At 65.0% G+C, this 57,671-nt stretch carries 56 protein-coding genes and 3 pseudogenes (1 of these 59 running past the window's edge); 16 read left to right on the forward strand and 43 right to left on the reverse strand.

Annotated elements, in window-relative coordinates; genetic code table 11:
- From B4383_RS06580 to B4383_RS06605, 6 genes are all read left to right on the forward strand, one after another.
- Positions 1-1,005 (forward strand): MCE family protein (locus B4383_RS06580; RefSeq protein WP_286154524.1); only part of this gene is annotated, 1,005 nt, incomplete at its 5' end.
- A gap of 8 nt (positions 1,006-1,013) precedes the next feature.
- A complete protein-coding gene (locus tag B4383_RS06585; protein ID WP_078290377.1) occupies positions 1,014-2,261 on the forward strand; it encodes an MlaD family protein in 1,248 nt (415 codons plus the stop codon).
- Positions 2,258-3,292, forward strand: a complete 1,035-nt coding sequence (locus tag B4383_RS06590) for an MlaD family protein (protein WP_078290376.1) — start codon at positions 2,258-2,260, stop codon at positions 3,290-3,292. Before B4383_RS06585 ends, B4383_RS06590 begins: the two co-directional genes overlap by 4 nt.
- Positions 3,289-4,362: an MlaD family protein gene (locus B4383_RS06595; RefSeq protein WP_078290375.1), complete on the forward strand. Its 1,074-nt coding sequence runs from the start codon at positions 3,289-3,291 to the stop codon at positions 4,360-4,362. Before B4383_RS06590 ends, B4383_RS06595 begins: the two co-directional genes overlap by 4 nt.
- The gene (locus B4383_RS06600; RefSeq protein ID WP_078290374.1) at positions 4,359-5,147 is read left to right on the forward strand and encodes a hypothetical protein; all 789 of its coding nucleotides are present in this window, start codon (positions 4,359-4,361) and stop codon (positions 5,145-5,147) included. Before B4383_RS06595 ends, B4383_RS06600 begins: the two co-directional genes overlap by 4 nt.
- A gap of 3 nt (positions 5,148-5,150) precedes the next feature.
- Positions 5,151-5,960, forward strand: a complete 810-nt coding sequence (locus B4383_RS06605; protein ID WP_078290373.1) for a hypothetical protein — start codon at positions 5,151-5,153, stop codon at positions 5,958-5,960.
- A 15-nt stretch (positions 5,961-5,975) separates the two neighbouring features.
- Here the strand turns inward: B4383_RS06605 and B4383_RS06610 are convergent.
- The 23 genes and pseudogenes from B4383_RS06610 to B4383_RS06720 all read right to left on the reverse strand — a co-directional run bounded on the left by B4383_RS06610 (position 5,976) and on the right by B4383_RS06720 (position 31,844).
- Positions 5,976-6,499: pseudogene (locus B4383_RS06610) on the reverse strand (SRPBCC family protein).
- A 14-nt stretch (positions 6,500-6,513) separates the two neighbouring features.
- A complete protein-coding gene (locus B4383_RS06615) occupies positions 6,514-8,085 on the reverse strand; it encodes an NAD(P)/FAD-dependent oxidoreductase (RefSeq protein ID WP_078290372.1) in 1,572 nt (523 codons plus the stop codon).
- A complete protein-coding gene (locus B4383_RS06620; RefSeq protein ID WP_078290371.1) occupies positions 8,082-8,825 on the reverse strand; it encodes a hypothetical protein in 744 nt (247 codons plus the stop codon). Before B4383_RS06620 ends, B4383_RS06615 begins: the two co-directional genes overlap by 4 nt.
- Positions 8,826-8,902: 77 nt before the next feature.
- The gene (locus tag B4383_RS06625) at positions 8,903-10,453 is read right to left on the reverse strand and encodes an NAD(P)/FAD-dependent oxidoreductase (protein WP_078290370.1); all 1,551 of its coding nucleotides are present in this window, start codon (positions 10,451-10,453) and stop codon (positions 8,903-8,905) included.
- Positions 10,450-11,307, reverse strand: coding sequence for an SDR family NAD(P)-dependent oxidoreductase (locus B4383_RS06630; protein ID WP_078290369.1), 858 nt, complete (start codon positions 11,305-11,307; stop codon positions 10,450-10,452). Before B4383_RS06630 ends, B4383_RS06625 begins: the two co-directional genes overlap by 4 nt.
- A complete protein-coding gene (locus B4383_RS06635) occupies positions 11,304-12,305 on the reverse strand; it encodes an alpha/beta hydrolase (protein WP_078290392.1) in 1,002 nt (333 codons plus the stop codon). The genes B4383_RS06630 and B4383_RS06635 overlap by 4 nt, the downstream gene beginning before the upstream one ends.
- 102 nt (positions 12,306-12,407) lie before the next feature.
- Positions 12,408-13,757, reverse strand: coding sequence for an AarF/ABC1/UbiB kinase family protein (locus B4383_RS06640; protein WP_078290368.1), 1,350 nt, complete (start codon positions 13,755-13,757; stop codon positions 12,408-12,410).
- Between the two features lie 74 nt (positions 13,758-13,831).
- A complete protein-coding gene (locus tag B4383_RS06645; protein ID WP_078290367.1) occupies positions 13,832-15,112 on the reverse strand; it encodes a TetR/AcrR family transcriptional regulator in 1,281 nt (426 codons plus the stop codon).
- A 144-nt stretch (positions 15,113-15,256) separates the two neighbouring features.
- Positions 15,257-15,943, reverse strand: a complete 687-nt coding sequence (locus B4383_RS06650) for a response regulator transcription factor (protein WP_078290366.1) — start codon at positions 15,941-15,943, stop codon at positions 15,257-15,259.
- Positions 15,940-17,253, reverse strand: a complete 1,314-nt coding sequence (locus B4383_RS06655; RefSeq protein ID WP_078290365.1) for an ATP-binding protein — start codon at positions 17,251-17,253, stop codon at positions 15,940-15,942. The genes B4383_RS06650 and B4383_RS06655 overlap by 4 nt, the downstream gene beginning before the upstream one ends.
- A gap of 150 nt (positions 17,254-17,403) precedes the next feature.
- Positions 17,404-18,174, reverse strand: coding sequence for a phosphoglyceromutase (locus B4383_RS06660; RefSeq protein WP_078290364.1), 771 nt, complete (start codon positions 18,172-18,174; stop codon positions 17,404-17,406).
- 43 nt (positions 18,175-18,217) lie between these two features.
- Positions 18,218-18,757 (reverse strand): hypothetical protein, encoded by a 540-nt coding sequence (locus B4383_RS06665; RefSeq protein WP_078290363.1) that lies wholly within the window; start codon positions 18,755-18,757, stop codon positions 18,218-18,220.
- A gap of 19 nt (positions 18,758-18,776) precedes the next feature.
- Entirely contained in the window at positions 18,777-20,108 is a 1,332-nt protein-coding gene (locus B4383_RS06670) for a hypothetical protein (protein WP_078290362.1), read from the reverse strand.
- Between the two features lie 168 nt (positions 20,109-20,276).
- Positions 20,277-21,818 carry an NAD(P)/FAD-dependent oxidoreductase gene (locus B4383_RS06675; RefSeq protein WP_078290361.1) on the reverse strand — a complete coding sequence of 514 codons (1,542 nt, stop codon included), beginning with the start codon at positions 21,816-21,818 and terminating at the stop codon, positions 20,277-20,279.
- Entirely contained in the window at positions 21,815-22,756 is a 942-nt protein-coding gene (locus tag B4383_RS06680) for a reductase (protein ID WP_078290360.1), read from the reverse strand. The genes B4383_RS06675 and B4383_RS06680 overlap by 4 nt, the downstream gene beginning before the upstream one ends.
- A 13-nt stretch (positions 22,757-22,769) precedes the next feature.
- Positions 22,770-24,809 (reverse strand): alpha/beta hydrolase fold domain-containing protein, encoded by a 2,040-nt coding sequence (locus tag B4383_RS06685; RefSeq protein WP_078290359.1) that lies wholly within the window; start codon positions 24,807-24,809, stop codon positions 22,770-22,772.
- Positions 24,806-25,729, reverse strand: coding sequence for an SDR family NAD(P)-dependent oxidoreductase (locus B4383_RS06690; protein WP_078290358.1), 924 nt, complete (start codon positions 25,727-25,729; stop codon positions 24,806-24,808). Before B4383_RS06690 ends, B4383_RS06685 begins: the two co-directional genes overlap by 4 nt.
- A 123-nt stretch (positions 25,730-25,852) precedes the next feature.
- Positions 25,853-26,407, reverse strand: a complete 555-nt coding sequence (locus tag B4383_RS06695) for a pyridoxamine 5'-phosphate oxidase family protein (RefSeq protein WP_078290357.1) — start codon at positions 26,405-26,407, stop codon at positions 25,853-25,855.
- Positions 26,408-26,458: 51 nt separating this feature from the next.
- Positions 26,459-28,033 carry an AMP-binding protein gene (locus tag B4383_RS06700; RefSeq protein WP_078290356.1) on the reverse strand — a complete coding sequence of 525 codons (1,575 nt, stop codon included), beginning with the start codon at positions 28,031-28,033 and terminating at the stop codon, positions 26,459-26,461.
- A gap of 78 nt (positions 28,034-28,111) precedes the next feature.
- Positions 28,112-28,615: a YbjN domain-containing protein gene (locus B4383_RS06705; RefSeq protein ID WP_078290355.1), complete on the reverse strand. Its 504-nt coding sequence runs from the start codon at positions 28,613-28,615 to the stop codon at positions 28,112-28,114.
- The gene (gene mshA / locus B4383_RS06710; RefSeq protein ID WP_078290354.1) at positions 28,612-29,943 is read right to left on the reverse strand and encodes a D-inositol-3-phosphate glycosyltransferase; all 1,332 of its coding nucleotides are present in this window, start codon (positions 29,941-29,943) and stop codon (positions 28,612-28,614) included. The genes B4383_RS06705 and mshA overlap by 4 nt, the downstream gene beginning before the upstream one ends.
- Positions 29,944-30,007: 64 nt before the next feature.
- A complete protein-coding gene (locus B4383_RS06715) occupies positions 30,008-30,469 on the reverse strand; it encodes an SRPBCC family protein (RefSeq protein ID WP_078290353.1) in 462 nt (153 codons plus the stop codon).
- Between the two features lie 136 nt (positions 30,470-30,605).
- Positions 30,606-31,844: an ROK family protein gene (locus tag B4383_RS06720; protein WP_078290352.1), complete on the reverse strand. Its 1,239-nt coding sequence runs from the start codon at positions 31,842-31,844 to the stop codon at positions 30,606-30,608.
- Between the two features lie 299 nt (positions 31,845-32,143).
- Here B4383_RS06720 and B4383_RS06725 point away from each other — a divergent pair, with 299 nt between their 5' ends.
- Entirely contained in the window at positions 32,144-32,893 is a 750-nt protein-coding gene (locus B4383_RS06725; RefSeq protein ID WP_078290351.1) for an SDR family oxidoreductase, read from the forward strand.
- 50 nt (positions 32,894-32,943) lie between these two features.
- On the opposite strand, the pseudogene B4383_RS06730 reads toward B4383_RS06725, so the two are convergent.
- From B4383_RS06730 to B4383_RS06740, 3 genes and pseudogenes are all read right to left on the reverse strand, one after another.
- Positions 32,944-34,161 (reverse strand): annotated as a pseudogene (locus tag B4383_RS06730) (Ig-like domain-containing protein); the annotation flags it as partial.
- 246 nt (positions 34,162-34,407) lie between these two features.
- Positions 34,408-34,851 carry a hypothetical protein gene (locus B4383_RS06735; protein ID WP_078290349.1) on the reverse strand — a complete coding sequence of 148 codons (444 nt, stop codon included), beginning with the start codon at positions 34,849-34,851 and terminating at the stop codon, positions 34,408-34,410.
- Between the two features lie 86 nt (positions 34,852-34,937).
- On the reverse strand, positions 34,938-35,372 hold the full coding sequence (locus B4383_RS06740) for a helix-turn-helix domain-containing protein (RefSeq protein WP_078290348.1): 435 nt from the start codon (positions 35,370-35,372) through the stop codon (positions 34,938-34,940).
- Positions 35,373-35,459: 87 nt separating this feature from the next.
- Between B4383_RS06740 and B4383_RS06745 the strand changes: the two genes are divergently transcribed.
- Positions 35,460-36,698: an MFS transporter gene (locus tag B4383_RS06745; RefSeq protein WP_078290347.1), complete on the forward strand. Its 1,239-nt coding sequence runs from the start codon at positions 35,460-35,462 to the stop codon at positions 36,696-36,698.
- Here B4383_RS06745 and B4383_RS06750 read toward each other — a convergent pair.
- The 5 genes from B4383_RS06750 to B4383_RS06770 are packed head-to-tail and all read right to left on the reverse strand — an operon-like array spanning position 36,587 to position 40,833.
- The gene (locus B4383_RS06750) at positions 36,587-38,140 is read right to left on the reverse strand and encodes a radical SAM protein (protein ID WP_078290391.1); all 1,554 of its coding nucleotides are present in this window, start codon (positions 38,138-38,140) and stop codon (positions 36,587-36,589) included. The genes B4383_RS06745 and B4383_RS06750 overlap by 112 nt on opposite strands.
- Positions 38,141-38,151: 11 nt before the next feature.
- Positions 38,152-38,607 (reverse strand): hypothetical protein, encoded by a 456-nt coding sequence (locus B4383_RS06755; protein WP_078290346.1) that lies wholly within the window; start codon positions 38,605-38,607, stop codon positions 38,152-38,154.
- Positions 38,604-38,939, reverse strand: a complete 336-nt coding sequence (locus B4383_RS06760) for a hypothetical protein (protein WP_078290345.1) — start codon at positions 38,937-38,939, stop codon at positions 38,604-38,606. The genes B4383_RS06755 and B4383_RS06760 overlap by 4 nt, the downstream gene beginning before the upstream one ends.
- Positions 38,936-39,712: a prolipoprotein diacylglyceryl transferase family protein gene (locus tag B4383_RS06765; protein WP_078290344.1), complete on the reverse strand. Its 777-nt coding sequence runs from the start codon at positions 39,710-39,712 to the stop codon at positions 38,936-38,938. Before B4383_RS06765 ends, B4383_RS06760 begins: the two co-directional genes overlap by 4 nt.
- 59 nt (positions 39,713-39,771) lie before the next feature.
- A complete protein-coding gene (locus B4383_RS06770) occupies positions 39,772-40,833 on the reverse strand; it encodes a UDP-N-acetylmuramate dehydrogenase (RefSeq protein ID WP_286143800.1) in 1,062 nt (353 codons plus the stop codon).
- An 89-nt stretch (positions 40,834-40,922) separates the two neighbouring features.
- Here B4383_RS06770 and B4383_RS06775 point away from each other — a divergent pair, with 89 nt between their 5' ends.
- Both B4383_RS06775 and B4383_RS06780 read left to right on the forward strand, forming a co-directional pair.
- A complete protein-coding gene (locus B4383_RS06775; protein ID WP_078290342.1) occupies positions 40,923-41,426 on the forward strand; it encodes a DUF2505 domain-containing protein in 504 nt (167 codons plus the stop codon).
- A 10-nt stretch (positions 41,427-41,436) separates the two neighbouring features.
- A complete protein-coding gene (locus B4383_RS06780; protein ID WP_078290341.1) occupies positions 41,437-41,952 on the forward strand; it encodes a DUF2505 domain-containing protein in 516 nt (171 codons plus the stop codon).
- Between the two features lie 9 nt (positions 41,953-41,961).
- Here B4383_RS06780 and B4383_RS27050 read toward each other — a convergent pair whose 3' ends face one another.
- From B4383_RS27050 to B4383_RS06795, 4 genes are all read right to left on the reverse strand, one after another.
- Complete coding sequence (locus tag B4383_RS27050; RefSeq protein WP_286143791.1) at positions 41,962-42,618, reverse strand: amidase family protein; 657 nt, start codon at positions 42,616-42,618, stop codon at positions 41,962-41,964.
- Positions 42,560-43,417, reverse strand: a complete 858-nt coding sequence (locus B4383_RS27055) for an amidase family protein (RefSeq protein ID WP_286143790.1) — start codon at positions 43,415-43,417, stop codon at positions 42,560-42,562. The genes B4383_RS27050 and B4383_RS27055 overlap by 59 nt, the downstream gene beginning before the upstream one ends.
- A 97-nt stretch (positions 43,418-43,514) precedes the next feature.
- Positions 43,515-44,594, reverse strand: coding sequence for a hypothetical protein (locus B4383_RS06790; protein ID WP_078290340.1), 1,080 nt, complete (start codon positions 44,592-44,594; stop codon positions 43,515-43,517).
- The gene (locus B4383_RS06795) at positions 44,591-45,919 is read right to left on the reverse strand and encodes a hypothetical protein (protein WP_078290389.1); all 1,329 of its coding nucleotides are present in this window, start codon (positions 45,917-45,919) and stop codon (positions 44,591-44,593) included. Before B4383_RS06795 ends, B4383_RS06790 begins: the two co-directional genes overlap by 4 nt.
- A 68-nt stretch (positions 45,920-45,987) precedes the next feature.
- Between B4383_RS06795 and B4383_RS06800 the strand changes: the two genes are divergently transcribed.
- On the forward strand, positions 45,988-46,425 hold the full coding sequence (locus tag B4383_RS06800; RefSeq protein ID WP_078290390.1) for a hypothetical protein: 438 nt from the start codon (positions 45,988-45,990) through the stop codon (positions 46,423-46,425).
- A gap of 1 nt (position 46,426) precedes the next feature.
- Here B4383_RS06800 and B4383_RS06805 read toward each other — a convergent pair whose 3' ends face one another.
- The 3 genes from B4383_RS06805 to B4383_RS06815 are packed head-to-tail and all read right to left on the reverse strand — an operon-like array spanning position 46,427 to position 49,817.
- Positions 46,427-47,620 (reverse strand): CHAT domain-containing protein, encoded by a 1,194-nt coding sequence (locus B4383_RS06805; protein ID WP_139360589.1) that lies wholly within the window; start codon positions 47,618-47,620, stop codon positions 46,427-46,429.
- Positions 47,617-49,302, reverse strand: coding sequence for a hypothetical protein (locus B4383_RS06810; protein ID WP_078290388.1), 1,686 nt, complete (start codon positions 49,300-49,302; stop codon positions 47,617-47,619). The genes B4383_RS06805 and B4383_RS06810 overlap by 4 nt, the downstream gene beginning before the upstream one ends.
- A gap of 56 nt (positions 49,303-49,358) precedes the next feature.
- The gene (locus tag B4383_RS06815; protein WP_078290387.1) at positions 49,359-49,817 is read right to left on the reverse strand and encodes a lipoprotein LpqH; all 459 of its coding nucleotides are present in this window, start codon (positions 49,815-49,817) and stop codon (positions 49,359-49,361) included.
- Between the two features lie 128 nt (positions 49,818-49,945).
- Here B4383_RS06815 and B4383_RS06820 point away from each other — a divergent pair, with 128 nt between their 5' ends.
- Genes B4383_RS06820 through B4383_RS06830 form a run of 3 tightly spaced genes read left to right on the forward strand, consistent with a single transcriptional unit; the run spans position 49,946 to position 52,502 of the window.
- Positions 49,946-50,758 (forward strand): SAM-dependent methyltransferase, encoded by an 813-nt coding sequence (locus B4383_RS06820; RefSeq protein WP_078290338.1) that lies wholly within the window; start codon positions 49,946-49,948, stop codon positions 50,756-50,758.
- A gap of 10 nt (positions 50,759-50,768) precedes the next feature.
- The gene (locus B4383_RS06825; RefSeq protein ID WP_078290337.1) at positions 50,769-51,557 is read left to right on the forward strand and encodes a carbon-nitrogen hydrolase family protein; all 789 of its coding nucleotides are present in this window, start codon (positions 50,769-50,771) and stop codon (positions 51,555-51,557) included.
- Between the two features lie 15 nt (positions 51,558-51,572).
- Positions 51,573-52,502, forward strand: a complete 930-nt coding sequence (locus B4383_RS06830; RefSeq protein WP_078290336.1) for a DUF2993 domain-containing protein — start codon at positions 51,573-51,575, stop codon at positions 52,500-52,502.
- On the opposite strand, the gene deoC is transcribed toward B4383_RS06830, so the two are convergent.
- Positions 52,499-53,191 carry a deoxyribose-phosphate aldolase gene (deoC, locus tag B4383_RS06835; protein WP_078290386.1) on the reverse strand — a complete coding sequence of 231 codons (693 nt, stop codon included), beginning with the start codon at positions 53,189-53,191 and terminating at the stop codon, positions 52,499-52,501. The two genes, B4383_RS06830 and deoC, sit on opposite strands and share 4 nt — an antisense overlap.
- A gap of 18 nt (positions 53,192-53,209) precedes the next feature.
- On the opposite strand from deoC, the pseudogene B4383_RS06840 reads away from it, so the two are divergent.
- Positions 53,210-53,512, forward strand: a pseudogene (locus B4383_RS06840) (isocitrate lyase/phosphoenolpyruvate mutase family protein); the annotation flags it as partial.
- Between the two features lie 104 nt (positions 53,513-53,616).
- Positions 53,617-54,231 carry a GNAT family N-acetyltransferase gene (locus B4383_RS06845; RefSeq protein ID WP_078290335.1) on the forward strand — a complete coding sequence of 205 codons (615 nt, stop codon included), beginning with the start codon at positions 53,617-53,619 and terminating at the stop codon, positions 54,229-54,231.
- Here the strand turns inward: B4383_RS06845 and B4383_RS06850 are convergent.
- From B4383_RS06850 to B4383_RS06865, 4 genes are all read right to left on the reverse strand, one after another.
- Entirely contained in the window at positions 54,228-55,403 is a 1,176-nt protein-coding gene (locus B4383_RS06850) for an acyl-CoA dehydrogenase family protein (RefSeq protein WP_078290334.1), read from the reverse strand. The two genes, B4383_RS06845 and B4383_RS06850, sit on opposite strands and share 4 nt — an antisense overlap.
- Positions 55,400-57,046 (reverse strand): long-chain-fatty acid--ACP ligase MbtM, encoded by a 1,647-nt coding sequence (gene mbtM / locus B4383_RS06855; protein WP_078290333.1) that lies wholly within the window; start codon positions 57,044-57,046, stop codon positions 55,400-55,402. Before mbtM ends, B4383_RS06850 begins: the two co-directional genes overlap by 4 nt.
- Positions 57,047-57,077: 31 nt before the next feature.
- The gene (locus B4383_RS06860; RefSeq protein ID WP_078290332.1) at positions 57,078-57,353 is read right to left on the reverse strand and encodes an acyl carrier protein; all 276 of its coding nucleotides are present in this window, start codon (positions 57,351-57,353) and stop codon (positions 57,078-57,080) included.
- Between the two features lie 228 nt (positions 57,354-57,581).
- A protein-coding gene (locus B4383_RS06865) for a transglycosylase family protein (RefSeq protein ID WP_078290331.1) crosses the window boundary here: on the reverse strand, positions 57,582-57,671 show its final stretch. 372 nt of this gene lie beyond the right edge of the window; the window shows 90 of its 462 coding nt (coding positions 373-462); the start codon falls outside the window, past its right edge; it ends in the stop codon at positions 57,582-57,584.

The raw sequence follows: 57,671 nt of genomic DNA on the forward strand, positions 1-57,671 counted from the left end.
ATTTTCGCGAGAAACCGTCCGATTCTCGATGAACAGGCGGAGGCTAAACGCAATCGGCGAAACGGACTTATTGGAGTCATTGTCATCGTCGCGATACTGGCCGCCATCGGAGTGGCATTCGTCAATACGAGTGGCATGAAGACCTACGTGCTGCACCTTCGGGCCTCGGGTGGGCTGCGCGCCGGCGACGACGTCCGAATCGCCGGCATCTCGGTGGGCAAGGTGTCGAGCGTACGCATCGATAAATCGCTGGTGGAGGCCACCTTTACGGTGGATCACTCGGTGCCGGTCGGATCCGATTCGCGGGTAGATATCCGGATGCTCACCCCGCTCGGTGGGCACTATGTGGCCCTCTACCCCGAGGGCTCGACCCCGCTGGGGAAAACCCCGATTCCACCCGAGCGCACCAGCATCCCTTTCGAGATCAATGAGCTGTTCCAGAAGTTCACGCCCGTGGTCAAGAAGGTGGACGCCAAGGTTATCCACGACAGCCTGATGGAAGTCGCGAATGCAGTGGACAAGTATCCCAACGGTTTACGTGACTTCTTCGACTCGTCTCAATCACTCATCAGCGCACTTGAGCCGACCACCGAGGACTTCCACGCCACCCTGAACTACGCGAACGAGTACCTCCGTGCCTTCAAGACGGGCAAGGAACAACTCGCCAAGATCGTCACCACGCTCTCCAAAATCGGCGCCAAATACGGCAACAGCACGACCGATCTGATCGAGGTGTTCGCCCTGTTGCGGGAGCTCCTCCGACTTTTCAACCGATTCACCACCGCATACGCGCGCGATTACGAACCCATGCTCAATGGACTGGACGACATCGTCGACACCCTCACCAAATATCCCGAAAAGCTCGGTAAGGCCGCCGAACAGTGGGGCCAACTCGTCGGGGTCGTGCTGCCCATGCTCAGCGGCAACGGCATCACTATCAACGAGAACGACCGGGTGATCCCCGGGCAAGACGTCTGCCTACCCCACTTCTTCAGGTTCTGTTGAGGCCCTTGATGACACAGCCAGTATTTGTCCAGAACATCCTGACTCGCCTCGCTGGCATGCGCCGCGGTGCGCGGGCGGCCCTGGTGACCGCCATCGGCGTAGCGCTTGTTGCGGTGGTGGCAGTTGCCGGAATCTTCGGCGCTCGCACCGTCCTGCCCGCCGTCAAGAACATGGTGATGCCGTACCTGGGAAATGCCCATATCCCGTTGTTGGACAACACCAGATCGCTCTGCGCAGACTTCCGCGACGGGTCCGGGCTGTACAAGGGCAACAAGGTCCTGCTCCTCGGTGTCGAGATCGGGACGGTGACGGCGGTCACCAACACGCCCGACCATGTCGAGGTCGACTTCGAGATCCCCGACGACATGGACCTGCCTGCCGATGTGGGTGCGGCAAGCTATTCACAATCGGTGATCACCAATCGCAGCATTGAACTGACCCGGTCGTGGAGCGAGGGCCCCAAATTTGCTGGAAACCAATGCATCTCGCTGGAAAACACCAGAACACCGGTGAGCGTCACCGAATCGTTCTCCGCCATCGGCGAGCTTGCCGACACCCTGATGCAGGCAGCGCCCGGCCAAGATCCGGCGAATTCGCCGGGCGTGCAGGCGCTCAACAAGACTCTCAAGGGAGCGGCCCGATCGCTCGACGGCGTGGGCCCCGGATTCAAAGAAATGCTCAACAACCTCACCACCATGGTCGGAGATCCGTACAAGGCCGATGCCGATTACCGTCAGCTGTTCGAGAACAGCGCCATCGTCACCTCGAACTGGCTGCAGTACTGGAACGAGTTCGCGGGCGTGGTCAAGGCGCTCCCTGATGTCGCCCGGTTGATTGCGGGCATATCGGACAACTTTGCTGTCGGCCTCGACTACCTCACCACCTTTCTTCCCACGGTGAACGGCATGGTGCAGCGCGCCGCCGGCCGGATATACAAGAACCTCTTCGACAAGATCGTGCCCTGGGTGCGCGACATCCTCAACGCCTACACCCCGCATATCCTCACATTCTTCAGCACCTTGCCACCGGTGATCAATTGGCTGGCCGACGACATCTACCTACCCAACACGAAGACCCACAACGTCACCTATGTTCCTCCGCGCGTTGCCATCTCGCCGGAGCAGGCCAGCGCCATCTGCCAAAATCTGCGGAACCGGAACACCCCCGGATCCCAGGCGGCGTGTGCACCCGGGACCGCGTCGGACCCGGTGACCCTCGGTTTGACCAACCTGATCATGGGAGCGGCACTGTCATGATTCGACGCCTGTTGATCATCCTTCTCGCCACGGCATTCGCCGTGGTCCCGGCGTGTTCCACCGAGGCCCTGGACCCCACCAAGATGCCCATGCCCGGCGCCTACATCCCGAAGGACACCTACCGCCTCAAGATCGAGTTCTCCAGCGTGCTGAACTTGCCCGGAAGGGCAAAGGTCGACTCGGGCGGCGTACAGGTGGGCCTGCTGGACCGGGTCGAGCTCAGGGGCACCACTCCCGTCGCGTACGTCGATATCGAAGGCGGCGCCACATTCCCGCGGAACGTCAAGGCCGAGCTCCGACAGGCCACCGTGCTCGGCGATGTCTACATCGCCATGATCTCGCCCACCGATCCTGCGCCTACCCACCTGCAGGACGGCGACACCGTGGCGCTGGCCAACACCGTCCCGGCCGCGAATGTGGAGGACCTCATGCGGTCCATGTCGAACCTGATCGGCGGAGGCAGCCTCAACACCATGCAGACCACGGTGGCCAATATGAACAGCTCCTTTCCTCCGCCGGAGGAGCTCGACCGCATCCATCGTTCGCTGGCCGGAATGGTCAATGATTTGTCCAATAACCAGGACACCCTCAACCGGATCCTGACCAACATGCAAACCATCAGCGAGTCGTTCCGGGCCAACAAGGGAACGTTTCGGCGGCTACTTGCCGAGGGCCCGACCAAGCTGCCCTCACTGGCCAAAGTGGTGCTGAGCCTGAGCGATCTGATCATCAACGGCGCACAACTCGGGCGGGAGGTCGGAGAGATCCTGGACTACCCCAACCTCATGCAGATCCTCTCGTACCTAACCCCGTTCATCCACACCACCTCGACCACCGACACCACCGTCCCGGTGCTCGGCGACAAGATGGTCCGCACCATCCGCGACAGGATCATCCCGTTCTTCAAGGACGGCGGCCCGAAATACACCGTCACCGATATTGAAGCTCCGGACAGCACACTGGGGGTCAGCCCCGGGGAACGTGCCGATTCGGTCATTCGGAACATGCAGACGATGGGGCTGGTGCGATGAGGCTCAAGGTGCTGCTCACCCTCGCGGTGCTGTCGATCATCTCGCTTGTCGGCGCCGTCTATATGGCCTTTGGTGTCCTCGACATCGCCTCTACCAACAAGACCCATCGCATGACGCTCATGCTGGACAGTTCGGGTGGATTGATGTCCACCTCTCAGGTCACCCTGCGGGGAATCAAGGTGGGACGAGTCACCGACGTTCAAGCCACCCCCACAGGTTTGGCAGTCTCGATGGCCCTCGACAGCGGCTATCCCATCCCCGTTGACAGCCAAGTGAGCGTGCAAAACCTCTCGGCCGCTGGCGAACAGTATGTGGAGTTCAAGCCGGTTCGTATCGAACCCCCGTACTACAGCGACGGCGCCGTGATCCCGGCCTCGAAGGCAGCGCCCGTGTACACGGTGAGCGATCTGCTGCAAAAGGGCAATGCACTCATGCAGGCCATGAACGCCGACGACCTGGAGATCACCCTCAACAACGTGGCGGCGGGAATCATGGACAACACCAAGACCATCGACCAGTTGGCCACCACCGCAGGTCTATTCGCGCAGATGGTGAGGGATGACAAACAGTATCTGGCACAGCTGATCGGCAATACGTCGACCCTGACCAACGGTCTCGGCGAAATCAGGGCTGGTGAGATCCTGAAGCAATCCGCCAAAACAGTCCCGGCCAGCATTGACGGCCTGGTCGCCCTGGTGAAGGTGATCGAGAAGCTCGAACCGCTTGTCGAAGCCGGCATGGGCGACGGGAAGCCGCTAACCGACCTCGTGGACAAGCTCTTCGACTATGTCAGTGCCCTGTCCGAACCGCTCTCGGAATTCGTGACGGTCCTCGAACCGATCGTCGCTCCGCTACGCGATATCAAGTTGGACGCCGGGCACTGGCTGGACTTTTGGGATTCGACATTCAACAACCGGGGCGGAGTGCGCGTCCACCTCGGCGTACCCGAGTGGCCACAGCCCGAATCGCCACCGGCAGCAGCCAAACCCGCCCCACCAGGATCACAACCAGCCGCACCCAAAACAACCGCGGCACCACAAACAGCGACAGCAGGAAGGCCCGGATCATGACCGACATCGACGAGCGCACGCTCCCCCTGGATGACGCAGATCCCGAGGAAATCTCGGAGACCACCGACGAGGCAACCGAGGGCCCTGCGAAGGCCAAAGAGAAACCCGCAAAGCGTTCGAAAGTCGTTGAAAACGAATCCGATACAGACGCGCCGGACAGCGGCGCCAATATCTGGAAGTGGTTTGCCATCGGCCTGCTCGCCGTGGGAATCCTCGGAGCTGTTCTCGGGGTCTGGCAATACCAGAAGTTGTCCGACACCCTCGCCGCTACCCGTGCGGGCGAAACCGAACGCACCGCGGCCACCGATGCGGCATCCGCATACGCGATGAAGTCACTCACCTACAGCTACGAAGATCCCGAGAAGTTCTTCAAGAACGTCAAAGAAGGTGCCGCCGAGCCACTTCAGAGCAAGTACAGCGATGCTGAGAAGCTCCTCAAGGCCATCATGCTGCAGGCGCAGGTGACGTCCAAGGGCGAGATCATCGCCTCGGATGCGGTGGCACAGCAGAACGGCATCTACCAGGTTGTGGTCACCACCCGGCAGACCACCCGAAACGTACAGAACCCGGAGCCCCGGGCCACCACGCTGGTCCTGCAGATCACCGTCAAGAAAGACGGCGACGGATGGCAGGTGACCGATATCGGCCCCAAAAATGCCAGCTCCACCGGCACCATCATGCATCCCGGCGACCAGAAGCTGCTTCCCGAGGAGCTGGCCCCGGCGCCCGGTAAGGCGCCCGCCCCTAGCCTTCCGCCGCTGCCTGCGCTTCCCGGTCAGAAGTAGGCAATGCCCCGGCGTATGCATGGTCTGGGCGCTGGTATCGCCGCGGCCGCCCTGCTCGCTTCGGCGCAGGCGATTTACCCGGTTGCCGTGGCACGGGCGGCATTGCCGCCCTGCCCCAGCCGAACCACGATGATCGTCCCGGAACGCCCTATGGCACACACGGATTGTCGCCTGTCGGCCGCTGACGGCACGGGAATCACCTTTGATGTCGAGTATTGGCGGCCACACCCCGACAACGACGACGCCCCCGACTATCCGCCGCTGTCGGTCAGGGTCACCATCAAGGACGCCTCCGGCAAAAAGTTGCAAGAGGTCAACGAACTGCTGGAGCCGTCCAGCCCCGCGCCGGTTGGCTTACAGGACATCGACGGGGACGGGCGCGACGAGATGATCATTCCGATCGCCACCCGTGTCATGAACGGCGCTGTGAACAGCCGGTTTTCGGTGTGGCGCGCCGAGAAGCAGACGACCCACTTCGAGCGGGTTCAGATGTTCGGACAGGCCATTTACCCCAGCGGCGACGGCTACGTCGTGGTCAACAGCGGCGCGTTCTCCAGCCGCGACCTCGACTTCTACCTACCGACCGCGGCCGGGTACACCCACATCATCACCCTGACGATGACCACCGAGGAAGTTGACCCAGACAGCAGCAAGGTGCTCACCGCAAGCTGCATGGTGCACAAGCAGGCCGGGCTGGGGGCCATTGACATGGACTGGCAGGATTCCGCTGTCTTCTGTGATTCGCCTGCGGCCAAGTCGATTTGGCCGGACGCCGCGCGGGTGGAGACCAACCGGCGCGTGCAAGGCCGCTAGGTCAGATACCGCACTCTAGGACGAGTCCGGACTGTCCAGATGTGCGATGAGCGACCGCATCCCGGGCCGAAAACCCCACGCGAACACCACCCGCAGGAGCGACTGGAGCCAGCGTAGGGGCAACCCGGACACGAATCGCGGGGTTATCGCGGCAGTCCAGCGGACGGTGCAGCCACCGGGAGCGGAAGCGAGCACGTAGTCCTCGGCCCACAGCTTCAACAGTGGCCACGTGTGCCCGCCGCCGCGGAGTAGGTGATGCGATGCGGTGGCTCATACCGCCAGAATCTCTCACGCTGAATCCACAAGAACCGCCAGGGCACCGACACCGTGCCCATCTCTCACTCCATGCCGACTGCGCGGCGCAGTTCGTCATACCGCACGCCACACCCAAACGGCAGCCACGACCACGTCTGGTCGCTGTCCAGCGCCGTCCACACCTGGCCCAGGGGCAGGTTGAAGGTGTGGGCGGTGCGCAGCACGATGGCCGCCGACTCGAACGCGGAATCATCCGACATCGGGATCCGGCACGGGGCGAGCATCGGCCATCCCATCGTCAGACCACTACCTGCGAATCATTCAGGACCGCAGTCGAATCGATGGACCGAGCCTGTTGTGCATATTGATAATCGCCGGCCGGGAAGTTCTTCGCCGCGCGACGCGCCTGCAGAGTCGTGGTAGGCCGCAGCAACGGCACATCATCGTCGGCGTTCTTCCAGTACGACCGCACTCCCCGATTGAGTTCGGTGAAGTAGTACTTCAGATTACGCCCGTTGCGCAGCATGCTCTGGTGAAACCTGTCCAGTGCTTCCTGCCGTACTTCCATGCGCGTGGCACCGCGTTCACTCGCCAGCTCGATGGCCCGGACAATGTGGGTGACCGCGGTATCGGCCAACCCGTGCCATCCGCCGTTTCCGGTCCAGGAGTACGGTCCGACGATGATCCATCGGTTCGGGAAGCCGGTGATCGAGACGCTCTCGTACGCCTGCATCCCGCGGGTATTGAAGAAGTCGCCGAGGTCACGCCCACCGGCTCCGGTCACGCGCCCCTGCTTGTAGGAAGCAGGTTCCGAAAACAGGTCGAATCCTGTTGCCGTGATGAGGAAATCGGCCTCGTGAACGGTCCCGTCCGTCGTCCTCACACCCTCGGGAACCACCTCGGCGATCGGCGTGGTGACCAGCGAGCAGTGCGACTTGTTGAAGACCCGCGGGAAGTCGGAGTTCAGCGTCGGCCGGTTGCCGAAGGGTCCGAAGGACGGCAGGAGGTCGCGAGCCACCTTCGGATCGCGGACCACCGCACGCAAGTACGCGCCGTACAGGGCCCGGCCCGCACGGTCGAAGGCCCGCATCAGCGGCCGCATGACGGCACCCGGGGTGTGAATCATGAACCACAGCCCCAGGCTTCCCCCGAGTAGAGCTCCCCATTCGATCACCGAGAACAACCCCGGGATACGAAGTGCCCATTGAGCAATCACGGGGATCCGGAAGTCCGGTTTGGGGATGCAGTACACGGGCGTCCGCTGAAACACCACAAGCGATTCGGTCTCATCGGCTATAGCGCCACACAGCTGGACGCCGGTTGCCCCGGTGCCGATGACCGCCACGCGCTTGCCCCGCACATCATGTTCCGGCAGCCACTGCACAGGGGTCACGCGGGTGCCGGCGAAGCTCTCAAGCCCCTTGATGCCGGGCTGCTTCGCGTCGAAGAAGGGTCCTATCGCCGAGATCACGAACCGCGCGGTGATCACCGTGCCGTCGGCGAGATTCAGACGCCAGCAGTGATTCTCCTCGTCCCATTCTTCGTTGCGTACCTCGACTCCGAAACGGAAGTGCGGCCGCAGGTTGAATCGTTCGGCGACCTGCAGGTGATAGGCCTGCACCTCGGCTCCAGGTGCGAATACGCGAGACCACTGTGGATTGCGGAAGAACGGGAACTGGTAGATCACCGACGGGATATCGACCGCGATCCCCGGGTACACGTTGTCGCGCCACGTCCCACCCAGGTCCGCGGCCCGGTCGAGGATCACGAAATCCTCCACACCCGCTTGCTGTAAACGCACGCCGGCACACAGGCCCCCGATACCCGCACCGATGACGACGACGTGATGATCGGGAATTGATGTGGTCATTGGGACTCCTCACTCGGTGTCCGGGACGGACAGTTCATTGATAACTCCGATGTTGACAGCGACGGGCCTCCGGTCACCCATCTGTGCATGTAGAAAGTTGTGGTCCGCCACCGGCGCCCGAAGGGAATCCGCACCGGTATCCGGGCCAGGATGATGTCCCCGCCAGCCAGCGCAACCAACTCGCTCCGGGTCAGATCCCACACGAACCATCGCGCGACGGGCCGTACGGCCGCGGTGACGACACGGTTCATCTTTCCCGGCGGAAGATGCCAGTCCAGCAGGGTAACCCGGTGCCCCGGCGTCTTCGAGTCCTCGATAGTCACGGTGCGGAAATCGAATACCTCTTCCCCGCGGCACCCCCCGGGGCGCGGATAGCCGGGGAACATCAGGCGCCACGCCCAGCGGAACTCGCGGTGCGTGTTCGAGATCCCGCACCGTCCACCGTCTGAGAACCGATGTCCTTGCCACCAGCGTCCGAGACCCCACCGCAACAGCGAATCGACCAGGCGGCCATACGGGCTGGCCAAATACCTGGCCTGTGTCAGGCCGTCTGCGCCAACCAGCGGGGTTCCCATGAGGAAGATCGCTTCGAGCGCCGCGAGGTTCCCCGCCTTGCCCAGTTCATCGAGCCATTGCCACGTCAACTCTTCGGCATGGCCCGGGTCGGACTGGGCCAATCGCGCCAGTCCGGCCCGGACCCCCTCCGAAGCCGCCGTGGCACGACGCTGGTGTCCCCTCAACGGATCGCCATACTGAGCACTGCGGCAACCCCGATCAAGAGCGGCATAGACAACGAGTCTCCTTCTCGAGTGCTTGGCTAGTTCGCCGGTATGGCGGCGGCTTTCGCCCTGGCGGTGCGCTCGCCCGGGACCGGCAGCTTCTCGAACCGGAAGTCGTCGATCGGGAAGTGTTTACTGGCCCGCGTCGACTGGTACGCCGTGGTGGGGCGCAAGAACGAGAAGTCGCCGTGGCGGTCGATGTAATAGGAGTTGGCGTTGACACACGCACGCCCATGCATAAGCGTCGACTCCGCTTTGGGCGCGATGAAATCGAAGAACCGATCGTTGGCCTCTTCGGTCACCGCGAAGGCCGTCGCGCCGCGCTTACGGGCCTCGGTGATCACCCGCACGGCGATGCGCGTGGCGTTCTCCACCATCACATGCCACGAGCTGCCACTCCACGCGAACGGCCCGAAAACCATGAAGGTGTTGGGCAGCTGGGGCATCGTCACCCCTTCGTAGGCCCGGGCGCGGTTGTTCTCGTAGTAGTCGGCCAGATCAAAGCCGTTGCGCCCCTTCACAGGGCGCGCGCGGTAAACCTCGGGACTTTGGGACATCTCGAACCCGGTGGCGAGCACCAAGACGTCGATATCGCGACGTACACCGTCCTTGGTGACAATCCCGGTCGGGGTGATCTTGGCGATCGGATCGGTCACTAGCTCCACATGGGGCTGGGTGAAGGTGCGGTAGTAAATGTTTGAGACGCTCGGGCGTTTGCACCCGAATCCATACTCAGGCGTGAGCTTCTTGCGCAGCTCTTGGTCGCGAACCTGGCTGAACAGGAATGCGCGACAGGCCCATTTCGGGATCAACGTGATAGGCGCGATCTGCTTGCCGTACACCGTGATAGCCACCAGACCAACCTCTACGGCGGCAGCGGCGATCCCCCGGATCAGCGACTGCAGGCCGGGCACGTACTTCAGGGCCAACCGGGCGACGCGCGGTATCGGAAAGTCCGGTTTCGCAAACACCCAGATGGCCCGGCGCTGGTACACATCCACATGCGAGGCCACCCGGGCCATCTGCGGAATCAGCTGAACGGAGGTGGCCCCGGTGCCGATCACCGCCACCCGCTTGCCCTTGAGGTCGAAACTATGGTCCCAGTTCTGGGTCTGGATCACCTTGCCACCGAATGAGTCCAGGCCCGGGATGTCCGGCACCTTTGGCTCGACGAAGGCACCGACCGCGGTGATGACGTATCTGGACGTCATCACCCGGCCATCGGCGAGAGTAAGGCGCCACAGGTGGTTGTCCTCGTCCCACTCCCGCCTCATGACCTCGTGCCCCAACCGGAGGTGGTCGTTCAGGCGGTACTGGTCGACCAGGCCCGCGATGTACTGCTGCACCTCTCGCCCCTTGGGAAAGGTGCGGGACCAGTCGGGGTTTTTCGCGAAGGAAAATTGGTACACGATCCCCGGGACATCCACCGCCACATCGGGATAGTGGTTGTTGTACCAGGTGCCACCTATCCCCGCCGACCTCTCCAGGATCACGAAATCGGTCAGTCCTGCGCGCTTCAACCCGATGGCGGCACCGAGCCCACCTATCCCGGCGCCGATGACGACAGTCTCATGCTCAGGGGTACTCATAGAGTCGCCTCGACCTGTTGTTCGATACGGCCGTCGTATTCACTGCGTGCTCGCCGGTCCACCGGACCCACAGTCCTGTCGGCATTGACGACTCGCCTACCCAGCAGCCACAACCATTCGGGAACGAGGTGCTGTAAACGCAGCGCGAGCACCGTGCCCCTTGGGGAACCGACCACCGCGGGGCGGTTGCGGACGGTCCTCACCGCATCGCGTGCCACCCACTCGGGAGGAATAATGCCCAGTTTTTCCCACCATTTGAACGGAATTCCGTCCACAAGCTGGGTACGGACGGCCGCCGGCATGACCGTCGAGATCGTCACGCCGGTACCGGCCAACTCCTCGCGGGCACTGCGCGCGAACCCGGTCGCAGCATGCTTCGATGCGACATAGCTGGCCAGGCCCGGCGAGTGTATGGCACCGGCAGCCGAGGTCACATTGATGAAATGCCCTCTCCCCCGGGCGATCATCCGCGGAGCGAGCACCTGGTAGGAGATGTAGTGGCTCCAGAAGTTGACGCGCATCGTCGCCTCGGCTACCCCACGCAGCTCTCCCAGGAGCGGGCCCACGGGCATGATCCCCGCGTTGTTCACCACGATGTCAATGGGTCCGAGGGTCTCTTCGACCTCGGTCACCACGCGCAGGTACTCGTCAAACTCGGTCACGTCCAGCGCAAATCCTTGCGCACCCGCACCGATTTCACGTGCGGCCCGGACAGCGGCCTCGCCGTCGAGATCGGCGATGACCACTCGTGCACCCTCGCGTGCCAGCCGTTGTGCGATGGACAGCCCGATACCGCGAGCTCCGCCCGTCACCAACGCGACGGCGCCTTCCAGCTGAATCTCTGTGAACTTCATGCGGCCGGCCGACCCACGTGAGCCCTGACGAACGCCGAGATCTCGCCCACCGCGGCCCGCGCATCGACAAGCACGTCCGCGGCGATCTGGAAGTCGTGCACCTGATTTCTCCATATCTGCAGTTCGACGGGTACTCCCGCCTCGGCCAGCCGAGCAGCCGCGAATTCGGCATCGGGGCGCAAGATTTCGTCACTACCCACCTGAATGAGCGTCGCGGGCAGGCACGCCAGCACGGCAAGGTCGCCCTCGACGAAACTGTCCAGAGCCGCAAGTCCCACCGTGGACCTTTCCGCGGAGAGCATCAGGCGCTCCATGGCGATCAGCGCCGCCCGCGGGAACAACGAGTCGTTGGATTGGCTGGCCAGCACCAGCTTGCCCGCGGGGTCGCGCTGCACCAGGGGTGACATGCACACCAGAGCACCCGGTGAGCCGAGCCCTCGGCGCTGTGCGATCAGGCTCGTGACCAAAGTGAGGAAACCGCCTGCGGAATCCCCGGCGACGACGATCTCCTCGGACTGATAGCCGAGGTCCATGAGATACCGGTATCCGTCGAGCGCATCCTCGACCGCCGCCGACACCGGGTGCCCCGGCAGCTTCCGGTAATTGACGGCAAGGGACGTGACGCCCGCACCCACGACGATGCGCGAGACCAGCCGGCGATGCGTGTTGAGCCCACCGACGACGAACGCCCCACCGTGCAGATAAAGCACAGCGCCAGTGGGCAACTGGCCCGTGGGCGCCATCAGCTCGGCCTCGCAATGCGCGAGCCGCACACGTGAACGACGCACACCCCGGACCGGCCGCAGCACGACGGCCGCAAGGTCGACAATTCGGTAAGGCCACGGCAAATCCGGGAATCGCGCCCACAGCGCAATCACCGGATACGCGAACAGCCGGATGCCCAGCCGCCCCAATCGCAGCAGAACCGTCAGCGAGCCTCGCTCAACGCGCGTGAGCTGCACACGCTCCGCATGCAGCGGCACCACATCGGCCGTCATCGGCACTCCCTCGGTATCTCGTACACAGGCAACTGTTTAACAGACTGACATGCCATTCACAAAAATACAAGAGGGAGGTGCCCGCACACACCAGATTGATTGTCAGTGCTGGTGAGACCAGCTTTCTATGGCTTCGCCCAGCGGCGTGGCGATACCGGCAAGGCCGAGATACTCGCGGGCGATCGCCGACCAGGGCGCCGCCGCGCCGAGCTTGCCGAGTAATGCCGCCACACACAGCTCGGTACGCCGCGCCATCGTGTGCGTCTCCACTAGACGCTGGTTGCGAATGCCGTCGTAAAACTTGGAGGAGGGCAGCACGGCATCGGCGACCGACCGCCGAGCGATATCCGGCGTCATCCGCACGCTCCCGTCCTCGAGATGCCAGCTACTGACCGCACGGATGTACTCGGTAGCAGCACTTCGCTCCATGGTCTGCGGGTCTGCCAGGAACCCCGCCGCCACGGCGAGCTCGAATGCCTCGTCGTCATTCCCAGAGAGCAGTGCCCGGAACACGTTGCGCTGCACCTCAGCATCCTCGGGGTCCATGTCCATACACAGCCCGAAGTCCAGAAAACCGACCCGCCCGTCGGGAAGCAACATGATGTTGCCGGGGTGCGGATCGGCGCAGAAGAATCCGGTGCGGTACATCTCGCCGCAGTAGAAGCGATAGATCGCCTCCCCCACGCGGTCCCGGATCGGCTGATCCTCACCGAGCAGCCCGTCGAAGGGCACGCCGTCGAGGTACTCGGTCACCAGGACGTGTTCGGTGCACAGTTCCGTAATCGGCTCGGGGATACGCCACCCGGGGTGTTCGCGGAAGGTATCGAAGATCCGCCGGTGATGAGCCAGCTCGGTGCGGTAGTCGACTTCCTTGATCATCTGCCGCTGCACCTCCGCGACGATGGCCTGGCTATTGCTCGCCGGCATCTTCTTGGACGCCAGCTTGGCAACCAGCTGCAGGTTCTTCAGGTCCGCTCGGACCTTGGACGCGATATCCGGGTACTGGATCTTGACCGCGACCGCCCGCCCGTCGTCCAGGCGGGCGCGATACACCTGCCCGATGGAGGCCGAAGCGATGGCCCCAGCCTCGATGCTCACGATCCGGGCACGCAGCCCGCCCAGCTCGCGGTCCAGCGCTTGGTGCATCGTCTCGTCGGGAACCCTTGGCGCATTATCGAACAGGGGCGCAAGCCGTGCGGTGAACTCGTCTCTGACCGAGCTAGAGGTGATACCCACATCCACGACGGACAGCAGCTGACCAAGCTTCTGCGCGGCGCCCTTCATCGAGCCCGCGACGGCCACGAGATCGTCGGCGAACCGCAGAATATCGGCGTCCCGACGGGCGGCCACGTCCGCGGCGACCGGCTTTATCGCCGTCGTGATCGCCGACCGCACGGCGTGACCGGCGACAACCTTTCCCAGCGCCGCGGCCCTCTTCGCACGCAGCGGCACGCCGGCCCGAGTTGCGTTGACCTCGTTGTCAACTGGTTCGCCGATGGGAGTGCTCCTTCGTTTCCCACGCCGGTCTACGGCGCTGAGTTCAGACCATAGAGCAAAAACTGCGTGATGGCTCGCGCGTACTCGTCAATATGGCCCGTCCGCCCATCATCGTCAACGATCAGGGTGACGGCACCAATCAGCAACGACACAAACGCCTGGCCGAGGAACTCGGTGTCGATCGACGGGTTGATCCGGTCGGCGCCGAGCATCGAGTACACGGACTGCTCGCTACGCACCGACGCAAAGCGGAAAAACTGAATAATGGACTGAAGCGCCTCCGGATCCACTCCGGCGGCCTCCGTGCACACGAAGATCAGCGCAGGCAACCGACCAGCCACCGTCTCAAGCGCCTTGCTAAACCCTTGTGCCAGAGCGTGTTCAATGTCCTGACGCGCATCGAGACGGCCAACCGGTCGAGACAGGACGGGTTCCATCGCCGAAAACTCGCGGACCATCAGCGCATCGAGCAAGTCGCGTTTGTTCTGGTAGTAGTTGTAGAACGTGCCGTGGCTGACCCCGAGCCGCTCAACGATCTCGTTCACTCCGATGCCGTGGTAACCGTCGGACAGGAAACAACCAAGCGCGGAATCGAGGAGTTCATTCCGGCGATCGGAGGCAATAGGCACTGGAATATGTACGGAACCAACGGCTTCCGCAGCCGTATGCCCCGCGCCGAGCTCCAGAACCACACCGTCACGCAGAATGCCCGTCTCCGCGATCTGCGAAGCGGTGGTCACAAATCGCTCTCGGGTACTGGGGTTATCGTGCCGGCTTTGGGCGAGCAGAAAACCGGGGAGAACCAGTGCCGGCAACAGGCGCGCGAGCACGGCGTGGTTTTGGCCGTCCTCCGGAACCCACCCGGCGCGGCGGCCGCTATCCAAACCCCGCTGGACGTACGAATCGAGCATCCCCTGAATACCCAGCACACGCTGTTTGAGTTCCTTATCGGCGGCGGCCGACTGGACGGTCAGGAGTTTGAGCAGCGCCGGCTCCTGGTCCACCAGTGCATAGAGGCGGCGGCCGCCTTCCATGATGATGTCGTTTCGTTCTTCGATACCGGCCGTTCCGCCGACCACGTCAAGAAAGTCATCGAGCGACAGGGTGTCGATAAGGCGCTCCACGCCATAGTCGAAGACCAGGTCCAGAACCTCGCGCTTGCTATCGACATACCGGTAGACGGTGCCCTGCCCCATGCCGGCACGGGTGGCGATATCGGACATGCTGGTCTGCTCGTAGCCGTTTTCGGTGAATGCCGCGAAGGCCGCGTCGACGATCTGTTGACGGCGCCTATCGGCGAGTCCGGACACCGGGGGGCGTCCTCGGCGAGGCGGATCCTGCGCCACTAGCTGCTCCATCGACGTGTCTGACCGATCCGGGGCGCGCGCGGATACGCACGCTTCATTGCCGTCAGAGTCTAAACAGGTACGCGCCGGACCTTGCGCGGTGAGAGGTCAGCCCTCCAGCTTGTAGCCCAGACCACGCACCGTGACCAGGTGCACCGGATTGGCGGGATCCGACTCGATCTTGGAGCGCAACCGCTTGACGTGCACGTCCAGGGTCTTGGTGTCACCCACGTAGTCGGCGCCCCACACCCGGTCGATCAGCTGCCCGCGGGTGAGCACCCGGCCACTGTTGCGAATCAGGTACTCGAGGAGATCGAACTCCTTGAGCGGCAAGGTGATCGCTTCCCCGTTCACCGACACCGTATGCCGGTCGACGTCCATGCGAACCGGGCCGGCCTCCAACACGCCGTCACCCGCGGCGGTCTCTTCGGAATCCGCCCCGCGGCGCAGCACCGCCCGGATGCGGGCGATGAGTTCGCGCGCCGAGTACGGCTTGGTCACGTAATCGTCGGCACCCAGCTCCAGTCCGACAACCTTGTCGATCTCGCTGTCGCGTGCGGTCACCATGATGACCGGCACGCTGGACTTGGCGCGCAGCTGCTTGCACACATCGGTGCCGCTCATTCCGGGCAGCATGAGGTCCAGCAGCACGATATCGGCACCGGCGCGCTCGAATTCGGCGAGCGCGGAGGGACCGTCGTTGACGATGGTCGCCTCGAAGCCCTCCTTGCGCAGCAGGAAGGCCAGTGGATCGGCCAGCGAGTCTTCGTCCTCAACAATCAAGACACTGGTCATCGACGTACATGTTCCTCTCGTGTAGTCGCTTGGCGATCCTCGCGTAAGCGGCTGGTTGGTGCGTGCGGCGGGGCGTGGTCGATCGCGTCTTTGCGAGGCATGGATTGGTCTGAGTGCGGGTGATCTGCGGTTTCCTCGACCGCGTCATCCTCGTCCTCGTAGACCGGGAGGGACAGGGTGAAGGTTGACCCGGTGCCCGGCTGACTCCACAGCTTGATGGCGCCATTGTGGTTGGCGGCCACGTGCTTGACGATCGCCAGCCCCAGACCGGTGCCCCCGGTATCGCGGGAGCGCGCCTTGTCCACCCGGAAGAAGCGTTCGAAGACGCGCTCCTGGTGTTCCTTGGCGATCCCGATGCCCCGGTCCGTGACGGCGATCTCGATCTTGTCGCCGCGGCGCCGTCGGCTGATCGAGACCGGCGATCCGTGCGACGAGTAGGCAATGGCGTTCGCCACCAGATTGCTGATGGCGGTGATGAGCAGCGTGGGGTCACCCCGCACTTCGAAACCGCTGGGCGCATCCGTGGTGACCGCGATGTCGGCATTCTCGGCGGCCACCTTGGAGCGGCTCAGCGCCTCGGACACCACGAAGTCGACGTCGACGACCTCCAGGTCGGGTAGTTTTTCGGCCCCCTGGAGCCGGGAGAGCGCAATGAGTTCGGTGACCATATTGCCCAGGCGGCGGGACTCCGCGAGCACCTGCTCGCCGAAATGCTGCACGGTCTCGGGCTCGTCGGAGGATTCCAGCAGCGCCTCGGCGAGCACGCCCATGGCACCGACAGGGGTCTTGAGCTCGTGGCTGACGTTGGCCACGAAATCGCGGCGCGTGGCCTCCATGCGGACATGCTCGGAGTCGTCGTCGACGTAGATGACCGCCCAGCGCGGATCGGCATCGGAGAGCCTGCGCACATGTCCACGCAGGCTGAAACCCGCGCGACCGGGCGCCTTCGGTTTGGTGGTCAGGTCCACTTCGACGGCCTCACCGGTGACCAGCGTCCGCTGGGCGGCGTTCCACGCCTGCTCGTCGAGCTGACGGTCGCGTACCAGGCCCAGCTCCCGGGCGCGAGCATTGGCCAGGACGACGTCCTGATGCTTGTCGACGACGACAATTCCGGTCGGCGAGATGGCGACAATGCGCTCGAGCATCTGGGAAACGGTCAGACCGGTCTGGGCTATCTGCGACCCCGTCCGGGCCGTGCGGTGCGTCGAAGAGCGACGCGAGTACCACGCGCCCAGCACCACGCCCGCAGCAAGCGCCGCGAGGGCTGCGATCGTCACGATCACAACCAGAGAGCCCGATGCGGCGGTCACGCGAAAAGCGTACGCATTCGGTGAACGTCACCCCAGCAGCGTGCGGCTAAATGCCGAGCAAGTCACACATTCCCGCACAGGTGTTAGGCGTGAGTTCACCGAATATTCGCCGATTGGCGAACTTCTGGTGGGTCCAGACCCGCGGTGACGTTATTTCGCGCCCTGGTTGGCTACCGCCGCGGCACCCGCGGCCGCAGCCTCCGGGTCCAGGTACATCCCACCTGCGGTGACCGGTTTGAGGTTCTCGTCGAGGTCGTACCGCAATGGAATACCGGTGGGGATGTTGAGACCGACGATCTCCTCGTCCGAGATCCCGTCGAGGTACTTCACCAAGGCCCGCAGCGAATTGCCGTGGGCGGCAACCAGAACTGTCTTGCCCGCACGAAGCTCCGGCACGATGGCCTCTTCGTAATACGGCACGAACCGCGCCACCACGTCGGCCAGGCATTCGGTGAGCGGTCCACCGCCGATGTCGGCGTAGCGAGGATCCTGGTCCTGGCTGTAGTGGCTCCCCCGCTCGATGGGCGGCGGCGGGGTGTCGTAGCTGCGCCGCCAGGCCATGAACTGGTCCTCGCCGTACTTGGCCTTCGTTTCGGCCTTGTCGAGGCCCTGCAGGGCGCCGTAGTGGCGCTCATTGAGGCGCCAGTCCCGTACCACCGGGATCCACAGCCGGTCGGCCGTATCCAGGGCCAGGTGCGCGGTGTTGATCGCGCGGCGCAGCAGCGAGGTGAACAAAATATCGGGCAGCAGCCCCTGCTGAGCGAGCAGCTCACCACCGCGCTGAGCCTCTGACCGGCCCTTTTCAGTCAGGTCGACGTCGACCCAGCCGGTGAACAGGTTCTTCGCGTTCCACTGGCTCTCGCCGTGGCGCAGCAGGATCAGGGTGGCTCCGTTTGCCTGGCTGGAGGTCTCGCCGCTCATGGGCGCCAGTCTCTCATGTGGCTGCACGGCTGCTCCAGACGTATCAACGCAGTTCCCTGTTCAGCTCGGTGCAGCGCATATCCCGAACGACGACGGACGCATTCGTCACGAGTTCGTCGACGGGGTATCGGCATGCGACCGGGTCGCGCACCACACCCACGCTGATCCGGAGCACGTTGAGCGCATTCGCGATATGCAGCGCGACCACTGCGCCGGACCATCGGGTCGTCGGCGGCGCCGGAACCTTCATCACCACGGACAACATGTTCACGTTCCGCGCGGCGGGGTCGTCGACAAGTCTGGGCTGCGCCGCACCAGGGGCGGACAGCTCCTGCACAACCATGTCCAGGAGGACCCCTTCGGCGATCGCTGCTTCAAAGAACTGGACATGCTGGATGTAGATGGGGTCGCCCCCTGCCGCTGTGGCACCGTGTCCGAAGAAGACGGCGGTGACCGCCCGGGGCGACAGACCTGTGGACGCTGCGATGCCCAGCGCCGCCGCGGCAACATCGAACACCCCGGCGTCGTCGGTGAATCCTATCTGTTCCCGGCCCCAGCCAGACGAGTCGAAAAGCGACTTCACGTCGGCACCTCCTGCGAATTCATTCGAAAACCTTTGCAGGAAGCAATTTCTCGATCTCATCGTGCAATATCTGCTCGACTCGCCGCGCACTGCTCGTGGCGGTCACGAGATCGGTGAAGTCAATACTCAGGCGTCCGTTGTAGCTGGTGACGAAGTAGATCCGACCCTCTACCATCGCGATGCCCCTGGTCGCGATGAATGCGCTCATGGGATGAAGCTCGACGCCACAACGGAAATCATGGATATCCACGCCTTCTGGCGTTGCAAACTCCGATACCCGCCCCCAGTTGGTGACCTGGATGGCGGTGAAGGTGGGCACCAAACCTGCCGTCGGTACGAGAAGGAAATACCGCCTCACCAAAGACAGCACCCGCCGGATGTCGCCGCGGACAAACGCGGTGTCGTGAATGCGGGTGGTCCGTAGCCCATCGTGAATGTCCGCCACAACGCGGCGGGCGAGGTCGAGCGCATCACTGCCTCGACTCACGTCAAGGATCATCTCGGCAATGCCCAGCACGTTGGTGCCCGCGGTCGCAGCGACCGGCGGATCGATCCGGGAGCGCAAGTTCACAAATGAGGAAATAGCCACGGACAGTTCACTTCTCCCGGAGAGCTCGCGCTCGGCAAGCGCCAGCGCCGCACTGACGAGCCCATTGAGCGTGACCCCCTGTGCGCGCCCCACGTCAAGGAGCCGATCGGTCTGCTCCACCGACAGGTGAAGGCGTGCCCGCCGCGCGCGACGTGGCCGCAGGGCGGTCCAGATCGATTCGGGGCCGCGGTATGCGGGACGGAGGTCCATGATCGGCCGGGACACCGGTTCGGCATAGCCACGCGCCCGCAGCAGCGTCTCGGCACTGGCCGGAACGGGACGCGGCGGTGGCGCACTGACCAACCTCACCACGCCGTTCACCCGTCGCACGCGCTCCGCGTAGAGCTTCCACATATCGTGCAGATATGCCATGGCGGCGTCGGCGTCGGCGATGGCGTGGTGCAAAAGAAACGTCACCCTAAACTTCGCGCCGGACCGATACACCCGCAGCGCACACACCTGCCCCAGGGGCAAGGCCGACTTCCCGGCCACCACATAGTCCCCGACATCGACATCACCAACATCCTGGACTATGACCGCCGGGCGCGCTCTAGGGTCGAATCGCAGCTCAAATCCATTCCGCGACATACGAATCCGGCCACCCAACAGCGGATACAGGTCCACCAATCCGGCGAGCGCATCCGCCAGCGCAGCATCGTCCAGCGTTCCCGTGCCATAGCAATGTTGCGCCACGGTGGCACCCGAGACGACGAACACAGACTCCGAGGGCGACAGGACGCGCGGCGGCAGCAGCTCGGGCATGAAGCTCCTTAGGCAAGCCAGGTATTCGATACACCCAGTTATCGATACTGAAAGTACCCGATACTTGCCATATTGCCACGCACTACGGGATCGGTGCAGGCAGCGGGCTTAGCCGACGCGGGGCGCCGGACCTGATCACCCCGTCGAGCTGCGGATAGGGCGTGATGCCTATTCGGCCATCGCCGCCGCCGCGACCGGCCGGACCGACTCTTCGCGACCTTCGAAAATGTAGTCATGGAGAGGGAAGGTGCGCGACGAGCGGCGCGCTGCCTGCGTCGACAGCGGCCGGATGTACGCGGATTCGCCGTTGTGGTCGAAGTAGTAGCTGTTGGCGGTGACGCAGTTGCCGGTCTGAAACAGCGAGTAGGTGTACCGCGACCGCGCATCCTCGGTCCAGGCATCGGCGGCGTCCACCCGCACCTCGACATCGGTGGCCCCGAGTCGTCGCGCCTCGCCGATGACCCGCCCAATGTGGATGGCCGCGGTGTCAACCACGCTGTGGTAGGTGCCACCGGTCCACCCATATTGGCCAAAGACGTTGAAGGTGTTGGGCAGTCCCGGTATCGAGAAGCCGTGATAGCTCTGCGGTACGTGGCTCTGGTAGAAGTCGGCCAGATCGAAGCCGTCCCGGCCGATCACCGGCCGGTCCCGGTACACCTGTGGATCGAAGAACAACCGGAAACCGGTGGCGAGGACCAAGACATCGATCTCTCGTTCCGCACCTGCGGCGGTTCGGACGCCCTTCTCGGTGATGGTCTCGATCGGGTCGGTCACGAGCTCCACGTTGACCCGGTTGAAGGTCGGCAGGTACGTGTTGGACGTGGCAGGGCGTTTGCACCCGAAGTCGTAGTCGGGCGTGAGCCTGGCCCGCAGCTCCTTATCGGGCACCTGCAACCGATAGGAGACATTGCCCAGTAGCCAACGCAGCGCCCCCGGGGTGTTGCCGAGACGACCGGCATACAGCACCCCGTAGACGAGCGCACCGCCGACGATGAACTCCAGACTTTCCTGAAGTAACCGTTGCGTGGTGGGCACCCGGCGGAACAACGCGCGCAAGGGTGCCGGCATGCTCGGGTCGACCTTGGGGAAGACCCAGATCGGGGTGCGCTGGTAGACGTCGAGATGGTCTACTTCGCCCGCGATCTCCGGAATGATCTGCACGGCGCTGGCCCCGGTGCCGATGACGGCGACGCGCTTACCCTTCAGCTCGATGCTGTGGTCCCAGGCGGCCGACCGAAGGATGGTGCCGCGGAAGTCGTCCAGCCCCTTCAGGTCAGCCGGTTTGGGTTCGGGAAACGGCCCGGCCGCCGCGACGACGAACCTCGCCGTCACCTCCCGCCCGTTGACCCGGAGCCGCCAGAACTTCGCATCCTCGTCCCACGTACGCGCTCCCACATCGCTGCCGAATCGGACAAAACGCTGCACGTCGTTTTCTCGGTACAGCCGCTCGATGTAGCTGAGTACCTCCCCGCCCTTGGCGTAAAACCTGGTCCACTCCGGGTTCAGAGCATGGCGGAACTGGTAGGCCTGCGCCGGGATGTCCACGCCGATACCGGGATAGACGTTCTGACGCCAGGTGCCGCCAACGCCATCCATGCGCTCAAAAATGACGAAGTCTTCGATACCCCGGCGGCGCAACTCCAATCCGATACCGAATCCGGCCAGCCCCGCGCCGATGACGGCCACGTAATGATCAGGTTGGCCGGTCATGCAATGGCCTCATAAGTGAGTTCCTTGGACCAGCTCGGCTGTTCGGCAAGCCAGCGCTTCGGGTAGTAGTCGGACAGCTTGACCATGGTGTTGGCCACAGCGTGATACGGGCCGTGAAGCGGGTTCTGCTCGTTGGTGATCATCGCCGCGCCGAGCCGCAGTACCTGGTACACCAGCAACCGAGTGCCCTTGCCGCGGCTGCCGACATTGACGAACCGCTCCATGGCGTCGTACAAACGCTGTTCACGCAGGCCCATGCCGATCAGATTGCCCTTGATTCTGTTGATGAGCGGGATTCCCGTGCCGAGCCCCAACAGCAACCCCATCAACAACGAAGGGTTGAGCACCGTGGCGACATTCTCGATGATGACGCGGCGCAGATTGCCCTGCCCCATCATGTCTAGTACATGGAAATCCACTGCCAGATGACGCGATTCGTCAGAGTTGATATGTCGGAAGGCCTGGTGACAGACGGGGTCATGGACCTCCTCCAGCAGGAACTTCAGCAGCGCGCCGTCCAGGGCCACTTCCAGTAGCGGGATGATGGTGCCCAACACGGTGAGCGACAACCCGTCCGAGTATCGGTCCAGCCATTCAATGGCCAAGCGCACGTTCACATTCGGTACAGGAACTTCATCCTTCTCGAGCATGCCCCAGCGCCGCATCAACGCCAGCTCGGCATTGGCGTGCTTTTGTTCCTCGGCGTGGAAGTACCGGTAGATCTCCGCGAGCGTCTCATTGGGGGCCTTTTTGGCCAACGCCGAAAACCCGCGCGCGCCGATATTTTCGATCCACACCAGGTCTGCCATGAAGGCCTTCAGCTTGGGCCGCTGCTCGTCGGTGATCTGCTCGGCGCCAGGAGCTTCCCAGTCCACATCGGCCAGGGCCCACTGCTTGTCCTTGATGGTCTGCAGCATGTCTTCCAGAACAATGGCCATCTCTTCAGCCTTCCTATGCGGTCCGGGCCGTACGCAGGGGCTGTTGGGCCAGCACCCCGGTGATGAATCTGGCGGCCTCGCCGAGTGCCGCGTCGGCCTCCGGAATCAACCGGGGCAGGGCCTGGAACACGTGGATCTGCTCGGGCCAAATCTGCAGATCGCATTGCCCACCGGCCTGAACGATCATTCGCGCGAGCTCCTCCGCGTCGGCGGCCAGGAACTCGGCCCCGCCGGCCTGAATCAGAATGGGCGGCAGGGAGATTCCGGAGGGAAAGCTCAGACGTAGGCGTGGCGAGTCGGCAGGCTCACAGCGGGTGTACTTGTCCACCAGATGTTTAGCGGCGGCCGCGGTGATGGCGGGGTCTGGCCGCACCTTCTCGCGTTCGGCGGCCAAACCGAGCGTCACGTCCAACAGTGGCGAGAATAACGCCACCGCACCGGGTTGCGGCACGTTCAGCCTGTGGTTCTCGATGAGCAGGTCCACCGCGAGATGCCCGCCCGCCGAATCACCGGCGACCACAATGTCCTGGGCAGCATGACCGCGTTCCAGCAGCCAGTCGTAGGCGGCCCGGACGTCGTCGGCGGCCGCCGGAAAGACATGTTCGGGTGCCAACCGGTAGTCGACGGTGAAGGCAGGCAGGCCGGTCGCCTCCGACAGGCGGGCGACCATCGAGCGGTGAGTTTTCGCCGAGCAGATGACATAACCACTGCCATGGACGTACAGGATGACCGGCCCCTGATCGTCGGCGCTGAGCGCAGCCCCTGCCCGAACCCATTCTGCCCGTATCGGATCCCTCAACCGCGCCACCTCGGTGCCGCGGGGCATCGCTCCGCCGAGCGCCATGATGGTCGCGACGATCCGGCGCGCCAGCAGCACACCGGGCTTGCCCGTTTTATCCAGGCGGGCGCGAGACAGTACTGGCCGCAACCCGATGGAGGTCAGCGCCGCGGTGGCCCTGGTGCGCCGCGAGGCCTCGGAGACCGCTGTCCCGGCGACGTCCGCCGTGCGCAGTGCCAACGCCACACCACCGACGACGGCATTGATTCGCGCCTGTGTCTTTCGAGCACTGTCGCGACTCGGTTCGGTGGCTGGCAGGTCGGCGAGGAACAAGTTCGGGAAACCCGCCACGGTGGCCGAAACGCGGCCCGCCGGCTTCAGCTTTCGACGCTGGGCTCCCACCACCGGCACCACCGCGATGGTCGATCCCGCATCCGGGCTGGATGCGAAAACCACGACATCACACTGATGATCGATGCCTTCGGCGGTGCGGATGCCTCCACTGCTGAACCGGGCAATGGGCCAGGTAACCAGCTTGCAGTTGGGTGCTTGCAGTGCGGTAAGGAACTCATCGGTCACCACGACGTTGGGGCGACCGGTGAGCCTCAGCGGCGTCAGTTGACGCCGGATCCAGGGGTCCGGCACACGCCGGCGCAGGTTGCGCTGGGCCACTACTTCGAGCAGCCCGAGCGTTGTGGTACGCCTACCCGAGAACCAGGCCTGGCGTGTCTCACGGCGTAGCGTGCGATCGACCAGCTGACCGACGCGGCCACTGGTCCGAGGCAGCACCCAATCGGGTGAACTCTGGAAAAGCTTGACACTGGCAGCATTTCGCACCACTACGGGCAGCACCGACGCGGCGGCGGCGCTATTACCGACGACGGCGACACGCAGCCCGGCGAACTCTGTACCGTCACCGATCCTGGCGGCGTCGAGGATCTTTCCGGTGTACCCCTCGATACCCCGGATGTCGGGACTACCGTCCACCGACCCGGTGGCCAGCACGACCGCGCGTGCGGTGAAGCGCTGTCCTGCTTCCGTGTCCACGATCCACAAGTCACCGTCGAGCGCGATCCGGGTGACGTCATGACCGAACTTCACGTGCGGATCGAGCTTGAACAGGGCGATGGTGTCGTCACGCCAGCTTCCCGGTGCCGGGCGGGCACGATCGAGCACGGTGAAGTCGGCGATCCCGGCCTCTTGTAAACCCACCGCGGTACCCAGACCGGTGTATCCGGCGCCTACGACGACGACCGACAGCGCGGGGCCCGTCACCGGGGCACCACCTTGACCGGGGATTCCTTTTCGTAGGCGGTATCCCACAACTCACGCGGATCGGTGTCCGCGGGCAGTAGCCGGCCCAACCGTGAGATGATTCCCGCGGCCCACGAATAGGGCACCGGCGCATGACGTTTCATCGCCCAGATGAGTTTTGCATCGGGCTGCGGGACCACATACAGCCGCCCCCGATCGTGCGCGTTGAGGGTGGTCTTCGCGATCCATTCCGGCGACACCCCAACCCATTTGAACGCGGTACTCGCGAGGTTGGTCAGCGGCCCGGGGATGCGTGCGCCGTCCAGGATGTTCGTCTTGACGGCCGTGGGACATAGCACCGTTACCAGCACCCCGCTGCCCGCCAGCTCGGCACGTAGCGTCTCCGAGAGCGCGAGCACGGCAGCCTTGCTCACGTTGTACGGGCCCATCAATGGCGCGGCCGCGAAACTGGCGGCGGACGACACGTTGATGATGCCGCCGAATCCCTGTTCACGCAGCCGGGGGGTGAAAACCTGGCAACCGTAAATCATTCCCCACATGTTGATGCCGATGGTGGCGTGCCAGTCGTCCATCGACACCTCACCGATGGGTTTGCCGCCCGTTCCGATACCCGCGTTGTTGATCACCAGATCGGGGGCCTGCCCCAGCCAGTCGGTCGCGGTGTCGGCGAGCGTGACGATCTCGTCATACGAACTGACGTCGCACACGACAGGATGCGCGTTGTCACGTCCAAGCTTGTCGGCGGTCTCCTGTGCGCTGGCCAGGTTGATATCGGCACACACCACCCGGCCGCCACGAGCGACGATGGCCTCCGCGAAGGCGCGTCCGATGCCGCTGCCTGCGCCCGTCACCACCGCGCTCGCCCCGTAACTGACCTTCGGACGTCGGCGCGGGTAGGCTCCCGCGTCGGGTGCCGTCATTGGCATCACCCTTCGCTTGTCGCTTACGCATCACTCGTAAACGTAAACCAAGCGTGTGTCACGCCCGCCCGCTTGTCAAGGGTCCGGCGAGATTAATGTCGGGTTAGTCGTACCGCGCGAAGACTACTGCAGCGCGGGCAGGCCATCAATCGAGCTGCCGTTCTTCTCCAGCGCGCCCTCCAGGGTCATCTTCTGCTCCGGCACCTTCTCGATGTGCTTCTCGTACACGTCTCGATGACCCACGAAATCCATCAGCGGAACCGAGTAGCCGCAGGAGTCGGCCACCCGGGTGACGTCAACCAAAATGATTGAGCGCGCACCCTTTTCGAGCTTCTTGTCGAAGTGGCCACGCAGCGTCGGGTAGTCGGGTTCGTTGAACTGCACCACACGGGCGCGGCCGTGCAGCCGGATGATGCGGCAGCGCTTGTCGAACGAGCAGAACATGAGCACGATGCGCCCGTTATCGCGCACGTGCGCGATGGTCTCCGCACCGCTGCCGACGTAGTCCAGGTAGCCCACGTGGTGTGGCCCGAACACCGCGAAGGTCCCGGCCATCCCCTTGGGAGAGACATTGACGTGCCCTTCGGGGCCGCTCGGTGCGGTGCCCACGAAGAACACCGGCTGCTCGGTCAGCCATCGAGCGAGCTTGTCGTCAATCTCCTCGTACACGTGACCCATACGGTCCAGGGTGCCACTCGGGCCTGACAACCCGCCACTGGATTTCGCAGGTCAGATGCGTGCGCGCAGATCCTTGCGCAGGATCTTGCCCGCAGCGCTCTTGGGGATGGCGTCGATGAACTCCACCTGTCGAATCCGCTTGTGCGGAGCCACCTTCTGCTGGACGAAGGCCATGACCTCTTCATCAGTGAGGTCCTGATCAGTGCGGACCACGAACGCCTTGGGAATCTCGCCGCTGGAGGGGTCGGGAACGCCGATGACGGCAGCGTCGCCAATACCCGGGTGCGTCAGCAGCAACGCCTCTAACTCGGCGGGCGGCACCTGGTAACCCTTGTACTTGATCAGCTCCTTGAGCCGATCGACGATCGTCACCACGCCGTCGGCGCGCACGACCGCGATATCTCCGGTGTGCAGGAACCCGTCGGGTTCGATCGTCGCTGCGGTGGCCTCCTCGTTGCCGAGGTAACCGGCCATCACATTGGGGCCACGCACCAGCAGCTCGCCGGGCGCACTCTCGCCCTCGGCAGGAATCTCGATCTCCGCACCGGTCTCGGTGTCGATGAGCTTGTTCTCAGAATTCGGCACCGGGATACCCACCGAGTTCAGCGGGATATCGGGCCGACCCGGCGGAATGAGGTGGCTGACGGGGCTGAGCTCGGTCATCCCGTAGCCCTGGCTGACACGGCAATTCAGGCGCGCGGCCACGGCATTGCCCAGCTGCTCGTCCAACGGGGCAGCACCCGAGAACACCGAGCGCAGGCAGGAGACGTCGTACTTATCAACGTCCGGGTGCTTGGCCAGCACCACCGCCACCGGCGGAGCGACGAAGACGTGGTCCACGCGATAGTTGGCGATGGAGCCCAGGAAGGTATCGAGCTCGAACCGGGGCAGGATCACCAGCTCGGCGCCCAGCTTGAGTTGCACGTTGAGCAGCACGACCAGACCGTAGATGTGGAAGAACGGGAGGACGGCCAGCACCCGGTCGCCCCGTTCCACTCCATAGAGGTGTTTGGCCTGCGCAATGTTGGCGACCAGGTTGTGGTGGGTGAGCATGACGCCCTTGGCCTTGCCGGTGGTTCCCGACGAGTACGGCAGCACTGCCAAATGCGTTGCCGGGTCAAAGGAAACCTCCGGCGGCGCCAGATCGGGCCGCACGATATCGGCCAGGGAGAGGCGTCCCTCGACAGGATCGATGGTGATCACGTTGACGGCATCAAGACCCGCGATCTCCGCAGCCTCCAGCGCGCGCGACAGCAGCGGCGATACCGTGAAGACGAGCTGCGCCCTGGAGTCGATGAGCTGCTTGGCCAGCTCCTCGGCGGTGTACAACACGTTGACAGTGCTCGCGGTGCCGCCCGCGCGCAGGATGCCGTGCAACACCACGGCGAAGGCCGAGCAGTTCGGCAGGAAGACCGCCGCGACGTCGCCGAGACCGAATCCTCGGTCGGCCAGACCCGCCGCCGCCGCGTCAATCTGCGAACGCAGCTCCCCAAAGGTGGTCTGTGCCCCGAAAAGCCCGTCGATGAGCGCGACGCGGTCGTTGTCTCCGCTCGTGTCGCCGAACACATACTCGTAGACAGAGCAGTCGGGAATGGAAACGTCGGGCAGAGGGCTACGGAACGTCACGCCGGACAGTCTTGCACGCCGCGTCTAGTCCGTGCCGATGGTCCTGGCCTCTTCTGGGCCTCTCCCGGCCGACGAGGGTCAATCCTCGATGAGGTGCTCGAAGGCCTCAAGGTTCTTCAGCGACTCGCCCCGCGAGGTACGCCACGCCCACTCCTTCTGGATGGACGTCTTGAACCCCAACTCCAGCAGGATGTTGAAGTCGTTGTCCGCGGCTTCCAGCACCTGTCCGAGCAACCTGTCGATCTCATCCGGGGTGATCGCCGGCAGCGGCAGGCGACCCACCAGGTAGATATCGCCCATGTTGTCGATCGTGTACGCGACGGCGTACAAGCGGCGGTTGCGTTTGAGCAGGTAGCGGTAGACACCCTCGGTGTTCTCGTCGGGGCGCCGACAGACGAACACCTCGACGCGCACGGCGTGCTCACCCGGGCTGAGCATCGTGGTGATCTTTTGCTTGCGTTCACCGGGCAGCTCCACGATCAGCGCCGGCTTGCCATCCGGACCGTGATGCTCGGTGAAGGTGATCTCCCGCTCCGCGAGCGTCCGCACGATGGTGGCGTAGGCGTCCCCGGCGGTGGTCATCGCCGCAGCCCCGACAGCCGGCGCGACCGAAACCGCGAACGCGGCGGACGCGGCGTCGAGGGTCTTTGTGGCGCACGGTAATCGGAGATGGCCCGGCTGTAACTGGCAAGCAGGGCATCGGCGGTGCTGGACCAGGAAAAGCCGGCGGCATGCGCGACGGCCGCACTGCTGAACTCGGCCCCGGTGCGCGCCAACAGGTCCGCGATGGCATCCGCCCAATCCTCGGTGCGGTGCGTCGGGACCAGCAGGCCGCTCCGTTGGTCGGCGACCGCGACCGGAAGACCCCCCACCTCGGCCGCCACCACCGGGGTCCCGCAAGCCTGGGCCTCGATGGCCACCAGTCCGAAGGACTCCGAATAGCTGGGCACCGCAACGATATCGGCCGCCCGATACACCTGGGCGAGCCGTTCTCGCGACTGTGGCGGCAGGAAGGTCACCCGGTCTGCGATCCCGAGGTCCGCAGCGAGATCCTGCAGTGCCGTCGGCTCGTCGAGACCGCTGCCGGACGGCCCGCCGACGATGAGAACGCGAACCCCGGGCAGCTTGGCGGCCGCGCGTACCAGCAGATCGGGGGCCTTCAGGGGCTGGATGCGTCCGACGAAGGCGACGATCTGCTCATCGGCCCGCAGGCCGAACTCGGCGCGGGCGGCCGTCTTGTCGCCGGGCGTGAATACGTCCAGGTCGACGCCGGGGTGAACGATATCGATGCGGCCTGGGTCGGCATTGTGTATCGAAATCAGTTGTTCAGCTTCGTCCTTGGTGTTGACGATGAGTCTGTCGGCCTCGTCTACTACCTGCTGCTCCCCCACCGCGCGCAGTGCGGGCTCCGGGCGGTCCCCCTTGGCGAGCGTTTGATTCTTGACCGCGGCGAGCGTGTGGGCGGTGTGGACCAGAGGCACGCCCCAGCGGTCGCGGGCCAGCCAGCCCGCTTGACCGGAGAGCCAGTAGTGCGAGTGAACCAGGTTGTAGTAGCCGGGCTCGTGGATCGCCTCGGCGCGCAGCACGCCGGCGGTGAACGCGCACAGCTGGGTGGGCAGGTCGTACTTGTCCAGGCCCTCGAACGGGCCGGCGCCGATATTGCGCACCGTTACCCCGTCCGCGACGGCCACCACCGGCTCGTCGGACGACGCGGTGGCGCGGGTGAAGATGTCGACGGCAACACCCCGGCGGGCCAGCTGAAGAGCCGTTTGCAGCACGTAGACGTTCATGCCGCCGGCGTCGCCGGTACCCGGCTGGGCCAGTGGCGAGGTGTGTACGGATAGGACGGCGATGCGGCGCGGCTTCAGCGCCGAAACCGCCCGGCGCGCGAACTCATCGCCACTAAGCACACAGCCATCTTGTCACTTACGCACAAGCTGTCGGCGCGCAGCACTCCTACCTGCGATGTGAGCCTCAGCGCGCCGCGATCTTCTGGTGATATCCCTCTTCCAGGATCTTGCGCAGCTTCTCGTCCGAGTGCGTGATGGCCAGCGAGATGAACGGCGAGATGACCTTGCCCAGCGCGCGTCCGGCAAGCCCGCCGGGCAGCCGGTAGTCGATGTTGATCTCCAGCTCGGTCTCACCATCGGAAATGGGCCGGAACCGACATTCGACCTGGTTGTCGATACCCGAGCGCGACGCGGTGGTGAACAGGGTGTCCGGATCCCACTCCGTCACCTCGATCGTCGACCTGAGGGTGGCGCCGAGGTTGATGGCGATGTCGTACTTGGCCCCGAGCCCCCGTGGCACGTCGTTCACAAAACGGACATGCTCGATCCCGAACATCCAGTCCGCCAGATGGTGCGCATCACTGATGTAGTCGAAGGCGTATGCCATCGGCACCTTCGCGGAGGACACGTGGTGGATATGCGTCATGCGCACATGCCTATCACTTTTTGGCCCCCGTCGTAGATTCGCGACCAAAACGCCAGCAACCACCTCGCTCGGTGTGAGGCTACGGCGGAAATTCGCGGGAAATCCCGCCATCGCGTCACACTCGACGTGCCGAGAGCTAGGCCAGCGCGGAGGTCTCCGACCGCCGGGCCGATGCCCGCCGCATGGCGCCCAACGGATCGGCGAACAAACCACCGAGGGAGACCACACCTGCGCCGGCCTCCTGCACGCGGTTGCCGAACGCCGTCACACGAATATCGCGCTTGGACAACGTCGATCGGTCCAGGAACGCGGTCTCGACGTCGTTCATCACCTCGGGGTATTCGGTAAAGGCCTGCCCACCCACGATCACCTCGTCGGGGTTGAGGATGTCGCGCAGCAGCGCCACCGACTGGCCAAGCACTCGGCCACGTTCGGAAAGCAGTTGGCGCGCAGACTCATTGCCACCGCGCGCGGCCTTGTACACCGCGCTCACCGAAACGCCGTCACCTGCGGGCACGATGCGCAGCCTGCGCGCGGCAGCCAGCACCGCCTCGTCACTCACCGTGGTCTCCAGCTTGCCCGTGCCGCCCAGCAATTCGGAATCAACCGGCAGCGCCGCAATGGTGCCCGGACCGCTGGACGGGCTGTGTACCCGTCCGTCGATGGCCAGCGCGAAACCGACTGTCTCACGGGCATATACGTACAGACTCGTCAGAGAGCGGGCCGCGAAGCGCCGCAGCCCCAGTAGCAGCTCGGCGCCGGCCATCGCGTCCACGTGCGAGGCCACCGACACCGGCAGACCCAGTGTGTCGGCGAAAACTCGCCCAACGGGGGCCTCGGTCCAGCCCAGCCGAGGGTGATCCACCGTCCCGGCAGGTCCGTTGACCACACCACCGGTGGCCACGCCGATCCACAGCGGGCGCCGCCGGTGCCAGCGGGCCAGGTACCGCTGCGCGCTCCCGGCCAGCGAGGCCAGTGCGGCACCCTGCGGACCGTTAGGCGTGGGGGTTTCCACCACATCGAGGGTCCGGCCGAACAAGTCGGTCGCCACAATGCTGGTGGCCCGGGCACCGATGTGGATACCCAGGGTCAGGAATGGCTCATGGTTGAGTTCCACCGGCACCCGCGGCCGGCCGATGGCGCCGGAGACCGCCAGATCAGCACGTTCGCGAAGTAGTCCGGCGTCCAGCAGCGCGGTGACCTGCCGGTTGACGGTGGCGATGGAAAGGCCTGTGACCTGGGAAATCGCATCGCGGGCCACGGGTCCGCGCACACGTGCGGCGCGGAATACCGAGGATGCGGCGCTATCGCCGATGTACAAGGCAGGGGGATGAATCTGGTGACGGGAAACAGGTCGGCGAACCGGAGAAGTCATGAGGGGGTCCTTTGGCGGAAGGCCGGATTCAGACGAAGGCTGAAGCGCGGGCTACAGGTGGCTAATGGTGTTGTGAACTGGGGCGATACCGCGCCCGAGACGTCAGGAAAGACGTGCAGAAACTAGGCGCAGCGACAGACGCAGCGACAACACAGCTCGCGAGCCAGCGGCAGCCGAGAACCAATACCCGCGATCACGAAAGTGACCCGGGGTTCGGCGGCGCGCTTAATGGACACAGGCGCAATTTAGCATCCCTACGAGCCGATGTCCTAGTAGGCGTTCTGACTACAGTGGCGTGCATGACCAATCCCACGTTCGACGGCCGGGTCGCGGTCGTTACCGGTGCCAGCTCAGGAATCGGCGCGGCAACCGCTAAATACCTTGCCGCCCTTGGATTTCACGTTGTGGTTGCCGCTCGGCGCGAGGACCGCGTCAACGCCCTGGCCGAGGAGATCGGGGGCACGGCGGTTGTACTCGACGTCACCGACGCCGATTCGGTTGCCGCCCTTGCGCAGAGCCTGGATCGGGTGGACGTGCTGGTCAACAACGCCGGTGGCGCGTGGGGCCTGGAGCCGGTACTCGAAGCGGATCTGGAGCACTGGCGCTGGATGTGGGAAACCAATGTGGTGGGCACCCTGCAGGTGACCCGAACCTTGCTGCCCAAACTGATTGCCTCCGGTGACGGACTCATCGTCACCATCACCTCCATTGCCGCGCTCGATGTGTACGACGGCGGCAGCGGATACACGTCAGCCAAGCACGCCCAGGCGGCGTTGCACCGGACGCTGCGCGGCGAGCTTCTCGGAAAGCCCGTGCGGCTCACCGAGGTCGCACCCGGTGCGGTGGAAACCGAGTTCTCGGTGGTGCGCTTCGACGGTGACCAGGACCGGGCGGACGCGGTCTACCGGGGCATCACCCCACTGGTCGCCGAGGACGTCGCCGAGATCATCGCGTTCGTCGCGTCGCGACCCCCGCACGTCAACCTGGACCAGATCGTCGTCAAACCGCGAGATCAGGCATCCTCCACCCGCAGGGCGACACGCGACTGAACGCGCAGAGCGCGCCAATCCTCTTCTTCAACAACCAGATCCGCGCTGGACTATCGGGGGGTGGTGGTCGGGGTACCCGACAACCACGGTGCACCCGACGGGGTCAACGGAGCTGACGTCGGCGTCCCCGACAACGTCGGTGCACCCGACGGGGTGAGCGGGACGGTGGTCGGGATGGACGAGGTCGACGGCGTCGACGTGATCGTCCGTTCCTTCGGATTCGGGGGGAGCGCCGACATCGATTGCCAGGTCGGCCAGTCCACCACCCAATCCCACAGGTCGCCGTCGGCGTAGGACAGCTCGATCGAGGTGCCGGTCACCTCGACAGGATCACCGTAGATGGCGGTACGGAAGTACGACTCGGCATCACCCAACGACAAGTTGATACAACCGTTCGTGACATTGGTACTGCCTTGCTGACCAACGGTATTGGGGTTCGCGTGGATGAACTCGCCGTTATTCGAGATCCGGACTGCGAAACGTTCGTGAACGTTGGTGTACCCGGCCGCCGGGTTGGACATCCAGAAATCCTCGTACTTCTCGGTGACGACGTGAATCCCGCTGCGGGTGACGTTGCGCGGCAGGTCCGCCTCACCGTAGCTGCACGGCAAGTCCAGGATGGTGCCTTCGTCGGTGGTCACCCGGATACGGTGGCTCGGCGCATCGGCATAGACAATCTGGCGGCGCCCCACGCTGAAATCCAGGGACATATCTTCGTTACCGAACGCCCCGTCCCCCAGCGGAATTCCATAGAGATTGGCCTTCACCCCGACCTTGGTGCCGGCCTTGAAGTACTCCCGTGATCGCCAATGGACTCGGGAACCCTGCTGCTCGTCAGGCAGCCAGGCCCAACCACCTTCGGTGGGCGGGTCGCACACGATGCTCAGCGACTTCTCCGCCGCGGCCTTGTCGGCGATATGCGCATCGAACTGGATGATCACGGGAGCCGCGATCCCTACCGTCTGCCCATCGGCGAGCTGGAACTGACCGTTGACCTTCGCCGTCGGCACCAGGGTGGTGAAGGTGCCGGACACCGCAACGGCCTTGCCGTCCAGCCCTACGGCCGAACCTTTCCAGGTGTACGTCACGTCGAATCCGAGAGGCTCGGTGGTGCGGAACCTCGTTTGGTCTCGACTGAGGGCTCCGGCGACGACCTTGCCGTCGGCGTTGACCAACTTCACGTCCTGGAACCATCCGTTGGCCACGGTCACGCTGACCGGCGCGGTCGGGTTGACCTCCTTGGCCTTGTCGTCGGGCAAGAAGGTCAGGACGGCGCCCGGCGACGGGGCATCCTGCGGCGTGTTCGAGCCGACGGTCGTGCAGGCGGCAGCAACGGCGGGCACCGTCAGACCCAACATCGTGAGCGCGCGCCGTCGCGTCAGCGCATCACCGAAATCTGGTCTGGGGTACATCACGACACCCCACGATACGGCCCGCCGCGGACAGCTTCGCCCGGCCCGACCAGGATCACACCCCGGATCGTGCGGGACCTGCGGTTTTGTCGGGCCCCGCGACTAGTAGACCGGGATATCGAAGATCGCCGCGGGCGCACCGTACTGCGCACCCCAGCCGGCCCAGGCGATATCGCTCGGCCCCACCCGCTTGTCGACGAGCGCCCAGCCCTGCTCGTCCTGATGCAGCAGGGCTACGTATTTCTTCGACAGGACACCATGGGCGGAGGCTTCGGCAAAGGGCGTACCGGTGTAGTCGATAGGGCTACCGTCGGGCTCCTGCATGGCCGACCAGAGGAAGACCCATCCATCGGCGGACTTGAGGCTGCGCACATCCAGGCGCACCGGCTTGCCGAGCTGGGCCGTCACATCCGCGAGCGCCGGCGCCAGGATCACGGCCGCCTCCGGGGACGTCGGGTCCACCGGCGTCGCGCCGGGGTCGGCCGCCGCGAGCGGCGCCGTGAGCAGGCCGGCGCACACCAACAGCACCAGGAATGCGATCCGCATGGGGTCCTCCTTCGTTCCCGACAGGGGAACGGTAGACGACCCACCACGCACATACGCGGAAGGCGCGGATTCTGACTCGACCAGAACTAGACGCCGATCACGGCCGTGTCTTCCGGAGCCAGCGCGCGGCCGTCCGCCGCACGCAGCTCGAAGCGCTGCACCGGACGGGACGTCTCGCGATCGACCAGTGCGACGCGCCGTTCCCCAGCGGCGAAACAGAACTCGTCGCTCCACTGTCTCAGGGCCACCAAGACGGGAAACAGCCCGCGCCCCTTCGCTGTCAGTTGGTACTCATGCCGCGCCCCGGCCGGAACAACCTCGAGGATGCCGTTGTCCACCAACGTCGCCAGACGAGAAGCCAGGATGTTCTTCGCGAGCCCAAGACTCTTCTGGAACTCCCCGAACCTGCGTAATCCGTCGAACGCGTCACGAACGATCAGCAGTGACCAGCCGTCCCCGATCTCACCCAGCGGCCTGGCCAGGGTGCAGCTCGAATCCGCGTGACTGGCGCGACCCACCATGAACAGTCTCCCTTGGTTGCAATATGCAACCATTCATGTCAGGCTCAAATGGTTGCGAAGTGAAACCAACTCTACCGAGGGGTACGCGTGCTGACCAGACCCGTCATCGTGTTGTTCTCGATCGCCTGCGGCCTCGCGGTGTCGACCATCTACTTCTCACAGCCGCTGCTGGACACCATCGGGGCACAATTCTCCATGCCCACAGCACAAGTCGGCATTGTGCTCACCCTCACCCAGGTTGGGTACGCCATCGGCCTACTGCTGATCGTGCCCCTTGGCGATGCCGTCAACCAACGTCGGCTCATCGTCGGTCAGACCGTTCTGCTGGGTGCATCCCTGCTGGCCACGGCGATATCGCCCAACGCATGGACGTTCCTGCTCAGCGTCACCGCCGTCGGCGCGCTCGCGGTGGTGACGCAGGTGATGGTCGCCTACACGGCGGTACATGCCGCGCCAGAGCGACAGGGATGGGCCGTGGGCGTAGTCACCGGCGGCATCATCAGCGGTATTCTCTTGGCACGCACAATATCCGGTGCCCTGTCCGATCTGTTCGGCTGGCGAGCAGTGTATGTGGTGGCCTCCATCGCCGCGGTCACCACCGCGGCGATTTTGGCGCACGCACTGCCGCACTCCAGGCGCCCGCCCCAGGGGCTGCCCTACCGACGACTCATCGCCTCCACGCTGCGGCTCCTGCGCGACGTGCCGGTGTTGCGCTCGCGGGCCATCATCGCGATGCTCATCTTCGCCGCCATCACCGTGATGTTGACGCCCATGGTGTTACCGCTTACGTCCGCGCCATATCACCTGTCGCATACCGAAGTCGGTTTGTTCGGGCTGGCCGGGGCAGCGGGTGCACTGGGCGCGTTCAAGGCCGGATCGTGGTGCGACAGGGGCTGGGCCAACCGGGTTACCGGCGTGGGCCTGTCGTTGATGCTCACGGCATGGGTTTTCGCGGCGACCCTGCGCTGGACCATGTTCGGACTGACCGTCGCGGTCGTGATCATCGACTTCGGGCTCCAGTCGGTACACGTAGCGAATCAGAGCCTCATCTACCGGCTGGATACCGAACTTCACGGCCGACTCACCGCCGCCTATATGACGTTCTATTCGATCGGCAGCGCTGTCGGCGCCATTGTGTCGACCTGGGTGTACGCGACCCGCGGATGGGGCGGCGTCTGCCTGCTGGGCGCCTCGATAAGCCTGGGCGCACTGTGCTATTGGATCGGGAGCAGCGCCAGCTCTGGCGCGGTGGCCGCCGCGGACACCGACAACCGCTGCCGAGAAAGCGCCGGCCATGCCTGCACGGCACAGAACGGCGCGCACTGATCCTGTGCGGCGTGCGTCGCGACATGCACGCAGCACTGGGTGAGCCGCTCCTCGATCATCGTCGACATATCCATGAACGGCTTGACGGTGATCCGCACTATGCGCTCTCCGAGCATGCGCCGCAGCTTCGCCCTCCGTCCCGGTAACGCCGAGGCAGCGAGCGTCATCAACGTAGCGATACCCAAATCGCAGCTGTCGCAGATGGTCTTCCACACATCGCCGATGGTCGGATGCGACAGGGAGGATTGCTCGGACAGCAGGCCCAGCAGCGACTCTTTCACCGCCAGCCGCAGCTGCTGCGGAACCTCCTGATCGGCAATGCGATTGGATACCAAACCAAGGTTCTCCTTGAGGCGATCGTGTCCGATCAAGGAGGTCAACGACCGCCACACCGCGGCATCATCGCGCAGCATGTATCCCACTGAACAGCAGTGCGGGTGCGAACACGGCAGGGCCGTCAGGTCACGCCAGGTGACGACATCCCCGGTCTGCGGGCCAAGACGTTTCAGCACACCGGTGTGAGTAAGCCGCTGCATCGGGTCGATCACGCCTGCCCGGCCGGACCCGAACTGCGGCTGTATCGAGACACCACCCACGTAGGGTGTGTCGAGGGCGAGACCGATGACCGAGCCGATATCCGCGTCGTTGACTCCGAGCGCCGTAGTCATGACCAATGTCGTGAAGATCTCACTGTCCGAGAGACGTTGTACCGCCGCGGCTTTGATTCTCGTCAGATCGCCACCCCGATGATGCCTCGAAGCATCGGCCGACGGACCGTCGTACTGGAGATAGACCTCTACGCGCTCACGGTGACGAGCCAGCAGCTCTAACAGGGCATCATCGCGCGCAATGAGAACACCATTGGTATTGATCAGGATTCGGGTGATCGGTCGAGCCATCAGCTCATCGAGCAGCCGGGCAAGCTTCGGGTACACAGTGGGTTCGCCGCCGCTGAGCATCAGAACATCCAGTCGGCCGTTCTCCCGTGCAAGCCGCTGGTCGACATTGCTGAGCACCCGCTCCACCGGTACCACACCGTGCAAGTCCGGCGAGGAATCGGCAAAGCACGTGGGGCAGCGCAGGTTGCACGCCTCGGTGATGTCTGCCAGCAGGATGCACGTGTGCTGGGTCTGCATCTCGGGCAACCCGCGCAGATAAGCCATCGGGATGGGATCGAAGTTACCCGGCACATCCGGGACATGGGTCTTGGTGGGTGCCGTCCATTCCTCCAGGTACTCAAGGATCTCAGCGTCCTCGTCGTACAGCGTGCGCACCAACCCGTGCACGCGGCAGGCCCGTTCGAGCCATACCCGGTCGTCACGGTGGGCGAGCCAGCCCGAGAGCCGGTCCACCTCCGCGAGGGGGCGCTCCGGGTTCGCCTCGTGGCACTGCGGACAGAAAGCATTGACGTACCGCAGGATGCGGTCCCCGCGCAGCCCCATACCCGCCACGTCTACTCCAATCCGTCCAATATCGAAAGACAGCCCACGATGAACCCCGTCATGATCGCCACGGTTGCCCAACCGATCATGAAGCCGATTCCCAGCCCGCGGACCCAGTCCCGGCCCCACACTGTCAACGCGAGCCCACCGCCCAAACCGATGACCGACATCACGACGGCCACCACGGTCGCCCGGGTATCGGGCGCGAACCCACCACTCATCGCGTTCTCCAGCACCAAAAAGGTTCCGAACGTCATCACCCAGAAGACGAAGACACCGACGAAGGTCATCCCCACCACCGCACCACCGCTGGATTTCGGCGGCGGCTGCCGATAGGGGTAGTAACCGGGCGGATACGGCGGATATCCGGGCGGCAGCGGATATCCGGTGGGACCGTACGACTCCGGGCCATACGGGTATTGCTGAGGTTGCTCACCTTCGGGTGGCGGTTGCGGCGGGATGCTCATTGGTACAACACCGGATTCAGCCCCGTGCAGATTCCGACCGTGAGCACGGACACCAATGCCCAGCCGACCATCAGGCCCACACCCCAACCACGCTTGTCACGATCCCCCGTTCTGATGAGCACCGTGCCCACGCCGAAGGCGACCGCAATCCCTACCAGCGCAACAAATCCGGGCACCACCTCGAGGCCGGTGCCGTACCTGTCGGCCAACGACCCGCCGATCATCAATGAGAGGAATCCAAACACCGCGTTGCCGAAAATGAAGGAGAGTGCGCCGGCGACCATCGTCGCCCCACTCGTGCCGGGTTTGGGCTGTTCGGGTTGATAGCTCATGCCGTCATCACCTCGGCGCGGCGCTTGCAGAACATGCCGTCGTAATAGCCCGCACGGTATCCACGCCATAGCCTCCATGCGGCCAGAGTCATACCTAGCAGCAGAACCCATTGCGGACGAGTGAGATTCAGCCAAACCGTTTCGTTGGCGCGGGTGAATTCGACCAAGAACCGGAACACCGCGTACGCGGATACATAGAGCACGAAGAGCTCACCGGTATGTGTCACACGCGGGCGCAGCCACCACCACAGCACGGCGAAGGCCACCAACTGGAAGGCGATCTCGTACAGGAAGGACGGATGCATGGCCACCCCGGCCAGGCACCCCGGACAGTTCGGTCGCGATGCCGGAGCGTGCACACCCCACGGCAGCGAGGTCGGCCGGCCCGGGGCCTCGGTGAGGTGACATCCGATCCGGCCCACCGCCATACCCAACGCCACCGCGGGCGCGAACAGATCGCCGGTCTTGGCCTGGTATCCGATGAGCCGCTTGGCCACCAAGACGCCGATGTACGCTCCCAACAGCCCGCCGATGATGCTGCGCGACCCGAACATCCACGCCTCGACAAGGCTGGGATTATGCGCCGGGTTGAGATGTTCGATCCAGCCCGAAAGCCGCATACCGATCGCACCGCCGACCAAGGCACCCGCCACCGCGATCAATGACTGCTCAGCGGGAGCACCTCTGCGACGTGCTTCGTAGGCGAAGACCACGGCAGCAACCAGCACTCCGAGCCCTACGAAGAGCCCGTGCACGCCAATTCCCAGCCCCATCGGCTCACTGTACGAGCCAGCACCGTGGATACGCAGCGCAAATGCGCGATTACCGGAAGTTACAGCGCGCAGCCCACCAGCACCGGCTCGGGGACCAGCTGGACACCGAAGGCGTCCAAGACCCCGTCGCGAACGGTACGCGCGAGCTCCAGTAGGTCGCCGGTACTCCCTCCCCCACGATGAGTCAGTGCCAGTGCATGTTTCGTGGACACCCGCACCGAAGACTGCGCGCCCGGATACCCCTTGACGAAGCCGGACCGCTCCACCAGCCAGCCCGCCGAGAGTTTCACCCCGTCCGGGGCCGGATACTGCGGAATGGCGATATCGGGCCCGAGCCGATCGTGGGCGCGTTCCCGAACGGTATCCAGATCACCCTCGGTAACAACAGGATTCGTAAAGAAGGAACCGACACTCCAGGTGTCGTGATCGGACTCGTCGAGCACCATGCCCTTGCCCCGCCGCAGGCCGAGCACCGCCTCACGCACCGCCAGCGCATCAGCGCGCTCCCCTCGATCCACCCCGAGCTCCTTGGCAAGCTCCGGGTAGCGGATCGGAGAACTCAAACCGTCGGCGGATAAACCGAACTCGACCCCGAGTACCACTCGGGCATCGGTGCCCTTGAGAATGCTGGTGCGATAGCCGAACCCCAGCTCGCCGGGCTCGTACCACCGCACGTGGCCGGTCGCCCGATCCAGCACCTGCACGCGCCGCAGCAGCGCGGCCACCTCAACGCCGTAGGCACCCACGTTCTGCACCGGCGTGGCACCGGCGGTGCCCGGGATTCCCGAAAGACATTCCAGTCCTCCCAGACCGGCCCGCAGTGACAGCGCCACAACCTCGTCCCAATTGGTCCCCGCGTCCGCGCGCAACAGCGGCCCGTCCACCGTCACACCGGCCGAGGCGATGTGCACCACCGTGAGGTCCGGAAGGTCGTCGGCCAACACCAGATTCGAACCGCCCGCGAGCAACAGGACGGGATGGCCGTCCAGCGCGGCCAGCGCACCGGTCACCTGCGCGCTGCTCTCGCACCGAATGAGCGTGGAGGCCACCGGCCCCAGCCGCAGGGTCGTCAACGAGGCAAGCGGAGCATCGTCGGTCACCACGGCGCCGAGATCCTCGATCTTCGCGCGCGTTGTTGGTGCCAACCTTTTCGGTCTTCGCGCAAGCGGCTCATCCAAGCTCACGGGCGGTAACGGTAGCCTTGCCACCCATGGCACGCTCATTTGACCTGTCAGTGGAGTATTCAGCCAGCGTCGAACAGGTCCACGCGGCCCTCGCCGACGAGGGCTACTGGAACGAACGTCTGGCAGGCTCCGGCGCCGACACCGCCACCCTGGATTCCCTGAAGTCCGGCGGCGGCGCACTCGAAATCGTCACCACTCAAGTGCTGCGCAGCGACCGGCTGCCGGGCATCGTGTCGCAGTTTCACCGAGGAGACCTGCAGATCGTCCGCACCGAGAAATGGAGCGCCATCACCGACGGTGCGTCCGAGGGCACCGTGGTGGGCTCGATACCGGGCGCACCCGTCACCCTGTCCGGTACCGCACGGTTGCACACCGGCGCCAAGGGCTCACGCCAGGACCTGAAGGCCAGCGTGGAGGTGAAGATCCCCCTGGTCGGAGGCAAGATCGAGGGCTTCGTCGGCGGAAAACTCATGGACCTGTTATCTGCCGAACAGCGATTCACCTCGGAGTGGATCGCCACCCACGGCTAACCTGGGTCCGATGTCCAGGCGTTCGGTGTTCACGGTGAATTTTCCGGCTCCGGCCGAGAAGATCTACCAGGACTTCGCGAGCCGGGGCTACTGGGAAACCCTAATGTCGGCGTATGGGTGGCTCACCCCGGTCTCGGAGATTCATACCCTGACGGTGACCGATCGCGGTATCGACGTAGTGGTCAAACAGAATCTGCCCCGCATGTATCTGCCGCCGATAGCGCAGAAGGTGATGCTCACCGACATGATCATCACCCGGACGCAGCATTTCGAGCCGTTCGATCAGGGCAAGGGATCCGCGATGGGCAGCTACGGTGCCTCAGTATTCGCCGGACCGGGCGCCTTCACCGGGGTGTGCAAGCTATCCGATACCGATCAAGGCTCGCAGCTGAGACTCGCCAGCACGTGCAAGGTGTACATCCCGTTCATCGGAGGCAAGCTCGAAGACCTGATCCTGTACCACGTCAACGACCTGTTCCGCGTGGAAGAAGGTTTCATCGCTGACTGGATCTCGAAGCACCACTAGTTGCACGGACTATTTCGGAGCCACGAACCCGCCAACCTTCTGCTCGAGCAGTTCGGCCATCCGCAGCGGAGTGCGGTCCTCGAACATGGGACCGATGAGCTGCACTCCTACCGGCAGACCTGCCGAGGTTCGGCCCGCTGGTATTGCCGTGGCTGGCAGGCCGGGCATGGTCGCCAGGCCGGCCCAGACCAGCTGATTGACGAACGGGTGCTCGATACCGTCGATGGTGATATGCCGATCTTGCAAATCCGGTTCGTGATCGTGTGGGAAGGCGGGAGTCGGCGTGATCGGACACACCACCACATCGAATTCGGCGAAGAGCTGCCGCCAGCCATGGCGATGAAGCTCGCGACGGCCGTTCGCCTCGATCCAGTCGCGGTGGCTGAACACCGGGCCGCGCAGCCATGCCGTGTTGAAACCCCGGTCATCCGGATTCAGCGTGGCGGCCAGGATCCGCAGCTGCTCGTACCTCTCTACGGGATAACCTGCCGCGAGATTCGACGTGAGTAGCTCGGCATAGAGCCCTGCGGCGTCGGTCAGATCGGGCAGCAGCGGACTGCGCCGTTCGACGCGGACGCCGCCGTCGACGAGCGCGTCAAAGACGCGGTTAACGGCGGCCCGCACGGCGGATCCGGTGGGGATGAGTGGATGCTCGTCGAGGACCAAGACACGAAAGTCGCAGAGACGTTCGTGGCGGGCGGGCGGGCGGTAGAGCCACGTCGAATCCGACGCCCAAGGTGAGCGGGTCCGGCCCTGCCATCACCTCCAAAAGCAGTGTGAGGTCGCGGGCGGTGCGTGCCATGGGGCCGACCACGCTCAGATCGCGGTCGGCGGGCAACGGCGGATTGGGTGGCGGAAGATGACCGCGGTTCGCCACAAGTCCGAGTGTCGGCTTGTGCGCGTAGACGCCGCAGAAATGAGCGGGTGTGCGCAAGGAACCCGCAATGTCGGAGCCGATGGACAGCGCGCCGAATCCGGACGCCAGTGCCGCCGCTGATCCGCCCGAGGACCCGCCCGGTGTGCGACCGTGATTCCACGGGTTATTGGTGGTGCCGTAGATCTCATTGAAGCTCTGCAGATCTTGGAGCATCAAGGGCACGTTGGTCTTTCCGAGCACCACGGCGCCAGCGGTCTTGATCCGCGATACCTGCACCGCGTCGTCCGTCGGCATGTAGCTCCGGTGCTGGGGCATGCCCCAGGTCGTGGCCAGCCCTGCCACGTTGTAGGACTCTTTGACTGTCATCGGGATACCGAGCAGCGGCCGGTCCTCGCCGCGAGCACGCGCCTGATCGGCATCGCGCGCAGCGGCTCGCGCCCGATCGAAGTCCGGCACACAGATAGCGTTGATCACCGGGTCGTCCTGCTCGATACGGGCGATTGCCTCCTCCGTCAGTGCTACTGATGTGACCTCGCCGGCACGCAACGCGATCGCGAGCCTCTCGGCCGACTCAAAACTCCACTCCATGAATCTGACGCTATCCGCCTGCCGCGGAGGACATAAAATACCGCTGAGCGCAACAGGATCGGTGTTTTCTCTCCACGATGGCCCACGACGCCAAACATCAGTAGTCCGATTCGGCCGCCAGTAACTCGGCGAGGAATGCGTCACGGGCAGGCGTGGCCAGTCGGGCGCGCGCGAATGCGCGGACCCGATCGCGCAACTCGCTGGATTCGGCGGCCTCCCCGGCACCCACGCTGACCCGTGCCGCCGACCAGTCGGCATTCCAGGCCTGTGCCTCATCGGCGGGCCGACCGTCGCCGTCGAACACCGGCAGCACCGCGCCGCCTTCGGCATCCAACGCGCCGGCCCCATGAAAAACACCGCAGCACAACGAGACCGGAATACCCGCGGCCGATTCGGGGCCGGATAGCGCCGCTCGCAGCCGGGCGATTACCGTCGCGCCCTCGGCGACCACCCCCCAGGCCAGATTGCGTTCGGCCGCGTCGAAGATCCCCGGTGGCACATCCGACCAGGCGATGGTCACGTCCCCCGAGGCGATCACGCCCGAGGGCCTGGACTCATCGTCCAAGCCGGCGGCCAGCGCATAGTCCTCGCGTCGCGCAGCCGTGGCGCCCTGGGCGCCCCACTGCAGCCCAACATCGTCGGACAGGTCACGACACGGCGCCACGAGCGCGTCCACTCGCGGGTCACCATACGAACCGAGCGCCGCACCGTGGGGCGCCAGCAGCTCAGCCACATCGGCATCCAGGGTGTCGTCGGTGAAGTAGTCCTCGGCGGCCGCGGTCAGCACCGCGAGCTCAGCGTCGAGCACCGCCCGATCCAGCGCGACAATGCCGTCGCGGCGACTGGCCGGCCACCATCGCCGCAGCCAATGCCCCAGCGCCAGACGCCGCAAGGAATCTGTCGACCCGGCCAGCACGGTCACCGACTGCAGCTCGATCACCTTGGTCGGATCGGGATCACGCAGCGCCTCGATGACCGCGACGTGCCCGGCCTCACCGAGAACCCTCCACATCCAGTCGGCCCGGGCCGCGTCGGTGAAGCTGATCACCGGAGAATGCGACGGGTCGTCGATTGGCCACGACAACACAGCTCCACTGACCTCGAGAACGGCGACCGCACCGACCGGGGCAGGTGCGGGACCCGTTGCCCAGATGCCGGATTCGTTGATCAGCTTCATGCGGTGGCCTGCAATTCCAGCATGGCCTTGATCCGCTGCCGGTGATCCAGGCTTACCGAGCGGGCCACCCCCTCCAGCAGCGACCGAAGGTCATCGACGTCACCGCAGGATTCCTGCCAGACATCGCGGCCGTGCAACCTGGCCCACAACCTGCTCACGTAGGGCCGAGCGAACGCGGCGAGGTCGTCGACAACCTGTCGCTGCCGGGGATGGATGGCTTCACCGTCGGCGAGATAGCGCCGGGCATGCATCACGTAGGCCTCTTTCACCAGCCGGGCCTGAACGCGCCCGGATAGTTCGTAACGCGTCGTCACCGAATCATCCAGTGGCCGAAGGTCCGTCGCCATCTCAACGCCCGCGAGCAGAGCGGCCTGTTTGTCCTCGCTCATCAAACCCCATGGGGCGCAGGCCCGGTCGACCTCCTCGGCACACAGCAGCGGCACATCGGGCAGCTCGTCATGGTCCAGCGCCCGACGCAGTATGGCCCGAACCCGATCAACGACGCTGCGATCCATCGGGCGGTCGCCTACGGTGTCTCCATCGATGGCCGGGGGTAGTTGTGGTTCAGCCGAACTCAAGCCGATCTCGACAATGGACCACGGCAACGTGGCGACCGTGCCGTGCGCGCTCGCGCCCAGGTTGTACGGCGTGGCATCGGCGATCAGCGCCGTCCAAACCCGTTGGCGCGCAGACATCTCACTATGAGTGCTGGCCGCGCCGAGCACTGTGGTGAGGCCCGTGAAGAACGGGCCGGTGATGGTGTCGTCCGGCCGCACATCACGCCAGCTCCGGTCCCGTAATCTTGTGAGTCTGGCCACCACGTCGGGGGCATCGACATGACGGTTGAGCACCTCGATCGCCGTACGGTCCCGATCGCGGTGCAGATCGTGCAGAACCTCCGTTGCGGTGCGCTGATCTTCAGCCTGCGGAACGCCTTTGGTGACAGCCAATTCGAAACACACCGGAAAGTAGAGCTCTTGAGCGTTACCCGTCGTAATGCGCTGCCTGCGCCGCTCGGCCTTGAGCATCACGAACCAGTCCGCCGTGGCCCGCAACTGCGGACCATGTCCCACGATCAGAGCGTGCATGGCAGCGGCCACCTCGGGCCCCAGCACTGGAGCCGAGAAAGCGGCATTGCTCCGCAACCTCAGCACCAAAGGGTCCAGGAGCCGTTTCACGGTCCGGCGCAGCGGCCCACCGTCGTCAGCACTGAGCACCTCGACACCGGAGCCGATAGCGCGCCAGGCCCGGTCGATCACGGCACGCCGCGGCACCGCCGACTGCACCGAGACGGCGGCCTCGGATGTTGCCGACCCGACGCTCACCGTCACAAGGGTAATCGCTTTCGGCCACCCGAAAGTTGGGTTCGGTAACGGCGGGCCTGGTCGACGATATCGACATGACCACAGGACGATTTCCCACCATTACCAGGGTCTTCGGTGGATGCGCCGCGTTGCTGTCCGGCCGCCGGAACACCTCAGCACACCCGGACGCGGAGGCCGACGAGCGGCTCGTCACGATCGAGGAATTCGCCGCCGAATTCGACCATGTACTGATCCGCAAGCGGCTGCTGGCCGGGGCACAGCGCGCCGTGATCGACGGCGGTACCCGCTCACGCGGGGTCGTCACCGGGTTGAGCGCCACCGGTTCGGGCCGCGAGATGCAACTGGACCTCATGGTGACGCGGCCGGACGGCCGCCAGTTCCCGGCACGCGAAACCGCGGTGATACCCGCTTCCGCGTTGCCGAAGATGGCACCGGGCAGCGTGATCGACGCCTACTACCGGCCCGGTGATCACAGCATCATCGCGGTCCGGGCGTGTGCCGACTGATTCAGCGGGCACCGTCGACGGCGAAACTGACCACCGCCGCCCAATGCAGTGGAGTCGCCGCCCAGTCACCGTCGCGCCAGCGTCGCAACTGAACCCGCTGCCACCGGTTCACCGCACGGCCCGCATCCTCGCCGCGGTGCGCCCGGTCGACCTCGGCGACCGTATCGGCCATGGGATCTGTTGTGGACAAGCCAAATTGACTGTAGGCCGCCGCAGTCGGCAACGACCACAGGGTCGCGGTGACCAGCTCCGCTCCACCCAGGATCATCGCCGCGGCGAGCCCGGTCGCCTCATCGAAGCGGTAATCACCTCCCGAGGAACAGGCCAACAGCGCGACTCGCGGCGGGATCGAAAGCCGCGTGGCCATCATGTCGGCCGCAGTCAGCGGACGATCCTCGGCCAGGTGCAGGGCAGCCCGTTCGGCGTGGCCCACGGTTCCCTCGGCCGCGCTGGCATGCCCGACGTAGAGCAGCCGGGCGGGGTGCTGCGCGCATGCCCATGCAAGCCAGTCGCGGTCGATATCGGTCCGGCGGAACAGTTCCACCGGCGCGCCGACCGCGGGTAGCACCCGGTGACCGTCCATCAGCTCGCCGAAATGACGCGTCAGTGCGGCCTCCGGCGACGGGCGTCCCAGCACCGAGCCCAACGTCGAATCCGGTCGCTGCCCGGGGATCCGTGGGTCCAGCAGGAGCACCGCCGGACCGTTCTGGCGATCGCCCCACCGAGCCGGTACTCGTGGCGCATGCACGATGTTCGGCGGCACGGCCATCAAAACGTCGGCCAGCTCCATCAATCGGACATCATCCGCACCCGGCATCGCCAGCTGCCCCCAGGGCACTCGCGCTAACCGCGGGCTGGGTGTCACGAACAGCACCGCACGCGGAGATGACACGGACTCGGACAACAGCGTCCAGCCGTCGGCGGCCACCAACTCGGACCCCAGCGCACCGGCCAGCTCGAATTCCGCATCCAGGCTTGCGAACGCCCCGGTGGTCAACGCGCGTTCGATGGCGATGAGCGCTGTCTCGGCCCCACACGGATCCGGCAAGGCGGAATCGAGTGCGTTGCAGACCGTTTCCAGGGACTGCTGCTGGATAGCCCAGGTCACCGTGCGCTCGGGCTCCCCCACTACCCGCAGGCTGGCGTAGGTGGCGATGCCCACGTCAGCGAATCGCAGCACCAAAGTGTCTGTCATGGCCAGGTCGACCATTCGTCGTCGACGGCGGTTACCTCTCGGCCGTACCGCTGCCGGGCCAACTCTCGATAACTGCTCATGATCTGGTCACCGGCAGGGTCCATCCGCAGCGGTGGCAGCGGCCCCAGGCGGTTGAGCCCGCCGTCCGCCTGCACCGGGGGCGCCGCGGCGACAAGCGCCAGTTCGCCCTCGACGGGAACCGCCGCGGTGGCGGTCGAAGCCCAGGCGCTGGCAGCCGAACCCGGCGGATCATCGCTCACGTCGGTGGTGAAAGCCCCTCGTGCGCTGTGATATTCGATCAACTCACTGACAAGTGCGGAGTTGTCCCATTCCTTGGCCACCGCGAAGGCGCCCGCCAACATCGGCGCCGAGACACACCTGGCCCAGCGCATCCGCGCTCCTGCATCGGCGATGGCATAGCGCACCGCATCGACCGCCAAGGCCGCCGGGACCTTGAGGTCCGCGGCCTGTTGAAGCTTGGACATCGCACTCCGGTATCCCGGCCTGCCGGGCTCACCGGACACCGTGCCCGCGCCAGGGTCCAGGCCCAAGTCCGCAAGCGCGTCGGCACGCCAGATGTTGCCCAGCTGATCATCGAGACGCGCGTATTGCAGCCAGCTGTGCCGCGGGTAGTCGTCCAACAGTTCCCGGGCCTGCGCTACCTTCGCGGCTGCTTCGGCAAAGTCACCACGGAGGATGGCGATCCAGCTGCGCTGTAGCAAGATTCGATGAATATGCAGTGGCTTTTCGATCTCGCGCCAGTGCCGCTCGGCATGTCCCCAGCATTCGTCGGCCTCGTCCAGTGCGTTCATCCGGAATCTGATCAAGCCGAAGTACAGCCAGCTGCGGGATACGTCGTGCGCCCGGACATGCTCGGCGATCGCCGGGTATGCCTGGTGGACCAGCGTCTGGGTTTCGGTGATATCGCCGTCTGCCCATCGGGCCGCGGCACGTTCCAACTGCGCACGGGCGCAGGCCAGTTGCCAGCCCCGCGCCCCCGCGCGTGCCTCGGCCCGCCGCAGCCACGGTTCGGCATCGTCGAGCCGGCCGGTCTCGACACAGAATCGGCCATACGAGAGTGCGCCATTGACAAACAGGTAGTCGGACTCGGAGTCGCCCTCGCGCGCATACTCCTCGAGTAGATCGAGAACCTCGGCCCATACCGGCACCGAGTCCGCGTACATGTCGTCGTCGCACAGACCCCGGGCAATCAAGATCCTGGCGTAACAGATGAGACCGCGGTGTTCGGCGGCCAAATCCTCGAAATCCCCAGCGGTTTCAATCAGCGCTCGCAGGCTCGCCGCGGCCCCGTCGTGGTCACCATTCGCCGCGGCCAGTCCCGCCGCGAGGAACTCAGCTCGCCGGGTATAGCGGCAGATCAGGTGGTCGACCTCGCCATCGGACATGGCGACCTGCGCGGCAAGATCAGGCCGCCGTCCCGAGCGGATGTCGGCATAGGTCGCCAGGCATTCACGGATCCTCCGTACACCCTCCACCACGCCGTCGTAGGCGGTGCGCACCAGGTAGATCTCGGCAAGTTGAGCCAAGACCTCGCACGCGAGGTCGTCACGGTCGGCCTCCTCGGCCTGAGTCAACAGCGACAACAGGATCTCCTTGGCGGTCTCTTCCTTGGCCGCCAAGGCCAGGTGACGGGCCCGCTCCAGGTCGCCGATGATCGTCACCTTCGAATAGTAGGAAGCGGCGGGCGCGCTGTGCACGCCCGCCGCTTCTCGAGATGTCAGCCGCAGCTCACCTTGATGGTGAACGGCTTGGTGATCATCCCGGCCATCGGGTTCTTGACATCGGCACCGGAGGCCTCGCCGGTGATGGTGTACGTCTTCCCGTCGACCTTGACATCGGCCGAGCCGACGCTGGCCCCCATGCCGCTGCTGACCGCGAGTGCGGCACCGTCGTACACCAATCCCAGCGACTGCACCTTGGGCGGCGCCTCGTCGGTCATCACGACACCCAGGCCCTGTTGACCGTTGACGGCACCGCTGGCCACATTGATCTTGCCGCCCTGTTTGACGCAGGTCACGGAATGGAGGTCGAGGCCGGCGAGGTCCTTGCCGTCCACCTTGACCTCGGCATTGCTACCCGAGCTCACCTGCGATCCGCCCGGCTTGTCGGTCGAGCAGCCGACCACCACCGCTCCGGCAGCGAGAAGTCCCATGGCGCCCACGATCACTCGATTCATCATCTGTCCCTTCGTCGTCCGTCGCCCCGATGGCTCCGTCATGGCTCAAGTGAAGGCGGGCCGCGGCGCTACCGATCCCAAGAAATCCCGATTACCGCAGGCAGCGGCCGCCCAGGCACCATAGAGAGGTGGCACCATCCCCTGCGTCCCGGCCTGGGCCCTCTCCCACCCCCCGCCCACAGGGGACCATCACCCGTGGCACCACGGGTATCAACCGGCTGCGCCGCAGCGACCGCTGGCTGGTCCATCACCCCGACGTGCAGACCGCGCTGGCCGATGCCGCCGATCCCCTGGTGGTGGACCTGGGATACGGCGCCATGCCCACCACCACCCTGGAGCTGGCCTCGCGGTTGCGGACAGTCCGGACGGACATCCGGGTGGTAGGGCTGGAGATCGATCCAGAACGGGTGGTGCCGCCCCGCGACGGGGTCCATTTCGGTCTCGGCGGGTTCGAATTGGCAGGCCACACACCGGTTCTGGTGCGCGCCTTCAACGTGCTGCGCCAGTACCCGGAATCGGAGGTGGCGCAGTCCTGGGCCACGATGGCGGACCGGCTCGCACCCGGCGGGCTCATCATCGAGGGCACCTGCGACGAGCTCGGCCGCCGCTGCGCGTGGTTGCTGCTCGATGCGACCGGACCGCGAACCCTCACCCTGGCCTGCGACCCCTTCAACATCGACAAGCCATCCGACCTGGCCGAACGGCTACCGAAAGCCCTTATCCACCAAAATGTTCCGGGCCAACCCATCCACAATCTACTTATCGCCGCCGACCGCTACTGGGCGGCGGCGGCCCCACACGGCGTCTTCGGGCCCCGAGTCCGCTGGCGCATGATGCTGAAATCACTGCGTGACAATGGATTTCCCGTGGAACAACAGCGCAGACAGGTCCGTGACTGCATCTTGACGACACCGTGGGCGGCCGTCGTGCCACTGGCCTAGGCTGGAACACATGCGGATAGTGTTGGCGCAGATCACCAGCAGTGCCGATCCCACCGAGAACCTGGCCACCGTCGCGGCCACGGTGCGTGATGCCGCCGCGCAGGGCGCCGCGTTGGTCGTCTTCCCGGAGGCGACCATGTGCCGATTCGGCGTGCCCCTGCGCCCCGTCGCACAGCCCATCAACGGCCCGTGGGCCGACAGAGTCCGCACCATCGCACACGACGCAGGCCTGACCGTCGTGGTCGGAATGTTCACCCCCTCCTCCGACGGCCGCGTCCACAACACGCTGCTGGCCACCGGCCCCGGCGTGGACACGCACTACAACAAGATCCACCTCTACGACGCGTTCGGCTTCCGCGAATCGGCCACCGTCGCGCCCGGGGACAGGCCGGTGCTCATCACGGTCGACGGTGTGAGCGTCGGGCTGACCACGTGCTACGACATCCGCTTCCCCGGCCTCTACACCGACCTTGCACATCGCGGCGCACAGGTGATCACCGTCAGCGCCTCCTGGGCCGCCGGAACCGGCAAATGGGATCAGTGGACACTGCTGGCACGGGCGCGGGCAGCCGACTCGACATGCTTCATCGCCGCCGCCGACCAAGCCCTGCCCGCCCTGGAGGCGCCCGCCAGCGGTTCCCCGACAGGGATCGGCGGAAGCCTGCTGGCCTCACCAACCGGCGAACTCATTGCCCAGGCCGGTCCGGAGCCGGAGCTCATCGTGGCGGACTTGAACCTGGACGCGGTCGCCGAGACCCGCAAGATCTTGCCCGTCCTTAACCCGTCCTCAGCCGAGTAAGGCACAATCGCGCGGGTGACGACACCGCCTCAGCCGCCGCTCGGCCCACCCGGATCGACACCTCCCGAGCCTTCGCCATGGCAACCGCCGTCCCAGCAGGTACCGCCCCCGCTGGCAGAGCAGCCGCCGACCCTGCAGAGCCCGGTGGCTCCGCCCCCAGTTGAGCCCCCGCCCTCAGAAGCGCCACCGCAACCTGCCGAGCCCAAGAAGGGCCGCGACTACAGGTCGCTGGTACTCATCGCCGTCATCGTTGTTGCCGTACTTGTCGCCGCCGTCCTCGGCATTGAGCTCTACGCCCGCCAGCGGACCAGCAGTGAGGTAAATGCCGCGACGTCATGCCTGGTGCAGGACGGCGCGACCGCATCCTTCGGCCCGATGCCCCTCGTCGTGCAATACCTCGGCAATCACATCGACAAGCTCACGATCAAGACCGCGGGTAATCAGATCGCGCAGGCCAAGAAGATGTCCGTCGCCATCACGGTCCGCGACATTTCGCTGAAGAAGACGGCCGACTCGCTCGGCACCATCGGACGCCTCGACGTCGAGGTGTCCTGGCCGACCGCCGGCATTACCGAGAGCGCGCGTGACCTTGTGCCGGGAATGCTCGGCTCGCTGGTGGGGGATGCCACCACCAACGAATCCACCGGCGAGGTGACGCTGAGCGCGGCCGGCGGGTTGGCACAGATCACTACCAAGCCCGTCATCAAAGACGGCATGGTGACGCTGCAATCCGAGAACGTGTCCGCATTCATCGGCCTGCCCCGCGAGATCATCCAGCCGGCGCTCGACACCTTCTCCAAGGGGCTCGTCGGCGGCGCCTACCCGATGGGGCTCAAGGCCCAAGAGGTCAAGGTCACCAACGACGGGATCACGGTGAAACTGTCGAGCACCAACCAGCCCATGAAGCCGGTGGAGAATCCCTGCCTGCAGAACCTCTCGTTCTAAAGCAGGAACCCCTCCAGCACGGTCCGACTGCTCGACAGGCCTAGCCGTGTCGCACCGGCATCGAGCATGGCCGCGGCATCCTGTGCCGTCCGGATTCCGCCGCTGGCCTTGACCTCGAGCCGACCGCCGACGGTCTCGGCCATGATGCGCACCGCCTGCACGGTCGCTCCTCCCGATGGGTGAAACCCGGTAGAGGTCTTCACAAAATCGGCCCCGGCGGCCTCGCTCACCCGACAGGCCTCACGGATCGCCCCCGCACCGGAATGCTCCAGCAGCGCCGCGGACTCGATGATGACCTTGAGCGTCGCGGCCGGGACCGCCCGCCGGACCGCCTCGATATCGGCCCGCACCGCCGCGAAATCACCTGCCACCGCGGCACCCACGTCGATCACCATGTCGATCTCGGTCGCGCCTGCGGCCACCGCGAGGGCGGCCTCGTGCGCCTTGACGGACGAAAGATGTTTGCCCGACGGGAATCCCGCCACCGCCGCGACAATCAGCCCGGGAGCCTCAACCGGGAGCATCGGCGGCGAAACGCACACCGCGAGCACTCCGAGGTCGATGGCCTCCGCGATGAGGGCCTGCACGTCCCCGGGCGTTGCTTCGGGCTTGAGCAGCGTGTGGTCGATGCATGCGGCAACCTCCCCGCGAGTGGGCCAAACCGCCGGTGTGCCTACCGAATCCGTCATGGGCGTAGCGTCCCATACATGACCTCCCAGCATGAGCGTGCGGTCGTGTTCTCGGCCCTTCATCAGTCCGGGACGTTCGTGGTCCCCAACCCGTGGGACGCCGGGTCGGCCCGCATCCTCACCGGCTGCGGCTTCACCGCGCCGGCCACCAGCAGCGCCGGATTGGCGTTCGCGCTCGGACGGCAGGACGGCGCCAATCTGGTCAGCCAGGCCGAGATGCTGGCCAATGCTTCGCAGATCGCGGCCGCCACCCACCTTCCGGTCTCGGCCGACCGGGAGAACGGCGGCCCCACGATCGGGGACATCGCCATGACCATCCGCGCCTAGGCGGAAGCCAATGCCCTGTTTCCGTGAACCTTTCGGTGCACGTGATTTCCTGCCCGGGCCGCGCTGCAGCCGTAATTGGATAGCCTATCCTTATCTACATGGAACGTCCCTGGCCAGTGCTCTACCGCCATGTCGCCCCCGACCCCTCGGTACCCGCACCTCCGGAGCCAAAGCTCGTGAGCCCGTTCGGTGTGCGGCTTGTGGACCCGGACAGCGATGACACCGCGCTGATTGCCCGATGGATGCGCCAGCCGGCGCTGGTCAACGGCTGGGAACAAGACTGGCCGGATGAGCGCTGGTACGACCAGCTCAAGGCCCAGGTTGAGAGCACCTATTCGCACCCGTACCTGGTGCTGTTCCGGGACGAGCCCGTGGGCTACCTGGAGTTTTATCGGGCAGCTCAGGATTCGATCGGCGAAAAGTACGCCGCCGACCCCTACGACCTGGGAATACATGGCGCCATCGCCAACCAGGCCATGGCCAGCAAGGGCTTCATGGTCATGATCCTGCCCAAGCTCATCAAGAGCTTCTTCGAGCTGGAGCCGCAATGTAAGCGGGTCATGTTCGACCCCGAATTCCAGAACTTCGAGACTCGCAGAGTCTTTGAGCACATCGGCTGCACCTTCCTGGGCGAGCACCAGATGCCCAACCGCCGGATGGCGCTGTACACCACTGCGCGCACCCCGGCGGATGTACCCGCCCCGCTGGCCTAGATGCCCAAGGAGCGGTAGCCCTCGATATCGGGTTTCAGGGTGGCGGCGACGAACTCCCAGAGAGTCTCGTCGGTACCGCCGCCCACCCGGGCCAGCTTCATGTCACGCCACCAGCGGCCGACCGGAGTCTCGTCGGTCAGGTATCCCGAACCGCCAAAGATGTGGAGGCACTCGGAGAGCACCTCTTCGCCGAGCCGGGCGGCCGTGACCTTCGCCGCGGCCGCGGTACGCAGGTTCATCTGCCCCGTCGCGGCGATGCCCTCCAACGAATAGCGCATCATGTCGACCCGGGACTGCAGATCCGCAACACGCAAGCGCAACGCCTGGTGCCCCAGCAGGGTGCTGCCGAACTGCACCCGCTCCATCATGCGGGCAATGGTGATCCCAAGAGCCTTCTCGCAGAGCGCCACCACCTGAGCCGCGATGCCGAGCCGCTCATGCGACAGCCCCCAACTGATCGCGGCGAGCCCCGCGCCGGGGCGGGCGATCAGCGCGTCGGCAGGAACCCACGTATCGATATCGATCGGCGCGGTATCGAGCGGTCCCGCACTGAGCTTCCGGTACCGCTCATGCACCACCACCTGGGCGGTGGGCACCAGCAGCAACATCACATTGCCGGGCTTGCTGGCGGCATCGTCGTCGGCGCCGCGGGCGACGACGACGATGTGATCCGAGATCGGGCCGAGCGAGACGAACTTCTTGCTGCCCCGCACGTGGTAGCCGCCGTCGACGCTGCGGACCAAGGTCTCCGAAATCTGGAGATCAGAGCCACCGGCCTCTTCTGAGGCGCCGATACACAGCACAGCCTCACCGCGGATCGCCTGCTCGGTAATCTCACGCAGGTAGTCGGTCCTACCGAACCGGCGCAAGATGGAAATCGCTGAGTCGTGCAAGCTCGCGCCAATGCTGATTCCGATCGAACCGAGGCCACCCAGTGCAAAGCCCAGCGATACCAGCTTCGCGACGTCGGGCAGCGCCCCGGACGACCACTTGTCGGCCAGCACACCAGCGCTACCGAAGCGCTCGATCAGCGCACGGGGGAATCGCTCGGTCTTCTCGGCTTCGACCACCCACGACGTCACCTCGTCATCGACGACTGAACTCAGCAGCGCGCGAAAACCTTCGGTAGACAGCGGGGCCACAGTCCGGCTCTCCGGGTCAGCCAGGGTCATCGCAGACCTCCACCGGTCTCGATAAGACGCTTGACCTCGAGGCGCCGCAGCTTGCCCGACGTCGTAATCGGCAGATCCCCCGGGGGCACAAACACGACTTCTGAGGGCACGACCCCACAGTCGGCGGTGACGCGCTGCACTACCTGCCTGCGCGCCGCCTCGAAGTCGGTGCCCTTGTACTCGACGGCCAGTGCGAGCCTCGGGCGGACGCCGCCTTCGTCGAGTCCCACGGCCGCGACTCTGCCTGCCCGCACTCCTTCGACCGACGCGGCTGCCCGCTCGACGTCGATGGGATACACATTGCGCCCGGCAAGGACGATGAGTTCCTTGAAGCGGCCCACGATGACCAAGTCGCCGTCATGGAAATAGCCCAGGTCGCCGGTGTTGAACCACTCGTTCCTGTCGATGGCCGCGTTGCCCAGATATCCGTTCATCATGCAGGCGCCCTTGATCTCGACCTGCCCGACTTCCCGGCCACTGATCGCCGGTACCTCGCGCGCGGCGGGCACCACCCGAACCTCCATCCCATCGAACGCCGAGCCGACCAGTGCGTATCTGCGGGGGGCCTGACCGCCATCCGGGGTGGCGACGAGCACGTCGTCAGATCTCGCTCCCACGCCGGGACGGGTCATGGTCACGACACACGTCCCTTCCGCCAGACCCCAGGCCGCCACCGACGCGCCCGGGGAGAAGCCATGGGGAGTCGCCGCCGTGAGGAACCGCTCGAAACCGTCGCAGTTGATCAGCTCGGCCGCGCTGACCGCCGCGCGCAGCTTGCCGAGGTCGACGCCGCGGTCAATCTTGTCGACGTACCGGCCAATGATGTCGTAAGCGAAGTTCGGCGCCATCAGATATGTCGCGCCGCTCTCGGTGAGCCAGTCCAGCCACCTGATCGGCGAGGCCGCAAAGGCACTATTGGGCGCCAGCCACAGCGGCATGCCCGTCCAGAACGAAGCCAGCAGCGTGATTAGGCCCATATCGTGGTACAGCGGTAACCAGCTGCACGTCAGGTCTTCCCCGGTCAGCTCTGCGCGGCGCACCATGGCACTGACATTGCTCATGACAGCTCCCCGGGAGAGGACAGCGGTCTTGGGCGTGCCGGTGGACCCGGAGGAGTTCTGGAGGACGGCGGGCGTGGTCTCATCACCGGTCTGGACGGGCGTGAACGCCTGCGGGCGAGGACGCGCTCCGATCTGCGCCACATCCTCGATCCGGATGCTGGACTCCACGGCACGCAACTGCTCCAGCTCACGACCATTGCTATAGATCGTGCGCACACCGATCGCCGCGCAGCGCTCCAAGGTCGTATGCGCCCAGCGGTCCAGATCGGCCCCGCGCACCAGGCCGGGGAAGAACGACACGCTCGTCCCCGCCAGCCAGGCACCCTGCACGCTCGCCACCAAGTCGACGGTGGGACTGCCGATCAGACCCAGTGCCCCCACCGGGCCCTGTGCGTTGTCGAGCAGGTCGACGGCGACGGCCTCCGCTCGCGCATGCACCTCGGCCCAGGGGAACCGATGCCATTCGCGGGTCGCGCCATCCATGACCACCAAGTCGGCGGGCGAGGTCAGCATCGCCTGGGAAACCTTCTCCGCCAATGCATTGCCCTGCACGGCAGGCACGTTCGTGGTGGAACTGGTCATGGTTCTCTCGCCTTTCTCGTTCTGCGAACTTCTACTCAGCGAGTGCGCTGGTCGTTTCGGGCGAGGCAGTGGCCTGCCCTGCCGAGACGATGTCGACAAGGTCGCCGAAGGAATCACAAACGAGTAGCTGGTCTTCAGTGAGAGTGACGCCGAACTGCTCCTCGATGAGGACGAGGCCAAGTGCGAATCCCACCGAGTCGAGCCCAAGATCGTCGATCAACAGCTTGTCCCGGGTGATCTCGTGTGCGCTTACCGCGAGCTCTCCACGCAGGATCTTCTCGAGTTTCTCGGTAACTTCAGTCGACATGTTGACTGCTCTCCTTGTGGCTCAATACAGGTGGGCGCGAGGGCTCCAGCGCTCCGCGGCACCGACTATACAACTGGCATTAGGTAAGCCAAACCTACTATCTTGAGCGCCCGACCGGGCTCCTACCAGTTGTCGCGTGCGCACTCTCGTAGCGCCCAATCGACGTACGACATGGCCGCCACGGGCCACCGCAGATCACCGCGACGGCACTCGCCGCGCCGTCCCCAACTAGCCGGCGGGGGGAATGAGCCCAACGACTCCGCTGCACATCTGACGGAAGTTGACGATCCCGAAAATGCTGCCACCGGGGACGAATTG

The sequence above is a fragment of the Mycobacterium sp. D16R24 genome (assembly GCF_002013385.1).
Classification (GTDB): domain Bacteria; phylum Actinomycetota; class Actinomycetes; order Mycobacteriales; family Mycobacteriaceae; genus Mycobacterium.

Coding starts and splice junctions, on each gene's coding strand:
- B4383_RS06585 (WP_078290377.1), top strand. CDS start 1,014: ATGACACAGCCAGTATTTGTCCAGAACATCCTGACTCGCCTCGCTGGC.
- B4383_RS06590 (WP_078290376.1), top strand. CDS start 2,258: ATGATTCGACGCCTGTTGATCATCCTTCTCGCCACGGCATTCGCCGTG.
- B4383_RS06595 (WP_078290375.1), top strand. CDS start 3,289: ATGAGGCTCAAGGTGCTGCTCACCCTCGCGGTGCTGTCGATCATCTCG.
- B4383_RS06600 (WP_078290374.1), top strand. CDS start 4,359: ATGACCGACATCGACGAGCGCACGCTCCCCCTGGATGACGCAGATCCC.
- B4383_RS06605 (WP_078290373.1), top strand. CDS start 5,151: ATGCCCCGGCGTATGCATGGTCTGGGCGCTGGTATCGCCGCGGCCGCC.
- B4383_RS06615 (WP_078290372.1), bottom strand. CDS start 8,085: ATGACCACATCAATTCCCGATCATCACGTCGTCGTCATCGGTGCGGGT.
- B4383_RS06625 (WP_078290370.1), bottom strand. CDS start 10,453: ATGAGTACCCCTGAGCATGAGACTGTCGTCATCGGCGCCGGGATAGGT.
- B4383_RS06630 (WP_078290369.1), bottom strand. CDS start 11,307: ATGAAGTTCACAGAGATTCAGCTGGAAGGCGCCGTCGCGTTGGTGACG.
- B4383_RS06635 (WP_078290392.1), bottom strand. CDS start 12,305: ATGACGGCCGATGTGGTGCCGCTGCATGCGGAGCGTGTGCAGCTCACG.
- B4383_RS06650 (WP_078290366.1), bottom strand. CDS start 15,943: ATGACCAGTGTCTTGATTGTTGAGGACGAAGACTCGCTGGCCGATCCA.
- B4383_RS06660 (WP_078290364.1), bottom strand. CDS start 18,174: ATGAGCGGCGAGACCTCCAGCCAGGCAAACGGAGCCACCCTGATCCTG.
- B4383_RS06670 (WP_078290362.1), bottom strand. CDS start 20,108: ATGCCCGAGCTGCTGCCGCCGCGCGTCCTGTCGCCCTCGGAGTCTGTG.
- B4383_RS06675 (WP_078290361.1), bottom strand. CDS start 21,818: ATGACCGGCCAACCTGATCATTACGTGGCCGTCATCGGCGCGGGGCTG.
- B4383_RS06680 (WP_078290360.1), bottom strand. CDS start 22,756: ATGGCCATTGTTCTGGAAGACATGCTGCAGACCATCAAGGACAAGCAG.
- B4383_RS06690 (WP_078290358.1), bottom strand. CDS start 25,729: ATGACGGCACCCGACGCGGGAGCCTACCCGCGCCGACGTCCGAAGGTC.
- B4383_RS06695 (WP_078290357.1), bottom strand. CDS start 26,407: ATGGGTCACGTGTACGAGGAGATTGACGACAAGCTCGCTCGATGGCTG.
- B4383_RS06705 (WP_078290355.1), bottom strand. CDS start 28,615: ATGACCACCGCCGGGGACGCCTACGCCACCATCGTGCGGACGCTCGCG.
- B4383_RS06715 (WP_078290353.1), bottom strand. CDS start 30,469: ATGACGCATATCCACCACGTGTCCTCCGCGAAGGTGCCGATGGCATAC.
- B4383_RS06720 (WP_078290352.1), bottom strand. CDS start 31,844: ATGACTTCTCCGGTTCGCCGACCTGTTTCCCGTCACCAGATTCATCCC.
- B4383_RS06725 (WP_078290351.1), top strand. CDS start 32,144: ATGACCAATCCCACGTTCGACGGCCGGGTCGCGGTCGTTACCGGTGCC.
- B4383_RS06735 (WP_078290349.1), bottom strand. CDS start 34,851: ATGCGGATCGCATTCCTGGTGCTGTTGGTGTGCGCCGGCCTGCTCACG.
- B4383_RS06740 (WP_078290348.1), bottom strand. CDS start 35,372: ATGGTGGGTCGCGCCAGTCACGCGGATTCGAGCTGCACCCTGGCCAGG.
- B4383_RS06750 (WP_078290391.1), bottom strand. CDS start 38,140: ATGGGGCTGCGCGGGGACCGCATCCTGCGGTACGTCAATGCTTTCTGT.
- B4383_RS06755 (WP_078290346.1), bottom strand. CDS start 38,607: ATGAGCATCCCGCCGCAACCGCCACCCGAAGGTGAGCAACCTCAGCAA.
- B4383_RS06760 (WP_078290345.1), bottom strand. CDS start 38,939: ATGAGCTATCAACCCGAACAGCCCAAACCCGGCACGAGTGGGGCGACG.
- B4383_RS06765 (WP_078290344.1), bottom strand. CDS start 39,712: ATGGGGCTGGGAATTGGCGTGCACGGGCTCTTCGTAGGGCTCGGAGTG.
- B4383_RS06775 (WP_078290342.1), top strand. CDS start 40,923: ATGGCACGCTCATTTGACCTGTCAGTGGAGTATTCAGCCAGCGTCGAA.
- B4383_RS06780 (WP_078290341.1), top strand. CDS start 41,437: ATGTCCAGGCGTTCGGTGTTCACGGTGAATTTTCCGGCTCCGGCCGAG.
- B4383_RS27055 (WP_286143790.1), bottom strand. CDS start 43,417: ATGGAGTGGAGTTTTGAGTCGGCCGAGAGGCTCGCGATCGCGTTGCGT.
- B4383_RS06790 (WP_078290340.1), bottom strand. CDS start 44,594: ATGAAGCTGATCAACGAATCCGGCATCTGGGCAACGGGTCCCGCACCT.
- B4383_RS06805 (WP_139360589.1), bottom strand. CDS start 47,620: ATGACAGACACTTTGGTGCTGCGATTCGCTGACGTGGGCATCGCCACC.
- B4383_RS06815 (WP_078290387.1), bottom strand. CDS start 49,817: ATGAATCGAGTGATCGTGGGCGCCATGGGACTTCTCGCTGCCGGAGCG.
- B4383_RS06825 (WP_078290337.1), top strand. CDS start 50,769: ATGCGGATAGTGTTGGCGCAGATCACCAGCAGTGCCGATCCCACCGAG.
- deoC (WP_078290386.1), bottom strand. CDS start 53,191: ATGACGGATTCGGTAGGCACACCGGCGGTTTGGCCCACTCGCGGGGAG.
- B4383_RS06845 (WP_078290335.1), top strand. CDS start 53,617: ATGGAACGTCCCTGGCCAGTGCTCTACCGCCATGTCGCCCCCGACCCC.
- B4383_RS06850 (WP_078290334.1), bottom strand. CDS start 55,403: ATGACCCTGGCTGACCCGGAGAGCCGGACTGTGGCCCCGCTGTCTACC.
- mbtM (WP_078290333.1), bottom strand. CDS start 57,046: ATGACCAGTTCCACCACGAACGTGCCTGCCGTGCAGGGCAATGCATTG.
- B4383_RS06860 (WP_078290332.1), bottom strand. CDS start 57,353: ATGTCGACTGAAGTTACCGAGAAACTCGAGAAGATCCTGCGTGGAGAG.